Source organism: Streptomyces hygroscopicus subsp. hygroscopicus, assembly GCF_030269125.1.
Classification (GTDB): domain Bacteria; phylum Actinomycetota; class Actinomycetes; order Streptomycetales; family Streptomycetaceae; genus Streptomyces; species Streptomyces hygroscopicus_C.
Window position 1 is genome coordinate 341614 of the sequence record NZ_BSSM01000005.1, and the last position, 56457, is coordinate 398070.

Consider the following 56457-nt stretch of genomic DNA (forward strand, 5'->3'; position numbering starts at 1 on the left):
CGTCCACGCCCACGGGCGCGGTCCCGGGCCGGCCGTGACAGGTGAAGCCGAGGCGCGTCATGGCCCGCGTGACTTCGACGGCGGTGAAGTCGCGCCGGTCCTGCCGGGTGACGACCTGGCCCACTTGCTTGACGGGGTAGCGGTGGCGGCCGATGGTCACGGACTCGCCCGTGACGGGCTCGGGCCTGACGCCCTTCATCGAAGCCAGCACCCCGCCCTTGGTCAGCTCGAACGGGTACCGGGCGATGACACAGCGCATGATGCCTCACAAAGGGGGGCCGGGGAAGGAGTGGAACGGGCCGCTCGGGCCGAGGCGGATCAGCGTGAGCAGGTGGGTACGCCCGGAATCCGGTCGTACCCCCCGGCACCGCCGGCATGGGTGCCGGGCGAGGGCGGTGACCCGGTGAGGACGTCCCGCAGACGGACGCGGTCCGTGTACGTGGACGTCTCACGGAGAACGGTGAGCCGGACCAGGGAGATCGAGCCCGTGCTCTGGTCGTCCCCGTCGCACACGGTCAGGTGGTCGACCCGGGCACCCGCCATGACGGCCAGGGCCACCTCGACGGTCATGTCGTCACATACCCGAGGACCGTGCCCTTCGAGGTCGTCGGCCACGACCGCGGGGGCGGGGTCCGGCCGCCCGTACTGCATCCGTGCTGGCGTCAAGGGTTTCTCCTTCGGTCGGGGCTGGTCGCTCCGCTGGCCGGGGGGCCGGCGGGAGGCCCCCTGCCGGGGGCCGAGGCCGGTCTAAGCGGGCGAGCCGCCGGGCTCCGGCCGGGCCGGGCGGCGCGCCCGCGTGCCCAGGGGCCGGCCCCGGCCGGTGCGGCCCCGGCGGTCCCGGGACTGCGAGGACGTGCGGTGGGGGCGCTCCACGACCGGTGCGGCGATGACCACCGGGACACCGGAGGGCGCCTGCGCACCCGTGATGCGGCTCAGCTCCGCCTCGCCGGAGCGGACCGAGGTGATGCGCGGGGTGATGCCGGCCGACGCCATCAGCCGGGTAACGCCGCGGCGCTGACCGGGGGTCACGAGGGTGACGACGCTGCCGGACTCGCCGGCGCGGGCCGTGCGGCCGCCGCGGTGCAGGTAGTCCTTGTGGTCACCCGGCGGATCCACGTTGACGACCAGGTCGAGGCTGTCGACGTGGATACCGCGCGCCGCGACGTTGGTGGCCACCAGCACGGTGACGTGTCCGTCCTTGAACTGCGCCAGGGTCCGGGTGCGTTGCGGCTGGGACCTGCCACCGTGCAGGGCCGCGGCGCGGACACCGCTGTCCAGCAGGTGCTTGGTCAGCCGGTCCACGGCGTGCTTGGTGTCCAGGAACATGATGACCCGGCCGTCCCTGGCCGCGATCTCGGTGGTCGTGCGGTGCTTGTCGGCCTCGTGCACGTGGAGCACGTGGTGCTCCATCGTGGTGACGGCACCGGCCGACGGATCGACGGAGTGGACCACAGGGTCGGTCAGGTAGCGGCGCACCAGCAGGTCGACGTTGCGGTCCAGGGTGGCCGAGAACAGCATGCGCTGGCCCTCCGGGCGCACCAGGTCGAGCAGGGCGGTGACCTGGGGCATGAAGCCCATGTCGGTCATCTGGTCGGCCTCGTCCAGAACCGTGATGCCGACGTCGTCGAGCCGGCAGTCGCCCCGGTCGACGAGGTCCCTGAGCCGACCGGGCGTCGCGACCACCACCTCCGCGCCTCCGCGCAGGGCACCGGCCTGTCTGCCGAGGGACACGCCGCCGACGACGGTGGCGAGCCGCAGCCGCACCGAGCGGGCGTAGGGAGCGAGCGCGTCGCTGACCTGCTGGGCCAACTCCCGGGTGGGAACGAGGACCAGGGCCAGTGGCCGGCGCGGCTCGGCGCGCCGGCCCGCCGTACGAGCCAGTACCGCGAGGCCGAAGGCCAGGGTCTTGCCCGACCCGGTGCGGCCGCGGCCGAGCACGTCGCGACCGGCCAGGGAGTTCGGCAGGGTCGCCGCCTGGATGGGGAACGGCACGGTCACGCCCTCGTGGCCGAGCGTGGTCAGCAACGGCGTCGGCATGGCGAGATCGGCGAACGACTCGACGGCGGGCGACGCGGGCGTGACCGTCTTCGGCAGCGCGAACTCCCCTCGCGCGGTCTGCCTTTTTCCATGGCCAGGGGAGCGGCGCGGAACGCGGGAACGGTCCTCGCCGGAACTTTCCCCGAAGCGGTCGTATGCGCGCGTGGGGCGTGCGCGGGTGGAACGGGTGCGGTTCATGTGGAACCTTCCTCGATGCGGGCGCGTATCAAGGAATTTCCGCAGCGGAACGAGCGGCGCAGAGAATCGCGAGAACGAGCCGAAACAGCTGGGTGGAAAAGCAGCTGGGTCAGAAAAGGCTGGGTGAATAACCCTGGAAACAGACCAGCTGGGGCCCGCACCCCAAGGTGCGGGCCCCAGCTGCGAAGTATGCGTCGGTGCCGCTGTGTCAGGCGGGAACGATGTTCTCGGCCGTCGGGCCCTTCTGGCCCTGCGCGATGTCGAACGACACCTTCTGGCCCTCCAGGAGCTCGCGGAAGCCCTGAGTGGCGATGTTCGAGTAGTGGGCGAAGACGTCGGCGCCGTCGCCGTCCTGCTCGATGAAGCCGAAGCCCTTTTCCGCGTTGAACCACTTCACGGTGCCAGTAGCCATTTTTGTTTCTCCTTCGGGACGGTGTCAGGAACGCGCCCCTGCGCATTCCGTGTCGCCGTGATGATCGGCCGTCGGAAAAACCTTCTGGCACCCCACCTGCAACTGATGACGACAGTAGCACGTCCATGTCGGCCCTGCTCGGTAAATAATTCTGGGCCGACTGTGCTCGCAGGAATAGTCACGGTGTGCCGGATCGATTTCTCATGCCGCGACCACAGATATTGTGTCCGGGCGTGCCGCACGAGAATTCCTGCGGGGCCGGGGAGCGCCTCGCCCATGGAGCGGGTGACGAGCGTTCTGCCGGCCGAGCCGCGGCTGCCTCAAGCGGTCGTGGCCGATGAAGGGCCGGTTCGCGGGTTCAGTCCACGGTGAGCGAGTGTGCGGGGAAGGCCAGTCGGGTCAGGGGCAGCTCGGCTGGCTGACGCCGTAGAGGATGCGTTTGCCGACACCGGGCCACTCGGTGACCGTCCACAGCTGGTGGTTCGACGCCTGGACGTACAGGTCCTGGAGCCCGACGCCGCCCTGCCGGTACGTGGGCTGCCTGCCCGGCCGGTCCGTCACCAGCCAGCCGAGCCTGTCCGCGCCCCTGCTGCTGTCGAAGGAGTAGCAGCGGCGCGCGCTGTCGGCCGGGTCGGTGTACGAGACGCCGCCCTGCACGTTGGTGACCGGCTGCCGGAAGACCTCCTGCGCGTGGATGGTCCGGCCGGCGGTCCGGGAGGTGATGTCGCTCGTCCGCCAGCGCGCCAGACGCGAGTCGCACCAGACCAGGGCCCCGCCCTGCCTCTCGCTGCAGTACTCACCCGTGATGAACTGCCAGCTCGACGCGGACCGGTCGAGCGAGACGTAGTCGTAGCAGGCGCGACTGCCCCTGTTGCAGGACTGGTTCGAGCCGGTGGACCAGATGCCGACCTGCGGCAGCACGAACCGGTATCCACGAGCCCTCGGGTCGGTGGTCCGGCCCAGGTCCAGGATGTTCCGCGTGTCGAACACCCGCAGGCCCCTGCGCGGGTCCGCGACATAGAGGTGGTTGTCGTGCCAGACGACGCCGCCGGCGTGCGTCGGCAGCGCCCTGAACTGGGCCGCGCCCGGGGCGAGCTGCACCAGCTCCACGTTCACGTAGCGTCCGGGCGTGCCGGCGACGAGGAAGCTGACCCGGGAACGGGTGGGCGTGCTGGAGCCGGGGCCGTGCCCGTACCACGAGGTGAGGAAGACCCGGTGACCGTCGACGGTGCCGCCGGCATGCGCGTCCTCACTGCCGCTGAGTCCCTGGAGGGACCAGCTGGTCGTGGTGGAGTCCGTGATGTCCAGGCAGTACCAGTCGGCCGCGGCGACCGCGTTGCGCAGCGCTCCGCCCGCGTCGTTGGCCCGGGAGCACTTCCGCGTGGCGCGGTGGTCGGTGTAGCCGGCGTTGCCGATGAGCCGGCCCGGCGTGAGTCGCGGGTACGGGAAGCCGGCGATGTCCGAAGCCCGGGGGTCGGGCTCCCACCTCAGGTGGAAGTCGGCCCTGGCCGCCGGTTCCGACACCATCGGCCGGGGCGCGGGTGACGGCTGTGCCGCCGCCCCGGACTGCGCGTGCGCGCCGACCGGGGCGGCACAGAAGACGAGGGCCAGTGCGGCGACAGCCATCCGGCCCAGCAAAGGGGGAATCACGAGAGCTCCTTCTCCGCGTCGCGACCGTCGTGACCGCGAGGCTCTGCCCGATCAGCGCGCGGCAGGACGACCACATCGCGACGGCGGACGTGCGCGAGTACCGGACACTGATCCGTTCGACGGGAGCTTTGACAGGAGGCCAGGTCTTGCTGACGCCTTTCGTGAACATTCACCCGTAGACAGCAGGCTGAGGACCCGCGCGGTCCGGAAGAAGCACGGGACCGGGGCCGGCGGCCGCCCGCCCGGCGCCCCGTTCGGCCCTGTGCCGGAAGCCGGCCCCCCGGGGACGGCTCGACGTCGGCCCGCCGACGGCGTGGACGCGGGACCGCGTCGGGCCGGACGCGGCCGAGCCCCGGGCGACTGCGCGGAGCCACCCCACGCGCTCGGCCGGAGCCGCTGCCGGGAGGAGCCCCGGGCCGGGAAGCCGGGCCGCTCCCGCACCGCCTGACGGGCCGTTTCGGCGCGGGTCCCGTTCGGCCGCAGGTCCGGCGCGTCTGCTCGCCTTCGCCCGGCCCTCCGGTTTGAGTGATCTCTCGTTCTGTCCATCTGCGGATGTTTCGCGACATGTTCGGCAGCGGGTGCCGGACACACGCCCTACGGGAGGTTCGTTGAGATCGTCAGCAAGGTGTGCCGGCTTCGCGGCCGCGGTCGGCCTGGTCGGTTCCCTGATCACGGGCGCCTCCGTCGCCTCGGCCGCGACCGAGGACGGCGGCCGGGCGGGTGCCTCCGGGCATGACCGGTCGCGCCCGTCCGTACCCGGGCAGCTGGTGCCGCTCGGACGACCGGCGGACGGATACGACGACCCCGGGTCGCCGTACGTGTGCAGTGGGCTGGTGCCGTACCCCATCCCGGCTGCCTACCGCCCGCTGTACCTCTGCGGTGACTGGCGGCTCGGCCCCCGGCGGTTGCCGGACAAGGGGCTGGTGGGGGACATCCTCAAGGGGTACGACCGGCTCGGGGGCCTCACCGCCGTGCGGTTCCTGAACACGTGGTGGGACCCCACCGCCGACGCGGGCCAGGGCAACTGGAAGTACCCGGTCCCCGACGGCTTCACGCTCGACAGCCACCAGCAGCCGATCGCGGCACCGCTGACGCTGCACGCGGGCCAGCTGCTCGACAGGTTCGGCAACGAGAACGGCCGGTTCCTCTCTCCCGCGGGCACGAAGTTCGGGCTGCGGGCGATCCCGCCGTCCAACCTCAACACCGAGGACCCGCGCTACCCGTACGACTACCACCTGTACAGGGTGGCGAAGGACGTCACCGTGTGCGCGGGACCGGCCGCACCGGCCTTCGAGCAGCCGGGCGGGGCCGTTCAGTACGCCACGTCCTCGAGCGCCGTCTGTCCCACCCTCCCCTTCGCCAACGTGGGCACACTCGTCTCCAATGGCTCCCTCGTGCGGGTGAAGGTCCCGTACACGGACGTCAAGTCGATGAGGAAGGAGCCGTCGGCCGGGGCGCGGACCGCGTCCCGGTGACGGTGCGGAGCAGGGCCCGGCGCCCGGTGCCTCACCCGGCACCGGGTCCGGCTCCGTCCCTGGTGGAAGACTGGCTCCATGGACCGTTTCCAGCTCTGCCGGGCCCTTCGGGCGGCCGGGGTCCCGGAGACGTACTACGAGATCTCCGGCTGCACACACGAGCGGCGCCCCCTCACGGATCGCTACTTCCTCGAAGAGCGCGACGGCCAGTGGGTGGTGGGTGTCCACGAGCGCGGCACCCGCGAGGTGCTGGAGCGGTTCCCGGCCGAGGACCTGGCGTGCCGGTGGCTCCACGAACGCCTGACCGCCGAGGGGCCGCCGCCCGTCCCGGCCACGCCCGCGGAGACCGAGGCGCTGCTGCACGACAGCGACGGCATCCAGCGGCGCGCCCGCGAGGAGTTCGAGCGCGCCCTCGCCGAGGCCCGCGGCGGGGCCGCGAGGAGCCCCGCCGACGACGGCCGTACGGAGCCGCCGCCCACGCGAGGCCGGCCCGACCGGACCTCGGCCGACGAAAACCGGCACTTTAATTGATCCCCCCATTCGCCGCACCCGTGACCCCCGCACTCGACTCGCGCGAGTGTCATGAATTCCGTCGGCCACTTGGAGCATGATCGAAATGCGGTCGGAGTCGTGCGCCCCGACGATGACGATGAAGGGCGGAGCGAGAGACCGGCCCGTGCCGGCCGAGCACTCCGCCGAGTCATGCGTCAAGGAAAGAGGAAACCATGACGGCAGCGACGGAGACTCCCACTCGTGAAAAGGCCGGGGTAGGCCAGGAAGAGTTCGGCGAGGAATCCGCCTTCGGCCCGCTTCTGCTGGCAGCCTTGCTGTCCCGGCGTGAGGAGCGCGGCGAGGAACCGATCATCGAGCACCCGCTTCTTCTCGCCGCGCTCGCGCGCCGCCGTGAGGAGGGTGGCGAGGGGTCGATCATCGAGCACCCGCTCCTGCTCGCCGCGCTGATGCGCCGCCGCCGTGAGGAGGGTGGCGAGGAGTCGATCATCGAGCACCCGCTTCTCCTCGCCGCGCTGATGCGCCGCCGCCGTGAGGAGGGTGGCGAGGGGTCGATCATCGAGCACCCGCTCCTGCTCGCCGCGCTGATGCGCCGCCGCCGTGAGGAGGGCGGTGAGGGGTCGATCATCGAGCACCCGCTCCTGCTCGCCGCGCTGATGCGCCGCCGTCGCGAGGAGCGCGGCGAGCCGCTGATCCAGCATCCCCTCCTGCTCGCGGCGCTCATGCGCCGCTGACAGGAGACAGCGACGCTCTGCCCCCCGATGCCGGCGGTCGCCGGCATCGGGGGGCAGGTCCCGTACGGCAACCGAAGACCTGAGGAAACACAATGGCAGCTGAGTCCGGCGACAAATCGGAACGGGATCCCCTGGGGGCATTCGTCGACGAGATCTTCGAGGAAATCATGCGCGATGCCGGGATCCCCCATGCCGGCACCGGCGTGAAATACGGAAAGGACCCACTGGCGGGAGCCCTGATGGAAGCAGCCGTGGCGTTCCTTTCCCAGCCGCCTTCCCGATCCTCGGAACTGGAAAGGGTGCTGCTCGCGCAAACCCTCGCGACCGCGCTGGCGGAATCGATCGCGCCCACTCTGGCAGACGCGCTGGCCTCGGAGATCATGAAGGTGCTGAACCACCACGCGGCCTCCCACAGGGGCGGCGGCCACGAAAGCGTCGGCGGACCCGGCCGCGGCCACCGCTCCTCCGGCGGCGAGCGATAGCCGCCTCGTGAGGCCGGCGGAGCGGCTGCGCTCGACCCGCTTCGGCGTGAGGGACCAGGGCCCCGGAAGCTTCCGGCGCGTCGGGCGGCTGCCCGGTGAAGCACGACGCCGGGGCCGCGCCCCCCGGGACTCGCGCCGAAGCGGCTCCGCGGCGCCACGGAGCCGACCGCCCCGGCCGCGACGGCCCCTTCTCCGGCCCCGGACGCCTCGCCCCGGTCCCGGATCCCCGACCAGATGCGTGCGCGGCGGCGGATCCGCCGGGCCGCGCTCCCCGGATGAACGCCATCCGTCCGTCCGGGCCTCCAGGCGCCGCCGCGACGCCCGTGCCCGTGAGCCGGCTCAGCTCCGTCTGGTCAGACGGACGGCCTGTTCACCGCTGCCCATCCGCAGCGTGGAGCCGGACAGCAGGGTCAGGACCGCCGGCTGCCCGCCGTCGGGCGGGGCGGACGGATCAGCGCAGTCGCCCGCGCCGATGTCATGGACGGGGCCCGCGCCGACGAGGGCTATCCGGGTGGTCTCGACGGCGGTGAGCCGTACGGCGACCCGGCAGCCGTCGGCGGCGTGCGACACCGACGCGGTGCCGACGACCGCGCCGATCCGGCCCTGACGGATGGTCAGCGTGAAGAGCGGGGTACCGGTGCCGTCGCCGGTGGCCCACGTGCCCACGAAGGCGTCGGGCACCTCCGACGCCGGGGACACCGTGTCCGGCTCGGTGGCCGTGCCGCTCGCCGTGCCGGTGGGGCCCGAGGCCGCGGTGCCGTCCGGGGCGTGCGTGGCGTTCCCGAGAACACCGCCCGACCACACGGCCCAGGCGACCGCGGCGGTGACCACGGTGGTGACGAACGTGGCCAGGACGGTCATCGACCGGCGACGCGGCCGGCGTCCGCGCACCGGTGCGGCGGCCGCCGGCGGATAGGGGGGAGGCGCGATCCGCGTCAGCGGTGGAGCGGTTGCCGCCGGGGCGTCCAGGTGGAGCAGGCCCGTGGCGAGCCGCGCCACGGACTCGGCGAGCGCGGGCGGCAGCCAGCTCCCGTGCCGTACGGTCGCGTCGGGATCCGGCAGCAGCCGTTCCCGTACCTGTTCCGGCGTCGGCCGACGGTCCGGGTCCTTGTCCAGGCAGGCGGTGACGATGTCCCGCAAGGCGTCCGGCAGGCCGTCCAGATCGGGCCGCTCGTACAGGATGCGGTAGATCACGACGGCCGCGGAGGTCCCTTCCCCGAACGGATTCCGGCCGGTCGCGGCGGCGGCGAGCACGGCGCCCAGGGAGAAGACGTCGCTCTGCGGTCCCACCCTTTTGCCCGCGGCCTGCTCGGTGGACATGTAGCCGGGCGAACCCATGACATGGCCCGACCCGGTGAGGGCGGTGGCGCCGCCGTCCAGCGCCCTGGCTATGCCGAAGTCGACGAGGTGCGGGCCGTCCAGGGACAGCAGCACGTTGGACGGCTTGACGTCGCGGTGCACCAGGCCCAGCCGGTGCACGGCGGCAAGGGCCTCGGCGAGGCCGGCACCCAGGGTGCGCACGGTGGTGACGGGCAGGGGACCGAAGCGCCGTACCACCTGGGCCAGATCCACTCCCGGGACATAGGCCGTGGCCACCCACGGGTGTTCCCCCTCGGTGTCCGCGTCCAGCACCGGAGGCGACCACGGGCCGCTCACCCGCCGGGCGATGGCGACCTCCCGCCGGAAGCGGCGGCGGAACTCCTCGTCGGCCGCGTACTCGCCGCGGATCAGCTTCACCGCGACGTTGCGCCCACCGGCCGTCCGCCCCAGGTAGACGGTCCCCATACCGCCACCGCCGATGCGCGCCAGCAGCCGGTACGCGCCGACCCGCACCGGATCACGCGGTCCGAGAGCCTGCATCGTGGTCCCCTCCTTCCCGGCCCCGCCAACGGAGCGATCACCGGTCGTCCCGTTCCGCCCTCGGCGACCACGACCGGCCCACGGCCCTGTCCGGCGGCCCGGCGGCCCGGCGGCCCGGACGGACCGCCGACGGCCCGACGGTAGGGCCAACTCCCATACACGCCAGGAGGGTTGCCTGTCCCGCGGTAATCCCCGGCCGTCCGGGTCCGCCCGGCCGCACGCTCGTGGTCCGGCGCCACGCCGTCTCACAACCCTCGTAGCAAGGGAGTTCCCATGTCGTCCTCGCCGTCGTTGGAGGCGCTCTCCGGCGAACTCGCGGCCCTGCGGCCCCGTATGGAGGCGGTCAGCCTCGCCATCCACGCACGGCCGGAGCTGAAGTTCGCCGAGTTCCACGCCCAGCAACTGCTCACCGGCTGGCTCGTGGAGTCGGGGTTCACGGTCACGGCGGGGGCGGGCGGTCTGGACACCGCGTTCGTGGCGGTGCACCACGGGCCGACGCCCGGTCCGTACGTCGCCGTCCTCGCGGAGTACGACGCGCTGCCCGGCATCGGCCACGGCTGCGGCCACAACCTGATCGCGGCCGGTGCGGCCGCGGCCGCCATCGCCGTCGCGCGCACCCTGCCCGCGCACCCCGGAACCGTCGCGGTGATCGGAACGCCCGGCGAGGAGACGGGCGGCGCGGGCAAGATCAGACTGGCCGAGGCGGGCGTCTTCGAGGGGGTGGACGCGGCCGTGATGTTCCACCCGGGAGACCGCTGGCTCACCGGCCGGCCGGGGCTCGCGGCGGCGCACCTGCGGGTCGCGTTCACCGGTGTCAGCGCGCACGCCTCCGTGTCGCCGTGGCAGGGGCGCAGCGCGCTGGCCGCTGCCCAGCTCTTCCTCAACGCGGTCGACTCCATGCGGCAGTTCGTGCCGCCCAGCGCGCGGCTGCACGGAATCGTCTCGGACGGCGGGCAGGCACCGAACGTGGTGCCCGCGGGGGCCGCGGTGGACCTGTACGTACGGGACCGTACCGCCGGCTCCGCCCGTGCGCTGGTGGAGCGGGTACGGGCCGCCGCCGAGGGCTGCGCGCTCGCCACGGGCACCCGCGCGGAGGTCGGTGAGAGCGGCCCGCTGTACGCCGAGCGCCGCAACAACACCGTGCTCGCCGAACGGTTCGGCCGGGCGGTGCGCGCCCTGGGCGTGCGCATCGGGCCGGGTGGTCCCGACAGCCCCGCCGGCTCCTCCGACATCGGCAACCTCTCGCAGCTGATGCCGGTCATCCACCCGTACGTGCAGATCGCCGACGCCGGCACACCCGCCCATTCCGAGGCGATGCGCGAGGCCGCGGCCACGTCCCTGGCCCACGACCACACCCAGGTCGCGGCCACCGGACTGGCCGAGGTGGTCGCCGCACTGCTCACGGACACGGAGGTGCTGGCGGCGGCACGGGCCGAGTTCGCCGCGGGCTCGGAGGTGGCGGTGTGATGCCCGTACACTCCGGCTCATGTCGGTCGTGATCGTCCTGGAAGGGGCCGGCCCCGACCGCTTCACGGTCGCCGTGTCCCCCCTCGCGGAGCTGGCGGCGAGCCTGCACGTCCTGACCGAGCACGCCCACCACGCCGAGCACGCCTCGTGGGCCCAGGAGCTGGCGAGGTCCGCGCCGCCCTCCTTCCGGGCCGGGCTGCGGAGGTTCGCCCCGCTGTGGACGGCTCTGCGGTGGCGGGGCTTCTACCCGGGTCTGGACGCGCCGTTGGCCTCCCTGTCCCCGGCCCGCTTCGCCGAACTCACCTCGTACGCCTGCGCCAGCGGCTACCACTCCCGCGGCTTCGACTTCGACCGGGTGCTGCACGACCCGGCGCAGGCACGGGTGTTGCGCCGAGCCGCGTCCGCACTGCCGGAACCGCACTCGTCCCTCGCCGAGGACCTGCTGCGCGACCCCGAGCGGCTGCGCACCGATGTCCTGGGCTTCCTCGACCTGTGCCGCCGAGTCTTCTTCGACGAGCTGTGGGCCGGGACGGAGCCCGTCCTGTCGAGGGCCTCGCACCGTATGCGCCGACGGCTGGCGGACGAGGGGCCCACGGCGGCCCTGCTCTCACTCAGCCCGTCGGGCGTCTGCCTGGACGGCCCCGCCCGGGTCGTCCTCGACAAGGTGCACCACGTGGTGATCAACCCGGCCCGTACGCCGGTCCTGCTGATCCCCACCCGCTACGGCGCCCCGCACCTGCTCGTGAAGGACGAACCGGGCCTGCCGCCGGTCGTGCACTACCCCGTCGACACCCCGGAGATCGGCGTCACCCTGGCGCGCAGCCGCATGCTCGCGCTCACGGACCCGCGCAGGGTACGGCTGTGCCGGCTCATCGCCCGCCAGGCCATGACCACGGCCGACCTGGCGGACCGGCTGTCGATGACCCGCCCGCAGGTCTCGCGGCACCTGCGCACCCTGCGCGGCCTGGGCCTCGTGCGCGTGGAGCGGAACGGCCGCTACGTCCACTACGGCCTCGACCTCGCCGCCGTCGAACGCATCGGACGGGAGGTGGCCACGGCACTGCAGTACTGACTCAGAGGCGACGCGGCCGACACGGAACCACACCACCGCCATGCCTTCGCAGGCCGGCGCGTCGCCGGAATCGAACCCGAGAGGGCGTGGATCGGGGACCACACCGCTCGCTCGCGCCCCCTGACGGTCGTCGGACCGCTGTCTCGACTGTCGGTATCGCGGGCCCTGACCTGCCACGACGGCGGCTTGCTCACCAATCCCGCCACTGGTCGGTGAGCTCATGACGCCCGAGTCCGCGCCTGGCGGTGAGGGCCGCGACATCGATCCCTTGCTCGGTGAGGGCCTCGTCGATGTAGGCGCACAGCTGCTCGCGCTCATCGGTCTCGAAGGCGCACTGGCCGTGGGATTCGTGCACCGCGTTGAGGGCCAGGACGACGCGCTGCACCACGGCGAAGACGTGTTCATCGTCTTCTTCGGCGAGCGCGGGCAACTCGGCCTCGAAGGCGTCCAGGACGGCATCAGTCGCCGACAGGAGCTCATCGGGGAACAGGTCGACCATGTACGCGCAGTCAGGACGCAGAGTGCCGGCGGCGAGCCCGGCGGCCTCCTGAGCCACGTCCCCGCGCCAATTCGTGGTCGGTCTTTCTGCCATGGGGCCGGACCGTACAGTGCGGCTCTGACATCGAGGCCGCTCGTCGCGCCTGTCGGTGTCGGCCGCCGATGTCAGGTGACGGCCGCCCTCTCGGCGGCCCATGCCGTGCTTATGGGAGCCATGCCGCCTCCGATTCGCCGAAGAGCTTCGAGGGCGAGGTGAGCAGCACGGTGCGAAGCGCCGCATGCATCCAACCGGGATCGATGGCCACGCCCATGGTTCGTTCCATGAGCGCGAAGGACTCGGCGCACAGGCTCTCCCTGTGGAAGGCGACCCCTTCCGCCCAGGCGGGGACCGCCGGTTCGGGGTCCATCCACGCCGCGTCCTCCAGCTCGAAGGGGTCGAACTCGCCGTCCACGTGGCCGTCAAGGGCGTGCATGACCTGGTGCCGGGCATTCACGCTGCGGTAGACGCTGAAGAACTCGCCTCCGTCAGCAGACGCTCGTCGGGCGACCTCCGGGATGCTGCCGTGGTAACCCCATTCGATGGCGATGACGCGTCGGTCGACGGTGAGCACACGAAGCAGCTCGTGGTCCTCGTAGAGGTGAGCGGCTTGCTCCTCGACAGTCTCGGCGAACGTCATCGGCCGCGATGCTCCGGGATCGCCACCGAACGCCCGGATCACCTCGTTCTCCGCCTTCCCCGCGATCACGGAGAAGGTGTACGCATCGAGTTCGTCGGCATCGGCCCACGCGTACCGGGCGACAAGGTCTTCCCACTTCGCGGCGTCGCTGTCCTTCGGGCCCCGAGGCGCGCCAGGAGTCATGGCACCGCACCCTACAGAGCGGTCGGCGTGGCGACTTCGGCCGGGAGCCGCCTCGGCGCGAGTGATCACGACCTCGTAGGCATCCGGCGCGTCGGGCAGTCCGCGGACCTGCCCGACGAGCACGACGTCGGGGCCGTGATCTCCGAGGCTCGCGAGGGACCTGACGGTCTGGTCCTCGTCGGAAAGCCGCTTCGATCTACCAGAACTCCGACGAAGAGCGGCAGCGGGATGTGGCCGCCGGGCTGGACGGCCTGGTCCGCGCCGGGCGTGCGAAGTGCCACACCGGGGGCCCGCACCACGAGGAGGACCCGCGGACAGCTGGCCGCCGCCTGTGTCGCGGATGTGGTGCGCAGCCCACCCACTGGTCCGGACAACAAAGAAGCCCCCGGGCTCTTGACCTTGGGGTTTCGCATGGAGCGGGTGACGAGAATCGAACTCACGCTGTCAGCTTGGGAAGCGACGGCGCTTGGGCGGGTCCCGTGGCCCCTGACCAGCGCAGATATTTGGTCCTTGAGGCGGTCGTGCGGGTCGGATTGCACCGCTGTCGACCGTAGGTTTCCGTCCTTACGGGCACGCTATGGGCACGGCGCCGGAGCCATTGGTCTGCGGGACGGAGCGACGGACATTGGGAGGATTCCCGGATCCAGGCGTCGGGCCCAGGACATGCGTGGTTGCGGTTGCGTAGGTGGGGTCGGCTTCCCACTGTCATTCGACGTCGACTCCGTAGGCGCGGGCGAGGCCGTCGAGGCCGTCTGCCCATCCTTGACCGAGGGCCCGTAGCTTCCAGGCGGGTAGGCCGTCAACGGTGTGCCGATACAACTCGGCGACGATCATCGCTCGGATCTCCGGGTTGGCGGAGGGCTGAAAAGCCCATGCGGCCCCGGTCACGCAGTCCATGTGCAAGGCGGCGTGGGTGAGAGCACCGCAGTTCAGGCCCGTGTCGACGTCCATGTTGATGGCGATGGCGACGCGGCGCACTCGCTCGGGCAGAACAGCCAGGTGAATGGTGGCGCGTTCGACGAAATAGGAACCCTCCTGCCGCTTGCCCAGAAGCCGTGCGGCACCGTCCGCAGAGCAGGGCTGGTTGTAAAATACGAAGTCTTCGTCAGCCGCCACCCGGCCGTCCTCCCCGGTCAGGAAGAGGGTGAGGTCCGCGTCCGCGCCGGCGAAGCTGAACGCGACGCGCAGCCCCTGCCAGCCGTCCTCGGGCAGGACCAGGGCTTGACCCGGGACGAGCGAGGCAGGCAGTGCGGGCGGTGTAACGGGTACAGGAGGCGGTCCTGCCGACGTCTCCTGCTTCCATTCGACGAACGGCTTGATCCGGTAGGAATCGGTGAGTGGCGCCCTGTCGTCGGGCGGGGTACCCGCGCCGAGGGTGACGTCGAGGTCGGCGAGTGATGGTTCGCCGGCGCCGGGTTCGTCCTGAGCATGGTCGAGCAGGTCCTGGAGGCCGGGCACGCGGCTGGTCTCCAGCGGCTTGATCGAGCTGGACAGATTGCCCGATGCGGTGGTGGTGACGGAGCAGGCGACGTCCTGCCCGATGTCCTGGAAGCGCAGGGCGTCCTCGGGTTCCCGCCAGGGCGTGGACTCGATCGCCTGGCGCGTCCAGCGGCCGTAGGCCACGAAGCCGAGGCGCTGGGTGTCGGGCAGGCGGGTCAGTACGGCGAGGTCGATGGCGGTGATGCCGGGTGCCGTGGCGAAGCCTTCCTTCAGCGTGGCGACGATGTTGGAACCCATGGACGTCAGCCACCACAGGACGCGGTCCCGCTTGGTGAGGTTCTTCAGTGTCGGGCGTCCGGCGGGGGTGAGCCCGGGCGTCTGACCGGGCATAGAGTCGAGGTCCTGTTGCCGCACGACGACGGACAGAACCGAGCCGTCCACGCCTACGGCACAGCCGGCGGCCGGGTTGTCCGAGAAGGCGGTGTTCACCGCTTCGCAGACGGTGGCCTCGTCATTGGCGAGCAGGGCTTGCCACCAGTGTTCGGCGTCGTCCGTCAACTGATGGCGGATCTCTCGCAGTCGCGCCGTCTCGGCGGCCAGGTAGGCGGGCGCGTCCTGTTCCGCCCTTTGTCTGGCCGCAGCCTTCGCTGCGCGTGCCAGCCGCCCCACGCCCTGAAGATGGAACGTCCGGGCTTCGGCGAGCGCCCAGGACAGGCTCAGTTGGGGAGTATCCGGGATGACGGGTGGATGCGCGGTGGGGAAGGACTCCAGATGAACGCTGGTCATCTGCCGCCTCAGCTCGCGCAACTGAGCGATGGCGGCATCGCGCTCCGCCTCCTGCTGAGCCCGTTCCGCCTGACGGCGCGCCCGGTCCAGTTGCGCGGCCGACGGGGCGACCGTACGAGAGCGTGTCGTACGCCGCGTACTGGTGCGCCGTCGATTGCCGCCGAGGGAACTCGACGCGTAGAAGGGGCCGAGTCCGGTCGACATCCTGGCGCCGCCACTGCCCACGCTGAGCCTCGCCGCACGGGGCCCGATCGAGGTGCGCACTCCTCGAGTGGACACCCGCACACTCATCCCGGGCACACCGACACGGAAACCGAACCCCATGACATACCCCTCTCCCCAGACACAGTCTGGCACCCGGAAGGGGCGTGTGAGGTCGACTCGGCTGGTCCTCAGCAACCCGACACGGGGAGGTCCTCCGAATACATCAATCCGGTACATGGACTACTCTTGGTACATGTCCATGAAGCGCACGAACGTCTACGCGGACCCCGAGGACCTGGCGATCATCAAGGAGGCCGCCAAGCGCCGAGGCATAAGCGAGGCCGAGATCATCCGCCAGGGCATCCACCTTGCAGCCATGGCGAACCGGGTCTGGGACGAGCCGCTGTTCTCGCGCACCTTCGAGGGTCCGGGGCGCACGCTGCCCAAGTCGGAAGTCCGCGACACGGTCGCTGAGGCTGTCCGGCGTGAGACCGGCTCGGGCTCCGGATCCGCCGCGTGATCATCGTCATCGCCGATACGTCCGGCCTTCTGGCAGCGCTGGACTCGGCTCACCCGGAACACCGGGCGGCGAACGAGGCCATCATGGCGGCGGGCCTGCTGGTCATGTCCCCGCTCCTGCTGGCCGAACTGGATCACGTGGCGACGCGTGAGCTCGGCAGGGAGGCCGCCCTCAGCGCTGTCGACGACCTGCGGCGCTGGATGAGCCGGGGTCGTGTCGTCCTGCCGGAGATCACGGAGGACCACCTGGGCGCAGCCCAGTCCGTCCGTGTCCGTTACCGCGCGCTGGACCTCGACCTCGCCGACGCGGTGAACGTGGCGCTTGCCGCCGACTACGACACGGACGCGATTCTCACCCTCGACCGACGAGACTTCCGGGCCGTACGCCCGCTGGGCCGTTACAAGGCGTTCCGGGTACTCCCCGACGACCTCCCGCTCTGACGCAGGGCCCCGGCGGTCAAGAGCCCGCTTCTCCAAGGGGCTTGTGCCCGCCCACGCAGCATCGGCCCCTCAATGAACAAGCCCCAGGTCGCTGACCTGGGGCTCCAAAAGAGCGGGTGACGAGAATCGAACTCGCGCTCTCAGCTTGGGAAGCGACAGCGCTTGCGTGGCGGTATGGCTGCTGGCCTGGGCGAATTCGTTGTGTTGCGGCAGGAGTGGTGGGCCTGGTGGCACCGCTGCTGACCGTGGTTGCCCGCTCTGAAGGGCACGCTGTGGGCACGAGGTCGCGAGGTGCAGGAGTGTCGTGCCTGCGTCGCCTTCTCTGTGCTCGGGACTCGTCGACATGTAGGCCGACTGGGGGGAAGTCGTCGCGACCGCACATGGATGTCGATTCTCTGCCCTGGTTTGGGAGATCACAAAAAGCTGGTTTTACGCTGCAGACGATCTCCATCTCCACGACGGGCAGCCTGGTACCCAAGGTGGCGAGCGCGGCGAGATTCAGCGGCTCGAGATCGACGTTTTTACCTCGCCAGGTAAAGACCTCGGTCCTCAATGCGAGGACCCTGCTGCCCGAGGTGGGGAGGCAGCCCGATGGAGTGGATCGCTGCGGTCGACATCCCGGGCTGGCACCGCTTGCGTAAGCCTTCCTCGCGGCGGGGATCGATGTCGCCACAAGCTGCCGCCTCATCCGAAGTGTTAAGCCCGTAGTCATCCTTAGGCCGCGAACCAGCGTCGATGGCGAGAGTAGAGAGAGTCGAATATGTACAAAACTGGCGCCTTGCTCTTGGCTCGTTCGCGAGTGCGCCAGGAGCCGGTATCTGAGTACTTGAAGTACTCATGAGACGACAGCGCGACGACCGCCCTAGGCTCATGCCCAACGAACGCCACTCCAGGGCTACTTCGAAGGAATACGAGGCGTGATGAAGAACAGAACGGGCATGTCTGACGGTGATCGCCTTCTGACGCGCACGGAGATTGCGGCCATGGCAGGGGTGACACGCGCGGCGGTCACCACATGGGAGCGGCGGGCGGCGGACTTTCCCACCCCCCGACGTACCGCTGGCCAGGACTACTTCAACGCGTCCGAGATCCTCGGCTGGCTCGATGGAAGGCCGGTGCCGTCGCACCGCCGGGAATCGGGGGAGGGCGAACTCACCACCTACGGAGACCGGGCGCGGCGGCACTGGCCGGGCACCTCCGTCGCGCGGGAGGGGACGGCGCGAGAACACGCCGGGCTCACGCTCGGTCCCAGCGAAAGGCCGGATCCGCGGGATGCCGAGATCGTCCGCAAGCTCATGGGGCCCCTGGCCGAGCGGGTGGGAGGCGCGGATCAGGCGGTCACCTATCTGAGCCTGCTGGCCGCGTTGCTCTTCCTGCGGGAGACGAGCCCGGGCTGCTGGCAGAAGGTGCAGGCGTACGTCATGACCGGTGCCGAGCCGCGGTCCAGCATCGCCCTGCTCAAGCTGGTCGGCTCGGAAACGGACGCGGTGCTGCGCGGCATGGGATCGCTGCCCGAGATGCAGAATGCACTCGCTCGCCTGGAGCCCCGGCGGTTCCAGGACCTCGCGCAGGTCGTCCGACTGGTCGGTGCGCTCGGCCCGAATGCCTTCCAGCTGTTGATCGAGGACTACGAGGAGCGCGCGCAGCTGCGCAGCCGGGAATTCTTCACACCGCTCCCGGTGGCACGCCTGATGGCGGCGTTGGGACGGGCGGCCAGGAAAAGCCCCCCAAGCAGCGTGTACGACCTGTACTTCCGTGGTGGGGAACTCCTCGGCGCGGCAGCCGACACTGCCATGTGGGCGAGACGCAGGCCCGGCGCCGCCGACGATCCCTTGCCCAGGCTGCTGGGACAGACGCCGAAGCGAGTGACGTTGTCGCTGGCCAGTATGGGCCTGGCGTTGCGCGGAGTCCCGTTCGCTCTGCAGATGAAGACCCGCGGGCGTCCCTGGGAGGAGAACTGGCCCCAGGAGCCGGTCGATCTGGTTCTCACCAACCCGCCCTTCAATATGAAGGACACCTCGCAGGAGACAACGCGCACCGGGCACTGGCCCTATGGGGCTCCTCCGGTAGGCAACGACAACCTTGCCTATCCCCAGTACGCCTTGTCCGTCCTGGCCGAGGGCGGGCGCGCAGCGGTGGTCATGCCGAACAAGGCCGGCAACTCCGGGAACGCGGCGGAGCGGGCGATCCGTCGGGCACTGGTGGAGCAGGGTGTCGTGGAGTGCGTTGTCGCGCTACCCGACAAACTCTTCTCCGGCACCCCGGTACCCGTGTGCGTGTGGCTGCTGCGGCACCCGGCCGATGCCGGTGACCATGTCCTGTTCCTGGACGCGCGGGACCTGGGCGCCATGCGGCGCGGCGGGCGCAGAGTGCTCGCCTACGACGACGTCCAAGCCGTCCTCGACTCGTACCTGGCTCTCAGCCCCTGGGAAGGACCCGCCCGACCGGACGACCCACCTCCGGTGACCGTACCCAGCGCGCGCGTCGACAAGGAGGCGCTGCGCCGCAACGACTACTCGCTCAATCCGATCGACCACATCGGTCGGTCGCCGGCCCCGGACTCCGGCACGGCCGGTATGGCGGAGGCGGAAGCCTGGGCCGAGGTGTCGTGGCTGAGGGAGAGATGCGCCGAACTGGACGAGCGCACCGTCGGCCTGCTCGCCGAGCTGGAGACCAGCCGGGTGCGTCAGGCGCCTCGGCACAGGGCCACGCTCGCGGAGCTATGTGAGATCCAGACCGGCCCGTCGCACGCGCTGCTGGCGCCGCGGGACCGGACTCCGTACGGCGTGGTGCCGGTCGTCTTCCCTAAACACCTGCGGGACGGGCGGGTGACCGACAGCGCCGACGAGCGCGTCTCGCCAGAGCTCGCAGAACGGCTGACGCGCTACCGACTTGCGCCAGGCGACATCGTCTGTGTCCGCTCGGGCGCCATGGGGCCACCGGCCATGGTGCGGGGGGACCAGACGGGGTGGCTCATGAGCTCCAACGTGATCAGGCTCCGCTGCCGCCAGGACGTCGGAGTCCTGCCGCCCTACCTGCTCGCCGTGCTGAGCCGTCCAGACGCCGTGAACTGGGTCAGGGATCGAGCGGCCGCCACTGCGGCTCCGTTCATCACCAAGGACGCGCTGGGGCGCCAGGAAGTCCTGCTTCCGCCCCTCGACGTGCAGCAGGAGATCGCCGAACTGCTGACGCTCCTCGGCGAGCGCTCCGATGCCCACCGGGAACTGGCGGCAGCCATCACCCACGCACGAGGGCTGCTCGTCGACCAGCTGGCGAGCGCCTCGCCCTCCTCTCGGGACAGCGAAAGGAAGCCCCGATCATGACCACCACCGACCCCACGCGCCTGTCCCGGTCCGTCGCCTGGGCACTCTGGCTTCTGGTGATCGTGCTCTTCTCCCTGCTGGTCGCCGTGTGCGTCGCCGCTCTCAAGTACGCGACCGGGACGGGCATCGCTGACTTGATCCTTTACGCGGGGGGCGCGTTCGGTACGACGGCAGGACTGTGCTTCGCCGCGGTAGGAGCAGTTACGACGCTACGTAATTGGACTATGACGGACGACCACCGCAACCTGCCGCGTGAATCGAACGACACGAACCGGCCTACTGGCTCTGGCTGATGGAGGGCCGGGCCGGTGTCCCGGCCATGGACCGTGAATAGCGACACCCCAACCTGCTCTTGAAACAAACAAACCCCAGGCCGCTGACCTGGGGTTTCAATCTGGAGCGGGTGACGAGAATCGAACTCGCGCTCTCAGCTTGGGAAGCTGATGTTCTACCATTAAACTACACCCGCGTAAGTCCGGACAAAGCCCCCGAGAGGGGTCCGTGCCCGACGCTCGATCACTGTACCTCATCGCAGGCCCCCGATGCCCACGGCTCGGGGGCCTGAGTGGGTTTCAGGGTGGGGATCCGGCTGCGGGGGGCGGGAGTTGGGGCGTACGGTGGGGGCGTGGGGGAGGGTCCGGGCGGGGCCGGAGTGCCGCCTGGAGAGTCGTCTCTTTGATCCCGTAATGTGGCTTTTGTCGTCGGGTCGGTCAGCCCGACGAGGCTCTTGGGGAAGGGACTTAAGGGACTTGATGGAACGCACCGTCGTCCGCTGTGCGGATGGGCACGTCTTCAGCGCCGCTTCGTTCCCGATGCAGCAGGCCGAGCGGCTCGGCCCCGGTCGGCTCATGCGGTGCCCTCGATGCGCTCGGCTCCGCAGCGTCGTACCGGTCGCCCTGGAGAAGCAAGGGTAGGAAGAGGAAGTAGCAGCAGGTCACGACGGTGCGTAGTCGCGTCGTGACAACCGGCGCGCGGAGTCGTCACGATTGTCATGGCTCCGCGCGCCTTGCGTATCCTCGCTACGTGCTTCTCTCAGACAAGGACATCCGGGCCGAGATCGACGCCGGGCGGGTACGGATCGATCCCTTTGACGAATCCATGGTGCAGCCGTCGAGCGTCGATGTCCGGCTGGACCGCTACTTCCGGGTGTTCGAGAACCACCGGTACCCGCACATCGACCCCTCCGTCGAGCAGCCCGACCTGACGCGGCTCGTGGAACCGGACGGGGACGAGCCGTTCATCCTGCACCCCGGGGAGTTCGTGCTCGCGTCGACGTACGAGGTCATCTCGCTGCCCGACGACCTGGCCTCGCGGCTGGAGGGCAAGAGTTCGCTCGGCCGCCTCGGCCTGGTCACCCACTCCACCGCCGGGTTCATCGACCCCGGGTTCAGCGGGCACGTCACCCTGGAGCTGTCGAACCTCGCCACCCTGCCCATCAAGTTGTGGCCGGGGATGAAGATCGGCCAGCTGTGCCTGTTCCGGCTGTCCTCGCCCGCGGAGTTCCCGTACGGCAGCGAGCGCTACGGCTCGCGGTACCAGGGGCAGCGCGGGCCGACCGCCTCGCGGTCCTACGTCAATTTCCATCGGACCCAGGTGTGAGGGCTGCCAGAACATGAGTGACCTGCGGGAGAACCTGACCTACGAGGCGTTCGGCGACGCCGTCCGCGAGCTGGCGCAGACCATCGCCGACGACGGGTACGAGCCGGACATCGTGCTCAGCATCGCCCGGGGCGGCGTGTTCGTGGCCGGCGGGCTCGCCTACGCCCTGGACTGCAAGAACATCCACCTGGTGAACGTGGAGTTCTACACGGGCGTGGGCACGACCCTGGAGATGCCGGTCATGCTGGCGCCCGTCCCCAACGTGATCGACTTCTCCGACAAGAGGGTCCTGATCACCGACGACGTCGCCGACACCGGCAAGACGCTCAAGCTCGTCCGCGACTTCTGCCTCGACACCGTCGCCGAGGTGCGCTCCGCGGTGATCTATGAGAAGTCCCACTCCCTCGTGAAGTGCGAGTACGTCTGGAAGCGCACCGACGACTGGATCAACTTCCCGTGGAGCGTCCAGCCGCCGGTCGTGCGGCGGGACGACCAGGTCCTCGACGCCTGACGGCACCGGACGACGGAGGCCCCGGCGCGCGACCGCGCCGGGGCCCTTTCGCGTGTCCGGGGACTAGAACGTGCCGAGCTTCACGATCGACAGCAACCCGATGAGCTGGATCGCCGACGCGCCCAGTGCCTTCGGCCACGGCAGGTCGTGGGAGCGGGACACCATCATGGTGAGCAGCGCGCCCGCGGCGAGCCAGGTGGCCCAGCCGAGTATCTGCACGAAGCCCGCGTCGCCGCCGAAGAACATGGCGAAGACCAGGCGGGGCGCGTCCGTGAGGGCCGTGATCAGCATGGACAGGCCCACCGTGGGCTGCCAGGCTCCGTCGCCGCCGAGCTGGCGGGCCAGGGTGTGGGTGACCACGCCCAGCACGAACAGCCCGAGCACCATCACGACCGCGGTGATCAGCACGATCGGCACCGCGTTGGACAGCGTGGCGCCGATGGCCTCCTTGCGGGCGTTGTCGAAGCCGAAGACGGCGAGCAGGCCGTAGAGGAAGGTCACGATCAGGGCCGGGGCCCACATCGTGTAGTCCCGCATGCGCAGGAAGGTCTGGTCGGGGGCGAGGACGATGCCCCGCAGCAGCTCCTTCCAGTGCAGCGGCGGGCCGAGCGGCGTGGCGGGCGCGGCGGCGGAGCCGGCCTGGTAGGTCGCGCCCTGGGTGTAGTCGGCGGCCTCGTCGATGGAGAAGGCCTGGGTGTGGCCCGGGTTGTTGGCCGCGTACGGGTCGGGCACGCCGCCCGCGTAGCCGTCGTCGAAGTACTCCGGGCCGTCGTCCGCCCGGCCCTGGTGGCCGTACGGCCGGCCCTGCTGCGGGTACGGCGGCTGCTGCGGATACGACGACTGCCGGGGATACCCGCCCTGCTGCGGGTACGGCTGCTGCGGCGCCGGCGGGTAGCCGTACGACGGCCGTCCCGCGCCTTGCCCGGGACCCTGGGGCCCCTGCCCGTACGGCGACGGGCCGCGCCGCCCGCTCGACGGGCCGGGGCGGGCGCCCGACGGTCCCTGCTGCGCCTGCTGCTGTCCCTGGGGGGTGCGGTCGTCCCGGCCCCCGCGTCCGATCCTGAATCCAGCCACGTCATCGAACGTACCTGGTCCCGGAGGGTGACGTGCCGGGCCCGGCGGTCCGGGCCCGGCATTGCGGCCGACCTGTGACATCCCCTAAGGGGCCGTCAGCCGTTTCACCAGGGATGGTTCCGGGTTTGAACCTTCTCAGCCCGCGAAGACCCCGCGGAACCGCGGCTCCCGGCGCCGGACGGGCGGCTCTTCCCGCCGACGGGGTCGTACGGGGGTTCGGCGGACGCCGGTAAGTGTGTGACGCCCGCGGCGAGTTACCGGGTCCCGCTGCGGCGGCCGGCGGGCGGCTGGCGCAGGATGGACTCATGAGCGTAGTGAAGATCAACGTGCTGACCGTACCCGCCGAGCAGCGGGAGGTCCTGGAGAAGCGGTTCGCCTCGCGGGCCCACGCGGTGGAGAACTCCGACGGCTTCGAGTGGTTCGAGCTGCTGCGCCCCGTCGAGGGCACCGACCAGTACCTCGTCTACACCCGCTGGCGCGACGAGGAGTCCTTCCAGGCCTGGATGGAGGGCCCGATGAAGGCCGCGCACCAGGGCGGCGGCGAGGGCGGCGGCGAGCGCCCCAAGCCCGCCGCCTCGGGGTCCACCCTGTGGTCCTTCGACGTGGTCCAGCAGGCGGGCCCCAAGAACGGGTGACGGCGGGCGCCGGGCCCCGGCGGCCGTACGGGGTCCGGCGCGCCGTTTCCACGGGGCCGCGGCGGCCTCTGTGGGCGCCCGCGCCCCGGGGGCGGCACCGGGGCCCCCGGCGGCCGTCCGCGGCCGTCCGCGGCCTGGGCGCGGGACCGGCGACAGGCCGACCGCCTGCCCGCCCCGCACCGGCCCCACCCCGGACACGACGGCGCCCCCTGCCTGTGCGAAGCAGGGGGCGCCGCGGGTCCGCGGGATTCGGCGCGGTCGTTACTTGACCGGTTCCGGCTCCGGCGTGGTCTCGGACTCGGACTCGCCCGCCGGGTCCACCGGGGTCTTCACGGAGTCCAGCAGGAGCTGGGCGACGTCGACGACCTGGATGGATTCCTTGGCCTTGCCGTCGTTCTTCTTGCCGTTGACCGAGTCGGTCAGCATGACGAGGCAGAAGGGGCAGGCCGTGGAGACGATGTCCGGGTTGAGGGAGAGGGCCTCGTCCACGCGCTCGTTGTTGATGCGCTTGCCGATGCGCTCTTCCATCCACATCCGGGCGCCGCCGGCGCCGCAGCAGAAGCCGCGCTCCTTGTGGCGGTGCATCTCCTCGTTGCGCAGGCCCGGGACCTTGCCGATGATCTCGCGCGGGGGCGTGTAGATCTTGTTGTGGCGGCCCAGGTAGCACGGGTCGTGGTAGGTGATGATGCCCTCGACCGGGGTGACCGGGATCAGCTTGCCCTCGTCCACCAGGTGCTGGAGCAGCTGGGTGTGGTGGATGACCTCGTAGTCGCCGCCGAGCTGCGGGTACTCGTTGCCGAGCGTGTTGAGGCAGTGCGGGCAGGTGGCGACGATCTTCTTCGCCGACTTCGGCTTCCTGGACTCCGCGGTGACCTTGCCGTCGTCGTCCAGCTCCTCGCCGAACGCCGTGTTCAGGGCCATCACGTTCTCCATGCCGAGCTCCTGGAACAGGGGCTCGTTGCCCAGGCGGCGGGCGGAGTCACCGGTGCACTTCTCGTCGCCGCCCATGATCGCGAACTTGACGCCCGCGATGTGGAGGAGTTCGGCGAAGGCCTTGGTCGTCTTCTTGGCGCGGTCTTCCAGCGCGCCCGCGCAGCCGACCCAGTACAGGTACTCGACGTCGGTGAGGTCCTCGATGTCCTTGCCGACGACCGGGACCTCGAAGTCGACCTCCTTGGTCCACTCCAGGCGCTGCTTCTTGGCCAGGCCCCAGGGGTTGCCCTTCTTCTCCAGGTTCTTGAGCATCGTGCCCGCCTCGGAGGGGAAGGCCGACTCGATCATGACCTGGTAGCGGCGCATGTCCACGATGTGGTCGACGTGCTCGATGTCCACCGGGCACTGCTCGACGCAGGCGCCGCAGGTGGTGCAGGACCACAGCACGTCCGGGTCGATGACGCCGTTCTCCTCGGCGGTGCCGATCAGCGGGCGCTCGGCCTCGGCCAGGGCGGCGGCCGGCACACCGGCCAGCTGCTCCTCGGACGCCTTCTCCTCGCCCTCCACCGTCTTGCCGCCACCGGCCAGCAGGTACGGGGCCTTGGCGTGCGCGTTGTCCCGCAGCGACATGATCAGCAGCTTCGGGGACAGCGGCTTGCCGGTGTTCCACGCGGGGCACTGCGACTGGCAGCGACCGCACTCGGTGCAGGTGGAGAAGTCGAGCAGGCCCTTCCAGGAGAACTGCTCGACCTGGGAGACGCCGAAGACGTCGTCCTCGCCGGGGTCGGTGAAGTCGATCGCCTTGCCGCCGGACGTCATCGGGAGCAGCGCGCCGAGCGAGGTGCCGCCGTCGGCGTTGCGCTTGAACCAGATGTTCGGGAAGGCGAGGAAGCGGTGCCAGGCCACGCCCATGTCGGTCTTCAGGGCGACCGTGATCATCCAGATGAAGGAGGTCGCGATCTTCAGGGCGGCGAAGAAGTAGGTGAGGTTCTGGAGCGTGCCGACGCTCATGCCCTTGAACCAGGCGACGACCGGGTACGAGATGAAGAAGGACGCCTCGTAGCCGTCGACGTGGTGCTGGGCGCCCTCCAGGGCGTGCAGCGTGAAGATGCAGACGCCGACGATGAGGATGACGGCCTCGACGAAGTACGCCTGGCCGAAGTTGGAGCCGGCGAAGCGGGACTTGCGGCCCGGCTTGTTCGGCTTGCTCAGCTGGCGGATCGCGATCAGCACGAGGATGCCGATCGTCGTCATGGTGCCGAGGAACTCGACGAAGACGTTGTACGGCGTCCAGTCGCCGATGACCGGCAGGATCCAGTCCGCCTGGAAGAGCTGGCCGATCGCGTTGACGATCGTCAGCAGCAGCGAGAAGAAGCCCACCGCCACGAACCAGTGCGCCACGCCGATGACGCCCCAGCGGTTCATCCGGGTGTGGCCGAGGAACTCCTTGGCCACGGTGATGGTGCGCTGTGCGGGTTCGTTGGTCCTGGTCCCGGCCGGCACGGGCTGGCCGAGACGCATGAAGTTGACGATCTGCAGGAGGGCGCGGCCGAACAGTGCCACGCCGACCACGATCAGGACCAGCGACACGATGATCGCGGCGAGTTGCATTGGGGCTCCTGAGGGCGGCCTCGAATTAACCGAGCAACATTACTAAGCGGTAACTTATGTAGTCCTCTGAGACTACCCCTATCTTCCGTCGCGATGCAGGGGAGCGCGGGGTGATATGGGTCGCTGAGGGACCGCCCATCGTGACCCGTCGATCACCCTCTGGGCAATCTGATCGTGTTATTCATCCCGAATTGCTACTTTCGCCTCTACCTTAGAGCCGTGCTCTACGGGATCGCCGCGGCCTCGGCCGCCCTGCTGCTCACCGCCGTCCTCGCGGCACTGCTCCGGCTGCCCGCGCGGCGGGCGGGAGTCGTCGACCGGCGCCGACAGCGCCCCCTTCCCCTGCTCGGCGGCCTCGCCGTCGCCGTCGTCACCTCGCTGGTCGCCTGGACGGGTGAATGGACCCGGGTCGCCCCCCTGGGCGAGGGGGTGGACGGCCTCCTCCTCGCCGCCGTCGGGGTCGCCGTGCTCGGCCTGGTCGCCGACGTCTGGCGGCTGCGCGGCCGCGTGATCGCCGCCGGCACGGCCGTGGCGGCGGCCTGCGTGGTGCCGTACGACGAGACGGGCGTGGCCGGGGGCGTGCTCGCGGTCGCCGGGATCGTCGTCGTCACGCTCGCCTTCCGGGGGCTCGACCACGCGGACGGGCTGGCCGGGACCGTCGGCGTGGTGACCGCCTTCGGCGCGGGCGTCTGCGCGGCCATCGAGGTGATGGACGGACTCGCCGTCCTGCTCAGCGTGTTCGCCGCCGCCCTGACCGGGTTCCTGATGCACAACTGGCATCCCGCGCGGGTCGGACTGGGCGCCTGCGGCTCCCTGTTCACGGGCTTCCTGCTCTCCTCCGCGGTGGTCTTCACCCGCGCGGGGTACGCGATCGGGCCGAGCGCGGCGGTCCTGTTCTGCCTCGGCGCCGTCGCCCTCGCGGACGCCGCCCTGGTGGTGCTCGTACGGCTGCTCGGGCGCCGTCCGCTGCTGCGGCGCGGCCCGGACCACCTGCTGCACCGGCTGCGGCGGCTCGGGCTCACCCAGCCGGGCGGCGTGGTGCTGCTCGGGGTGGGCGCCTTCGCCGCGGTGCTCGCCGGGGTGCTCGTGCACGCCGGGTGGGCGGGGGAGGGATCGGTCCTGTGGGTGGCGGGAGGAGCGGCGCTCGTGGTGCTCGTCCTCCTGCGGGCGCCTGTTCGGATCCCGGTGCAGCGACCCCGTCGTATGGCATCGACGCAGGTCAGCGGGCGGTTGCGTGTAAGGAACGGATAAGACTTGAGTCCGGATGACTCAGGTCTGTTGACCCCAGCGGCTCGCTCGTGCACACTTGAGCCTGTTCCACTCAAGTCAGCTGGAGGAATCAACCATGGCACGTGCGGTCGGCATCGACCTGGGCACGACTAACTCCGTCGTCAGCGTTCTGGAGGGCGGCGAGCCCACCGTCATCACCAACGCCGAGGGTGCCAGGACCACGCCGTCCGTCGTCGCCTTCGCGAAGAACGGCGAGGTGCTCGTCGGTGAGGTCGCCAAGCGGCAGGCCGTCACCAACGTGGACCGGACCATCCGGTCCGTGAAGCGCCACATGGGCACCGACTGGAAGATCCAGCTGGACGGGAAGGACTTCAACCCCCAGCAGATCTCCGCCTTCATCCTGCAGAAGCTGAAGCGGGACGCCGAGGCCTACCTGGGCGAGAAGGTGACCGACGCGGTCATCACCGTCCCGGCGTACTTCAACGACTCCGAGCGCCAGGCCACCAAGGAGGCCGGCGAGATCGCGGGCCTCAACGTCCTGCGCATCGTCAACGAGCCGACCGCCGCCGCGCTGGCGTACGGCCTCGACAAGGACGACCAGACGATCCTCGTCTTCGACCTCGGTGGCGGCACCTTCGACGTGTCCCTCCTGGAGATCGGCGACGGCGTCGTCGAGGTGAAGGCCACCAACGGTGACAACCACCTCGGTGGTGACGACTGGGACCAGCGCGTCGTCGACTACCTGGTCAAGCAGTTCCAGTCCGGCCACGGCGTGGACCTGTCCAAGGACAAGATGGCCCTCCAGCGCCTCCGCGAGGCCGCCGAGAAGGCCAAGATCGAGCTGTCCTCCTCCACCGAGACCTCGATCAACCTGCCGTACATCACGGCGTCCGCCGAGGGCCCGCTGCACCTGGACGAGAAGCTCACCCGCGCCCAGTTCCAGCAGCTGACCGCCGACCTGCTGGAGCGCTGCAAGACGCCGTTCCACAACGTCATCAAGGACGCCGGCATCTCCATCAACGAGATCGACCACGTCGTCCTCGTCGGTGGCTCCACCCGTATGCCCGCCGTGGCCGAGCTCGTCAAGGAGCTGACCGGCGGCAAGGAGGCCAACAAGGGCGTCAACCCGGACGAGGTCGTCGCCATCGGCGCCTCGCTCCAGGCCGGTGTCCTCAAGGGCGAGGTCAAGGACGTCCTGCTGCTCGACGTCACCCCGCTGTCCCTCGGTATCGAGACCAAGGGCGGCATCATGACCAAGCTGATCGAGCGCAACACCACGATCCCGACCAAGCGCTCCGAGATCTTCACCACGGCCGAGGACAACCAGCCGTCCGTGCAGATCCAGGTCTACCAGGGCGAGCGCGAGATCGCGGCGTACAACAAGAAGCTCGGCATGTTCGAGCTGACCGGTCTGCCGCCGGCGCCCCGCGGCGTCCCGCAGATCGAGGTCTCCTTCGACATCGACGCCAACGGCATCATGCACGTCACGGCGAAGGACCTCGGCACCGGCAAGGAGCAGAAGATGACCGTCACCGGCGGCTCTTCCCTCCCGAAGGACGAGGTCGACCGCATGCGCGAGGAGGCCGAGCGCTACGCGGAGGAGGACCACAAGCGCCGCGAGGCCGCCGAGACCCGCAACCAGGGCGAGCAGCTCGTCTACCAGACCGAGAAGTTCCTCAAGGACAACGAGGACAAGGTCCCGGGCGAGGTCAAGACCGAGGTGGAGTCCGCGATCGCCGAGCTGAAGGAGAAGCTCAAGGGCGAGGACACCGCCGAGATCCGCACCGCCACCGAGAAGGTCGCGGCCGTCTCGCAGAAGCTCGGCCAGGCCATGTACGCCGACGCGCAGGCCGCGGGCGCCGGTGACGGCGGCCAGGCCAAGGCCGACGACGACGTCGTGGACGCCGAGATCGTGGACGACGAGCGCAAGGACGGTGCCGCGTGACGGAGGAGACCCCGGGCTTCGAGGAGAAGCCCGACGTCCCCTCCGGCGCCACCTCCGACGACGCCGAGCCGAAGGCCGCCCCCAAGGAGGGGGCGGCCCCGGCCGGGGACGCGAACGCAGACGCAGGTCTGGTCGCCCAGCTGGACCAGGTGCGCACCGCGCTGAACGAGCGGACGGCGGACCTCCAGCGGCTCCAGGCCGAGTACCAGAACTACCGCCGCCGGGTCGAGCGGGACCGGGTCACGGTCAAGGAGATCGCGGTCGCGAACCTCCTGACCGAGCTGCTGCCCGTGCTCGACGACATCGGCCGCGCGCGGGAACACGGCGAACTGGTCGGCGGCTTCAAGTCGGTGGCCGAGTCGACGGAGACCGTGGCGGCCAAGCTGGGCCTCCAGCAGTTCGGCAAGGAGGGCGAGCCCTTCGACCCGACCATCCACGAGGCCCTGATGCACAGCTACGCGCCGGACGTCACCGAGACGACCTGCGTGGCGATCCTGCAGCCCGGGTACCGCATCGGCGAGCGCACCATCCGCCCCGCGCGGGTGGCCGTGGCCGAGCCGCAGCCGGGCGCGCAGACCGCGAAGACGGACAAGGCGGGCAAGGCCGAGGGCGCCGAGGACAAGCCCGAGGCGGCCGACGACAAGGAGAACGGTGGCCCGGACGAGGGCTGACGTCATCACAGCGGACGGGAAGGAGGGACGTCGGGGATGAGCACCAAGGACTTCATCGAGAAGGACTTCTACAAGGTCCTCGGCGTCCCGAAGGACGCCACCGAGGCCGAGATCAAGAAGGCGTACCGGAAGCTCGCGCGCGAGTTCCACCCGGACGCCAACAAGGGCAACGCCAAGGCCGAGGAGCGCTTCAAGGAGATCTCCGAGGCGAACGACGTCCTCGGTGACCCCAAGAAGCGCAAGGAGTACGACGAGGCGCGCGCCCTGTTCGGCAACGGGGGCTTCCGCCCCGGGCCGGGCGCCGGCGGCGGCAGCTTCAACTTCGACCTGGGTGACCTCTTCGGAGGCGGCGGCACCGCCCAGGGCGGGGGCTTCGGCGGCGGACTCGGCGACGTCTTCGGGGGCCTGTTCAACCGGGGCGGCGCGGGCGGGGCGACCCGTACGCAGCCGCGCCGCGGCCAGGACGTGGACACCGAGGTCACCCTCAGCTTCACCGAGGCGATCGAGGGTGCCACGGTGCCGCTGCGGATGACCTCCCAGCAGCCCTGCAAGGCCTGTTCGGGCACCGGCGACAAGAACGGCACGCCCCGGGTGTGCCCGACCTGCGTCGGCACCGGCCAGATCGCCCGGGGCTCGGGCGGCGGCTTCTCGCTGACCGACCCCTGCCCCGACTGCAAGGGCCGCGGTCTGATCGCGGAGAACCCCTGCCCGGACTGCAAGGGCAGCGGGCGCGCCAAGTCCTCGCGCACCATGCAGGTCCGCATCCCGGCGGGTGTCACCGACGGGCAGCGCATCCGGCTGCGCGGCAAGGGCGCCCCCGGCGAGCGGGGCGGCCCGGCGGGCGATCTGTACGTGACCGTGCACGTGGGCGCGCATCCGGTGTTCGGCCGCAAGGGCGACAACCTCACGGTGACCGTCCCGGTCACCTTCGCCGAGGCCGCGCTCGGCGGCGAGGTGCGGGTCCCGACCCTCGGCGGCCCGCCGGTCACCCTGAAGCTGCCCCCGGGCACTCCGAACGGCAGGACCATGCGGGCCCGCGGCAAGGGCGCGGTCCGCAAGGACGGCACCCGCGGGGACCTCCTGGTCACCGTCGAGGTGAGTGTTCCGGAGGACCTGTCGGGGAAGGCTCGTGACGCACTGGAGGCGTATCGCGAGGCGACCGCGGGCGAGGACCCGCGGGCGGAGCTGTTCGAGGCCGCGAAGGGAGCTTGAGAGTGATGGAAGGCCGCCGGCGCAACCCGTACGAACTGACCGAGGAGACCCCGGTCTACGTCATCTCGGTGGCGGCCCAGCTCTCCGGACTCCACCCGCAGACGCTGCGCCAGTACGACCGCCTGGGCCTGGTCTCCCCGGACCGCACCGCGGGCCGCGGCCGGCGCTATTCGGCCCGTGACATCGAACTGCTCCGCCAGGTGCAGCAGCTGTCGCAGGACGAGGGCATCAACCTGGCCGGCATCAAGCGCATCATCGAACTGGAGAACCAGGTCGCCGCACTCCAGTCCCGCGTCGCGGAGCTGGAAGCGGCCCTGGACGGGGCGGCGGCCACCATGCGCCAGCGCGAGGCCGCCGTGCACGCCTCCTACCGCAGGGACCTGGTGCCCTATCAGGAGGTCCAGCAGACGAGCGCGCTGGTCGTCTGGCGGCCCAAGCGGCCCCAGCAGCAGGGCGACTGACCGCTCGTACCGCCACGCACGGAGAAGGGCCCGCGGACGCATCCCGTCCGCGGGCCCTTCCGTGCTCCGGAACCCCGGGGCAAAGCCTTTCTTTGCCGCCTCGTGAACACTCCTTGGGTGGACGGTCCGTAAAGGGTGTTTGGAGAGGTTCTCGCATTGCTTTCACAGGATCGGCGGCGTGTAGTGTTGCGCACTCGTTAAGTAAGGTTCCTTGACGTCGACTGTCGGCTCCGCGTTGTCTTTTCAGACACCTGGGTCCTATAGCAGCGCCCACGTCCGAAACACACGTGAAGTGAGCCCTCGTATGCGTCGTATCGTTCTGTCCGTGGCCGCGTCCGCGGCGACCCTCTCGCTGGCCGGCTGCGGCGTACTGAACGCGACGGGGGACAGCACGAGCGCGAGCCCGGCCAAGGGCGACGACATCACCGTGGGCCTGCTGCTGCCGGAGACGACCAACACGCGCTACGACAAGTTCGACTACCCCATCATCAAGAGCAAGGTCGCCGACCTCACCGGGAAGCAGGGCAAGGTCGCGTACGCGAACGCGAACGCCGACTCCGCCAAGCAGGCCGGGCAGATGCAGAAGATGATCGACGACAAGGTCGACGTGATCCTGCTCGACGCCGTCGACTCGCACGCCATCGCGGGCGAGGTGCAGAAGGCCAAGGACGCGGGCATCCCGGTCATCGCCTACGACCGCCTCGCCGAGGGCCCGATCACCGCCTACGTCTCCTTCGACAACGAACTCGTCGGCGAGGTCCAGGGCCGCTCGCTGCTGGACGCGCTGGGCTCGAACGCGGGCACCGCGACGAAGATCGTGATGATGAACGGCTCGCCCACCGACCCGAACGCCAAGCAGTTCAAGCAGGGCGCGCTGTCCGAGCTGAACGGCAAGGTGACCATCGCGGCCAGCTACGACACCACGGACTGGAAGCCGGAGAACGCCCAGGCCAACATGGCCAGGGCGATCAGCCAGCTCGGCGCGGGCAACATCGCGGGTGTGTACTCCGCGAACGACGGCATGGCGGGCGGCGTCATCAAGGCCCTGAAGGCCGCGGGCGTCACCAGCCTGCCCCCGATCACCGGCCAGGACGCGGAACTGGACGCCGTGCAGCGGGTGGTGGCGGGCGAGCAGTACATGAGCGTCTACAAGTCCTACCCGGACGAGGCCGAGGCCGCGGCGCAGATGGCGGTCTCCAAGGTCCAGGGCAAGGACATCCAGTTCGACGCCCTCACCGAGGACAAGGTGGACAGCCCCACCACCAAGGACATCCCGTCCAAGCTGGTCCAGGTGAGCGCCCTGACCCGCAAGACCATCAAGGACACGGTCATCGCGGACGGCATCTACACCGTCGGTGAGATCTGCACCCCCAAGTTCAAGGCGGAGTGCAACGCCATCGGTCTGAAGTAACTCGCCGCGGCGCGGCGGCCGGAGCCCGGGTCGTATCGCCCGGCGCGGCTGCCCGCTTGTCGCAGTCGCAGGCCCGGAGCCTGGGAGATACCCCCGCAAGGCGGCGGTTAACGGCTCGCGGGGTGCGGGGAGCCGTGTTGCGGACCCGGTCGGCGCCACGCATAGTTGCGCTGCGGAAGTGGCAGCACACCGGGGGTGGAATGCGCGATGGCCGGGCGGAGGGCGGAGCAGCATCCTCACGGTGCCGACCGGCTGTGCGAGGCCGGGGACCGCGTGTACGCGCGGGCGGTGCGCCGGGGACGGGTGCCGCGCATCGAAGCCGAGGCGGTGCCCTGTCTGCTGGAACTGGCGCTGCTGCACCCGGACCCCGACGACATGGACTGGCTGGTGCCCACCTCCCCGCAGGAGGTCATGACCCGGCTGCTGCGCGGGGTCCACGACGAGGTCAGCGAGAGCCAGCGCCGGGTGGGTTCGGCGGTGGCCGCCTTCGAGTGGTACGCCGGGCTCGGCCGGTTGCAGGCGCTCGCGGCGCCGGCCGGCGGCAGCGCCGTACGGGTGCTGGACGGGCTGTCACGCATCCAGGCCGCGATGGACGAGGCGACCGAGGCGTGCACCACCGAGGTGCTCACCGTGCAGCCGGGCGGCATCCGGCGGGAGGCGGAGCTGACCGAGGGCCTGCACCGGGCGCTCGCCCTGCGCGGGCGGGGCGTGCGGATGCGGGACCTGTACACGCACGTGGCGCGGCACGGGCAGGGGCTGCTCAACTACCTGGAGCTGATGGGCGACACGGTGGAGGCCCGCACCCTGGACGAGGTCATCGACCGGCTCATCCTCTTCGACCGCACCGTGGCCTTCATCCCGGCGAACGCGGACCGCACCATGGCGCTGGAACTGCGTCACCCGGCGCTGGTGGAGTACCTGGTGACGGTCTTCGAGCGGCTGTGGCGGCTCGCCATCCCGCTCACCGCGCCGCTGCCGGACACCGGCATCGAGGGCATCTCGCACCGCGAGCAGTCCATCGCGGCGCTGCTCGCCGAGGGCCACCAGGACGCGGTGATCGCCGAGCGGCTCGGGATCAGCGTGCGCACCTGCCGCGCGCACATCGCCCGCCTCTCGGAGACGCTGGGCGCGGTGAGCCGTACCCAGCTCGGGGTGCGCATCGCCCAGGCGGGCCTGGACGGCAGCGGCCGGGGCGTGCCGACGGCGCGGGACGCCTCGCGGTGACGCCCTGCCGCGCCGCCGGGCGGGGGCCCGCACGGGGCCGGTACGGCCGGCTCACTGGTCGCGTTCCAGCATGCCGGACTGGGCGATGAGGTAGCCGAGCTGGGCGCGGCTGCCGCTGCCCAGGGCCTGGGCCAGTTTGGCGATATGGGCGCGGCAGGTGCGCACGTTCATGCCGAGCCGGCGCGCGATGGCCTCGTCCACATGGCCTTCCACCAGGAGCTTGGCGATGGAGTGCTGGATCTCGGTGATGCCGTCGGGCGCGGTCTCGTACGGGGCGCCGGCGGTCAGCGGGACGGCGCGGTTCCACATGAACTCGAAGACCTTGATGAGGTAGCGGATGAGCCCGGGGTTGCGCAGTTCGAGGGCCACCTGCTGGTCGTCGCGCGTGGGGATGAAGGCGACCGACTCGTCGCAGATGATGAGCCGTTCGACCAGTTCGTCGATGGTGCGGTACTCGACCTTGCCGCTGGCCAGTTGGGCGACGTAGCCGAGTTGTTTGAGGTTGTAGCGGACGGTGTGCTGGTAAAGGGTGCGGATGTGCACGCCCCGGTCCACCAGGGCGGTGTCCCGCTCCAGGCCCTGGCGCACATTGCGTTCGGTGAAGCGGTTGCTCGGCTGCACGGTGAGCATCGCGGTCTGGCACTGGGCGGTGGCCAGGTCGAGGGCGGCGTTGATGCGGTCGCTGCCCTCCAGGACCGTGATCGAATGGGTCGCGGACCCGGTCTGGGTGCTCAGCGCGAGGAACGGCTCGAATACGTCGGAGAGTTGAACCGCCCAGCGCCTGCGGTCGGCGATCTCGCGTTCGATGGGCGAGAGCCGCTGGGCCAGCGCCACCGCCGGGGGCACCGGGCGCAGCCAGTCGGGATCGTCCGGGTCGGGGTGGAGCAGGGCGAACTCCATCAGGCAGGGAGCCGACGCCACGTCAGCACGCGAGACACGCCCGGTACGGAGGGCGTTGGCGTAAAGTCGGCCCCCTTCCTCGCACAGTTCGGTGACCGCATGGGGATGTGCCGTGTTGTGCCGATTTGAAGTCAAATCTCCACCCCCCAGGGTCCTGAACATGCAGGAACATGATGCACTGATTGTGTGGTCATGATGTGCCTGAATGAGCTATCGTCTTATCCGACGGGGGAAGAAGGGGACCTTCAAGTGAGGACGAAGTCGACCATGGGCAAGAAGATGATTCGCTCGGTGCTGGTCGCCACCTTCTCCGCCGTTGTGGCCCTTGGAGTGCTGAGTGGCCCCTTCGGCGCGAAGAGCGACGCGCGGGCGGACAGCAAGTGGCCGTCGGTGGCCACGCTCGACGCGAAGACCGAGGTGCGTGCGGACAGCAAGTGGCCTTCGGACAGCAAGTGGCCTTCGGCGCCGGCGTCCACGACCGCGGTGACCACGACGACGGTGGGCGCGGCGGACGGTTCGGGGAGCTGATGTGACCATGCCTCCCGACGACCGCTCCTTCCGCCGTGAGATGGCCACCGCCTACCGCTCCGGCTGGCACTTCATCGATCTGGTGACGGCGATCCCCCACCCGGGAGACTCGCTGATGGTGACCGTCTTCGGTGAGCCGGTCGTCGTCACGCGCGACGAGGAGGAGGACGTCCGGGCCTACCGGTGCCTGCGCAAGCCGCGTGGGGCGCCCCAGCCGGTGCGGTGCGCCATACGGTACGGAATGATCTTTGTGAACCTGGACCAGAGGGATCACCGGCTCACCGAGCCGGTGGAGTCCGACCTCAGGACCATCTCAGCCACCCCCCGCAGTGCCTGACGCGATTCCCCCGTCGTAAAAGATCGCTCAGGTGCTTCCCCCCGCAGCGGCGTCACCGTGACCTGAACACGGTGACGCCGCTGTTGTTCGTGGGGACATGTCAGGGTATGTGCCGCTTCGCAGCGTGGCCGAATCTGATCGAACACGGCCGCCGTCGAGTCGCTCGCGCCCGGCACCCCTTTCACCCTCGCCCCAATGCTCGCTCCAGTGAGATCTCGATCACCACGCGGGAGGGGTTCGGCGAGGGTTCGCGCTCGTAGCGCTCGGCGTAGCGGCGTTCCGCCTCCCTGATCCGGGCCGGGTCCGTGGAGACCCGCGCCCGGCCCTCCAGCGTGGCCCAGCGACGGCCGTCGACCTGGCAGACGGCGGCGAGCGCGCCGTCGGGGCCGGCGGCGCGCGCGTAGACCGCCTTCGCGCTGGAGCCGTTGCAGATCACCCGGGCAAGGCGCGCTTCGGGGTCGTATGTCACCCCGACCGGCACTACGTGCGGGCTGCCGTCCGGGCGGATGGTCGTCAGTGTGCACAGATGCCGCTCGCGCCAGAAGCCGAGGTACGCGTCGTCCGGGGAACCCGGATCCACGGAGTAGGTCGCCATGCCCGGAAACCTAGCCGTAGGGCGGTGCGCGAGCAGCCTTGAGTGGAATAGACTCAACTTTATGTACGCTGGTTAAGTCAGCAGAGGGATGCAGGCAGAGGTACGTCGAGGAGGAGAAGGCACACGTGGACGCCGAGCTGACCAACAAGAGCCGGGACGCGATCAACGCGGCCAGCAACAGGGCCGTGACCGAGGGGCACCCGGACCTCACCCCCGCTCACCTGCTGCTGGCTCTGCTCCAGGGGCAGGACAACGAGAACATCACCGACCTGCTCGCCGCCGTCGACGCCGACCAGGCCGCCGTGCGCGCCGGGACGGAGAAGCTCCTCGCCTCGCTGCCCAGCGTGACCGGCTCCACGGTCGCGCCCCCGCAGCCCAACCGCGAGCTGCTGGCCGTGATCGCGGACGCGGGCGAGCGGGCGAAGGACCTCGGCGACGAGTACCTGTCGACCGAACACCTGCTCATCGGGGTCGCCGCCAAGGGCGGGGCCGCCGGTGAGCTGCTGAGGCGCCAGGGCGCCGAGGCGAAGAAGCTGCTGGAGGCCTTCAAGAAGGCCAGGGGAGGACGCCGCGTGACCACCGCCGACCCGGAGGGCCAGTACAAGGCCCTGGAGAAGTTCGGCACCGACTTCACCGCCGCCGCCCGCGAGGGCCGGCTCGACCCGGTCATCGGCCGGGACCAGGAGATCCGGCGGGTCGTGCAGGTGCTGAGCCGCCGTACGAAGAACAACCCCGTCCTCATCGGCGAGCCGGGCGTCGGCAAGACCGCCGTCGTGGAGGGGCTCGCCCAGCGCATCGTCAAGGGCGACGTGCCCGAGTCGCTGAAGGACAAGCGGCTGGTCGCGCTCGACCTCGGCGCGATGGTCGCCGGCGCCAAGTACCGCGGCGAGTTCGAGGAGCGACTGAAGGCCGTGCTCGCCGAGATCAAGGACTCCGACGGGCAGATCATCACCTTCATCGACGAGCTGCACACGGTCGTCGGCGCGGGCGCGGGCGGCGACTCCGCGATGGACGCGGGCAACATGCTCAAGCCGATGCTCGCCCGCGGTGAGCTGCGCATGGTCGGCGCCACCACCCTGGACGAGTACCGGGAGCGGATCGAGAAGGACCCCGCCCTGGAGCGCCGCTTCCAGCAGGTGCTGGTCGCCGAGCCGACCGTCGAGGACACCATCGCGATCCTGCGCGGCCTCAAGGGCCGCTACGAGGCCCACCACAAGGTGCAGATCGCGGACAGCGCCCTGGTGGCCGCCGCGACCCTCTCCGACCGCTACATCACCTCCCGCTTCCTGCCCGACAAGGCCATCGACCTGGTGGACGAGGCGGCCTCCCGGCTGCGCATGGAGATCGACTCCTCGCCGGTCGAGATCGACGAACTCCAGCGCTCCGTCGACCGGTTGAAGATGGAGGAGCTGGCGATCGGCAAGGAGACCGACCCCGCCTCGCTCGCCCGGCTGGAGAAGCTGCGCCGCGACCTCGCCGACCGGGAGGAGGAGCTGCGGGGGCTGACCGCCCGCTGGGAGAAGGAGAAGCAGTCCCTCAACCGGGTCGGTGAGCTGAAGGAGAAGCTGGACGACCTGCGCGGCCAGGCCGAACGCGCCCAGCGCGACGGCGACTTCGACAAGGCCGCCAAGCTGCTCTACGGCGAGATCCCGCAGCTGGAGAAGGAGCTGGAGGCCGCCTCCGAGGCCGAGGAGGAGGCCGCCAGGGACACCATGGTCAAGGAGGAGGTCGGAGCCGACGACATCGCCGACGTCGTCGGGGCCTGGACCGGCATCCCCGCCGGCCGCCTGCTGGAGGGCGAGACGCAGAAGCTGCTGCGCATGGAGGACGAGCTGGGCAAGCGGCTCATCGGCCAGAGCGAGGCCGTGCGCGCGGTCAGCGACTCGGTACGGCGCTCCCGGGCCGGCATCGCCGACCCCGACCGGCCCACCGGATCGTTCCTCTTCCTCGGTCCCACCGGCGTCGGCAAGACCGAACTGGCCAAGGCGCTCGCCGACTTCCTCTTCGACGACGAGCGGGCCATGGTGCGCATCGACATGTCGGAGTACGGCGAGAAGCACAGCGTGGCCCGGCTGGTCGGCGCCCCTCCCGGGTACGTCGGCTACGAGGAGGGCGGCCAGCTCACCGAGGCGGTGCGCAGGCGCCCGTACAGCGTGGTGCTCCTGGACGAGGTGGAGAAGGCCCACCCGGAGGTCTTCGACATCCTGCTCCAGGTGCTGGACGACGGCCGCCTGACGGACGGCCAGGGCCGCACCGTCGACTTCCGCAACACCATCCTGGTGCTCACCTCCAACCTGGGCAGCCAGTTCCTGGTCGACCCGGTGGCGAGCGAGGCGGAGAAGAAGGAGCAGGTGCTGGAGGTCGTACGGGCCTCCTTCAAGCCGGAGTTCCTCAACCGGCTGGACGACCTGGTGGTGTTCTCCGCGCTGACCAAGCCGGAGCTGGAGCGGATCGCGGGGCTCCAGATCGCCCGGCTCGGCAAGCGGCTCGCCGAGCGCCGGCTCACCCTGGACGTCACGCCCGAGGCGCTGGCCTGGCTGGCGGAGGAGGGCATGGACCCGGCGTACGGCGCCCGGCCGCTGCGCCGCCTGGTGCAGACCGCGATCGGCGACCGGCTCGCCCGGGAGATCCTCTCCGGCGAGATCAAGGACGGCGACACGGTCCGCGTGGACCGCTTCGGCGAGGGGCTGCTGGTGGGCCCGGCGACCGGCAAGACGCTGTGACGCTCACTCGGTGAAGGCCGCGAAGCGTACGAGGGCCCGGTCCGGGCCCTCGTACGTGACGTTCACCGTCACCGCGTCGGCGTAGGCGCCCGGGGGCGGCGGTATCTCGGGCGACTCCATGTTCACGCAGAGGTCGGCGCCGGGGTCGCACAGGTCGGTGCCGGGCTTCGGACCGTACGGATAGGTCTCCGACAGCCACGCGCGTACGTCCGTACGGGGCATCCGGAACTCGGCGTGATACGTCGTGTCCATCCAGCTCTGCACGGTGCACCGCGTGTCGTACGCCTTCTCCGGCAGCTTCCCGCCGCCGAACTTCAGCGCCCGCGCGCACGACACCTTCTCCGGCGCCCCGCCCAGCGGATAGTCCGAGGTCGCGGCCCGGACCACGGTCACGACCACCCAGACCAGCACCAGCGCGGGGACCGCCAGGATCGCCGCGAGCAGCCACCATCTGGTCCGTCCCCGCGCCGCCACGCCAGCCCCCGTCCGTTCACCGGTCCGCCGCACGGGCAGCGGATCATGTCAGCCAAAGACTGACAGGCCCCGTCAGGGCTTGCCACCCCCCTCCCCGCATGGGGGAGGATGGCGGGATCCGTACGAAGGGAAAAACACGGTGAGCATCGACCCGTCCTCGATTCCGAACTTCGGGGGCCAGCCCGAGCCGCAGCCCCAGGGACCGGCCGGCCCCGTCCTCCCGGACCAGGACCTCGTGAAGCAGCTCCTGGAGCAGATGGAGCTGAAGTACGTCGTCGACGAGGAGGGTGACCTCGCGGCGCCCTGGGAGCAGTTCCGCACCTACTTCATGTTCCGCGGGGAGGCCGAGCACGCGGTCTTCTCGGTGCGGACCTTCTACGACCGTCCGCACCAGATCGAGGACAAGGCCCAGCTCCTCGAGTCGGTGGACGACTGGAACCGCCGCACCCTGTGGCCCAAGGTCTACACCCACACCCACGACGACGGCACGGTCCGCCTCATCGGCGAGGCCCAGATGCTGATCGGCACCGGCGTCGACATCAACCACTTCGTCTCCTCGACGGTCAGCTGGGTGCGGGCCGCGATCGAGTTCGACAAGTGGCTGGTCGAGCAGCTGGGCCTGGAGCAGGAGGTCGACGGGGCCGAGAAGCCGGAGGACGGCGAGGCCGGCCCCGACTCCGAGCCCGGCTCCGGGGAGTAACCCCCGCCGAGTCCGCTACAGCGGCGCGTGCCCCAGCACCAGCAGGTACGCGCCGTAGAGATACGACAGCCCGGCCAGGGCCGCGACCACCACGGCCGCGTGCCAGGGCCGGGCTTTCGCCGCGCGCACCAGCGCGCGGGCCGGCGGCAGCAGCAGCGGGAAGGCCGGCAGCAGGAAGCGCGGCTTGGACTCGAAGATGCCCGATCCGCCGAGCACGACCAGCAGCAGCACCCCGCTGTAGACCAGCAGCGGCAGCGGCGGCCGGTCCAGGACCAGCAGCACGAAGAGCACCACCCCCACGGCCACCAGCAGCAGCGCGATCGGGAACACCACCCGGCCGCCGTGCAGCAGCAGGGTGCGCACGAAGCGCAGCGAGCCGTGCCCGAGGTCGAACCGCGAGCCCCAGCGCGCCTGCACGTCGAAGTAGCCGCCCAGCAGATCGCCCCGGCGGTGCCCGACCCACAGCAGGAACCCGGTCCAGCCGAGCGGGGCGAGCGCGGCGCCCGTCCACAGCCTGTGGGAAACCCGGCCGCGCCGCCGCCACGCCTCGCAGCCGGCCGCGGCGAGCACGGCGGCGGCCACCGCGAACCCGTTCGGCCGCGCGAGCCCGGCGAGCGCCGCCAGGGTCCCCGCCCACAGCCAGCGCCCGGTCAGCGCCGCGTACAGCGACCACGCGGCGCACGCGGCGAGCACCGGCTCCGTGTACGCCATCGACAGCACCACCGAGTGCGGCAGCAGCCCCCACAGCAGCACCAGCGCGAGGCCCACGGGCCGTCCGTACAGCAGCGACCCCACCGCGTACACGCCCGCCGCCGCCACCAGCGCCGCCGTCCAGGACACCAGCAGCCCGGCCGCGCCCCCGCCGAGCGTGCTCACCTCGCGCACCGCCCGCACCAGCGCCGGATACAGCGGGAAGAACGCCAGATCGCTGTAACCGTGCCGGCCCAGGGCATGGCCGTACCCGTGCGCCGCGATGCCCAGGTACCAGACGGAGTCCCAGGAGCGGCCCAGCAGGGCGAGGACGGGCCGTCCGGCGGCCCCGGAGAGCAGGGTGAGCACGACCGCGCCGGCGAGCCGCGCGCCGAGGAACAGTCCTACGGCGACGCCGCTCGCCCTGAGCAGGGAGGCGCGGGCGCGCTCCCCGGGCGCATGTCCGGGTGCGGTGACGGGCGGAGCGAGAACGGTGCCGGCATGGGTCACACCTCCGCACTGTGCAAGGATCCGCCCCCGGATGCGAGCAGGGCACGGCCAACCGGCGGCAAGCCGTCCCTCACATGGCCCGCAAGCGCTCCGCCGCCTCGCGCAGCACGTCCTCGCGCTTGCAGAACGCGAAGCGCACGAACGGGGCGCCCGCCTCGCGGTCGTCGTAGAAGACGGCGTTGGGGATGGCCACCACGCCGGCGCGTTCGGGCAGGGCGCGGCAGAAGGCGAAGCCGTCCTTCTCGCCGAGGGGGCGGATGTCGGTGGTGACGAAGTAGGTGCCGGCGGGGCGGAACACCTCGAAGCCGGCCGCCGTGAGGCCGGCCGACAGGATGTCCCGGCGTTCCCGCATGGAGCGGCGGAAGGCGTCGTAGTAGGAGTCGGGCAGGGCGAGGGCCTCGGCGACCGCGTACTGGAAGGGGCCGGAGGAGACGTAGGTGAGGAACTGCTTGGCCGCGCGGACCGCGCTGACCAGGGCGGGTGCGGCGGTCACCCAGCCGACCTTCCAGCCCGTGAAGGAGTACGTCTTGCCGGCCGAGCCGATGGTCACCGTGCGCTCGCGCATCCCCGGGAAGGTGGCGAGCGGGAGGTGCTCGGCGTCGTCGAACACCAGGTGTTCGTACACCTCGTCCGTCACCACCAGCAGGTCCCGTTCCACCGCGAGGTCGGCGATCGCGGCCAGTTCGGCCCGGGTGAGGACCGTGCCGGTCGGGTTGTGCGGGGTGTTGACCAGCAGGAGGCGGGTCCGGTCGGTGACGGCGGCGCGCAGCTCGTCCAGGTCGAGGCGGAAGCTGCCCTCGTGCGGGCGCAGGGTGACCGGCACCCGGCGGCCGCCCGCCAGCGCGATGCTCGCCGCGTAGGAGTCGTAGTACGGCTCCAGGGCCACCACCTCGTCGCCCGGCTCCAGCAGTGCCAGCAGCGCGGCCGCGACGGCCTCGGTGGCGCCCGCGGTCACCAGCACCTCGGTGTCGGGGTCGTACGACAGCCCGTACCGGCGCTCCTGGTGCGCGGCGATCGCGGTGCGCAGCTCGGGGACGCCGGGGCCCGGCGGGTACTGGTTGCCGCGCCCGTCGCGCAGCGCCCGCACGGCCGCCTCCCTGACCTCCTCGGGGCCGTCGGTGTCGGGGAAGCCCTGGCCCAGGTTGATCGACCCGGTGGCGACGGCGAGGGCGGACATCTCCGCGAAGATCGTCGTACCGAACTCGGCGAGCCTGCGGTTCAGGAGGGGGCGCGCGGTGGAGGTCATGGCGGCCATCCTGCGCCCAAGCTCTGGAGTTCCTCAACTCCGCTTTGACGGTCGCCGCGGGCGGGCATCCCCGGAGCACCGCGCGCGGCGCGGGAAGGAACGAGGCGCCCGACGGGGGGTCGCTTCGGGCAACCGGAAGAGGGTGGCGCCATGGATCCGTTCATCATCTGGCTCGGCAGTGTGTTCGTCGTGTTCCTGCTCCTCGCGCTGGTGTCCGACAGGCGTGGCACGCGGGGCAGGGGCAAGGGCCGGGGCATGGGCAGGGGGACGCGCAGAAGCAGGATCGGGAGCGGGGGAGCGGCCGGCAGCGCAGGCAGCAGCTGGTGGGCGGGGGACTCCGGCTCGTCGTCGGGCGGGCACCACGGGAGCCACGGGAGTCACCACGGCGGGCACTCCTCCTGCGGCGGCGGGGGGCACTCGGGGCACTCCTGCGGCGGGCACTCCTCGTGCGGCGGCGGGTCGTCGTGCGGCGGCGGCTCGTCCTGCGGGAGCAGCTGAGAGGGGCGCGCCCGATGCCGTCGGTGGTCCCGGGCGGTCGAGGAGCGCTTGAGGGGAGCCGGCGACGGCTTCGGTCCACCGCCGGGCTCGGGCCGTCCTCCCGCGGCGGGCCGGCCCGTCCCCGCGGTCCGGCCGCACCGGGTGACGGGCACGCCCCCGGCAGTGGTCGGCAGGCGCGGGGGATCACGGTTCAGCCGTGGGCGATGGACTGCTCGATGAGGGCCACCGTGGCGCGGGGATCGTCGACCTCGATGACGAGGCGGTCGTAGCTTTCGGCGTCGGCGAGTTCGATGACGACCGCCTTGTCCGGGTTCTTCACGTCCCAGAAGAGGCGTTCACCGTGGTGGCGGAAGCGGCCGGCGGTGATCACGCCGGGGAAGTAGGTGCCGGCGACGCGGATGCCCTTCGGTTCGCGGGCGATGCCGGGGTCGTGGGTGGCGCCGCGTACGTGGGCGAGGGGGATTTCCAGGCGGCTCTTGAGAGTCCAGAGCTTGTCGAGGCCCTGGAACTCGGCGGTGAGCAGGCCGCGTTCGCGGTCGACGGAGATCAGGGCCATGTCAGTGCTCCTTGGGTGCGGCCGGCTGGGCGCGCAGGCGTAGGCGGGTACCGAGGACGGTGGAGGCGAGTCGGGGGGCGGCGTCACCGTGGGAGGGGCGCAGGGCGTCCTCCAGCGCGGTGATGCCCTCCGCGACCAGAGCGGCGACCTCTGGGTCGTGGGGGGCGCGTTCGGCGGCGGCGAGGAGCAGGAGTCCGGCGGCCGGGCCGCTGTCGTACGAGGCGATGGCCGCCGTCAGCGCCTGTGCGGGGTCGGTGAGGGTGGCGATGGCGGCGCTGGTCGGGTGGATCTCGTGGTCGAGGTGGTTGCGCAGCGCGGTCAGGTGCAGGCCCCGTTTGGAGCCGAAGACCTTGTAGAGACTGCCCCGGTGGACGCCGGTGGCCGTGACCAGGTCGTCCACCGAGGTGCCCTCGTAGCCGCGGGCGGCGAAGAGGGCGGCCGCGGTACTGACGGCCTGATCCGTGTCGAAGGCGCGTGGTCGTCCCATGGCCGTGACCGTACGCGATTAAAGAACGATCAGTCAAGAACGAACGTTCTTTTATGCCCCGCGCAGGGGGCCGGTCTCCGTGTCCGCGCCCGGCGTGCGCCGTGGTGGAACAGTTGAGCTGTGAGCCCCCCGACGGATGGAAAGCCCCCGAAGTTGGGTAAAAACGCTGTGGCGGCCCCTGTGTTCATGATTCCCTCTAAAACGCCAATGCAGCCAACGCAGCCCCCAGGACGTCTCGCAGACGCCTCGTACCGGCCGGGCCGGCCGGGCTGACACGGCCTCTCCCCTCATTTGCGTGTTAGCGGAGCCGATCCATGCTCACGACCCTGAACACCAGTTACACCGATACGCGCGCTGCCGACCTCGCCTGGGCCCTCGGGCGCGAACCGCTTCCCGCCCTGGCCACCCTCGACCTCGAACTGACCGGTGCGAAGCTCCAGTTGAGACTGCTCGGCGCCTCCCACCAGGTCCTCCTGGAGGAGGAGCGCGGCCTGTGCTCCGAGACGGTGGCCTGCATCCCCGGCTCCAGCACCCCGCTGCCGCTCGGCGTCGCCAAGCGCGTCGGCGCATGGGAGTACGAGTTCGCGGCGCGCGTCGAGATGCTCACTCCCGGCTCCTTCGCGGGCCGCGCCCAGGAACTGCTCGCCCTCGTCTCCGAGCACCCGCACGGGCTCGCCGGCGTCTTCCCGGGCAGTCCGCACGCGTTCACCGCGATGCTGGCCCAGCGGCACGACGACCATGTGCACTGGCGCACCTGGCACGCCTACCCGCAGGACGGCCAACTCGTCGCCACCCGCACCCGGGTGGGCGCGCGGGCGCGGAACCGGCAGCACCGCCAGGAGGCTGACGCGGCCTGAGTCCGCGCGGCGAGTCCGCGCGGCGATACGCGGCGGCGCCCGTGGGGCGCGGACCGCCGGCGCCCGTGCGGCGCGAACCGGAGGACGCCCGGCCGGTACCGGCCGCCGGCGCGGCATAAACCTGGATGGGGTCAACTGCTCCCAGATCCACACCTGTGGGTGACGAAGCGCACCCGTCGTGTGACGTAACGTCGCAGAGTGATCGAACCGCAGGCCCCCGCGCCACCGGGCGCCCCGCCCTCCCGGACCGGTCCCGGCCGCCTCCCCGTCCGGCCCGGCGCCGGGCGGTTCCTGGTCCTCGGGTGCGTCTTCGTGTGCGCGGCCTGCGGACTCGTGTACGAACTCGAACTCGTCGCGTTCGCCTCGTACTTGATCGGCGACTCGGTCACCCAGGCATCCGTCGTGCTGTCCGTGATGGTGTTCGCGATGGGCATCGGATCGCTCGGCGCCAAACGGCTGCGCCGGCACACGGCCGTCGGCTTCGGCGCCGTCGAGACGCTCCTCGCGCTCGTCGGCGGGTGCAGCGCGATGGTCCTGTACGCCGTGTTCGCCTGGACCGGCGGCTGGGGCGGGCTGTGGGCCGAGGGCCCGCGCTTGCTCCTGGTCGCCTTCTCGCTCGCCATCGGCCTGCTCATCGGCGCCGAGGTCCCGCTCCTGATGGAGCTGATCCAGCGCGTCCGCAGACAGGACGCGCCCGCCGCCGTGGCCGACCTGTTCGCCGCGGACTACGTCGGCGCCCTCGTCGGCGGCCTGGCCTTCCCCTTCGTCCTCCTGCCGTTCTTCGGCCAGTTGACCGGCGCGCTGCTCACCGGCACGGTCAACGTCGTGGCGGGCGGCGCCCTCGTCCTCGGCCTCTTCCGGCGCGACCTGACCCGCCGCGCCCGCTGGACCCTGCTCCTCGCCGGCGCCCTCGTCCTCGGCGTCCTCGCCTCGGCCGCCGCCCTGTCCGCCGACTTCGAACGCGCCGCGCGCCGCGCGGTGTACGGCGCGGACGTCCGGGTCGCCGTGCGGACCGGGACGCAGGAGGTCGTCCTCGCCGGCGGCACCGACGGCCGCCCCCTCGACCTCTACCTCGACGGCCGGCTGCGCGTCGGCGGCCGGGACTCCCGCCGCTACCACGAGGCCCTGGTGCGCCCCGCCCTCACCGGACCGCACGCCCGCGTCCTGGTCCTCGGCGGCGGCGACGGCCTCGCCGCCCGCGAGGTGCTGCGCCATCCCGGGGTGCGCCGCGTCGAGATCGTCGAACCCGACCCCGGACTCGCCCGGTTGGCCCGCCGCGACCCCGGCCTGACCGCCGCCAACGGCCACGTCTACGCCGACCCCCGCGTCCACCTCAGCACCGCCGACGCCCTCGGCTGGCTGCGCACCGCGCCCGCGGCCTCGTACGACGTCGTGATCGCGGACCTCCCCGATCCCGGCATCACCGCCGGCGCCAAGCTGTACTCCGAGGAGTTCTACGGCCTCACCCGCCGCGCGCTCGCCCCCGGCGGCCGGCTCGTCGTGCACGCGGGCCCCCTCGCCGGCCGCCCCCGCGTCTTCTGGACGGTCGCCGCGACCCTGCGCGCCGCCCGCTTCACCGCCACCGCCTACCGCGTCCCCGGTCGCGGCCCCGGCTTCCCGGCGGGCCCCTGCCGCTCGGTCGGCGCGCGGGAGGCCCCACGGGACTGGGGGTTCCTGCTGGCCGCCTCGGGCCGCACCGCCCCGCCCCTGCTCCTCGACCCCTCGACCCCCGCCGGCACCCTCACCCCGGCCGCCCTCGCGGCGGACCGGCGGGCGGCCGAGCGGACCCGGATCGGGGGGCTGCCCGCCTCCACCCTGATCCATCCGCGCTACTGAACGGCCGCCCGCGCATGTGCCGGTTCCGGGGAGGGTACGACCCGGCCGCTCCTGGGTAGGCTCAGCCGACATGGAGCACCAGGTCTTCGTCCCGGTCCCGGCCGACCGTCTCGCCACGGCACTCGCCGACCCCGCGCGCGTCGCCCGCGCCGTCCCCGGGCTCCAGCAGGACGCCGGCGCCCCGCCCGTGGCCGGCCGCCTCAAGTTGCGCGTCGGCGGACACTCCGTCACCTATCGGGGGACGGCACGGGTGCGCGCCCACGAGGACGGCACGTACACCGTCGAGGGCGACGCCACCGAGGCCCGCGGCACGGGCACGGTCAAGCTCGCCCTCACCCTGCGCCTCGCGGGCACCGAGGGCGGTACGGCCGTGACGGTCGAGGGCACGGCCGACGCGTCCGGCCGGATCGCGGAGCTTCCCGCGGAGACGGTGGTCTCGGCGGCGGCACGGCTGTTGACCCGGTTCCTGGAGGGGCTGGGGAAGGGCGCGCAGGAGCGGGAAGAGGCGCCGGAGGCCGGGCGCACGTCCGTCTTCGACACCGAGATTCCGCCATCCTCGCTGGACCCCGGCGCGGACGACGAGGACGGCGAGGAGGACGGCGAGCACGGCGAGGAGGACGCGACCGAGGACGCGGAGGGGCCCGCGGACGACTTCGCCGACACCGGCGTACCCCCGGCCGAGGCCGCGCACGCCCGGCGCACGATGATCGGCCGCAGCGCGGAGGAGGTCGACCACGCCCCGCCGCGCGGTCGCTATGCCCCGGTACCGGCCCCCCAGACCGTTTCGGCGAACCAGGCACTGAAGTGGGCGGCGCCGGCGGCGGCGTTGGCGGTGGCGTCGGCGATCGTGGTGGGGCGGGCACTGCGCAAACGCCGCTGAGCGGCGGGGCGCCCCGGTGGGGCGCGGGGGCCGTGTCCGACCGCGGCTTCCGCCGCGTGGGCGCGACAAGCCATCCACGGCCCGAAGCGGCGCTCGGCGTCCGGACACCCCAGTACTGTCGTCCCGTGAGTAACGAAGACATCACGCTGACCGCGGGTGACGCGGAGGTGATCGTGCGGCCCGGGAACGGCGGTCGCATCGGCGGGCTGCGGATCGGCGGCACACAACTGCTGCGGCAGGGCGACCGCTTCGGCTGTTTCCCCATGGTGCCCTGGGCCGGCCGCATCCGCGACGGCCGTTTCCTCGACGGCGGCATCGTCCGGCAGATGCCCCTCAACTCCCCGCCGCACGCCATCCACGGCACCGCCCGCGACGGCGCCTGGCGCACCGCGCGCGTCACGGAGCGCGAGGCGGTGATCACGCACGAGCTGACCGACCCCTGGCCGCACTCCGGCCGCGTCACGCAGATCGTGGCGCTCGCCGAGGACAGCCTGACGCTGACGATGTCCGTGGAGACGTACGACGACTCGTTCCCGGCGCAGATCGGCTGGCACCCCTGGTTCTGCCGCACCGTCGACGGCGCGGACGTGACCCTGGACTTCGCGCCCGCCTGGCAGGAGGAGCGCGGCGCCGACCACCTGCCCACCGGCAACCGCGTCGAGCCGGGGCCCGGCCCGTGGGACGACTGCTTCGGCATGCCCGGCGGGGTGGACGTCACGCTCACCTGGCCGCGGCGGCTGGAGCTGAGGGTGGCCAGCCGCGAGGAGTGGGTGGTCGTCTACGACGAGCAGGCCGAGGCCGTGTGCGTGGAGCCGCAGACCGGCCCGCCCAACGGCCTGAACACGCAGCCGCGCCTGGTCACGCCCCTGGAGCCGCTGGAGGCGACCACGATCTGGAGCTGGCGGCGCCTTTAAGCTGGGCCCCATGAGCGACGTACGCGCAGAGCTGCTTCAGCAGATCAAGGACAAGGCCGTGGTGCACGGCAAGGTGACCCTCTCCTCGGGCAAGGAAGCCGACTACTACATCGACCTCCGCCGGATCACGCTGGACGGCACGGCCGCGCCGCTGGTCGGTCAGGTCATGCTCGACCTGACCGCCGAACTGGACTTCGAGGCGGTCGGCGGCCTCACCCTGGGCGCCGACCCGGTCGCCACCGCAATGCTGCACGCCTCCGCCGCGCGCGGCAAGGTCCTGGACGCCTTCGTGGTGCGCAAGGCGGGCAAGGCGCACGGCCTCCAGCGTCGTATCGAGGGCGCCGAGGTCGAGGGCCGGCGTGTCCTGGCCGTCGAGGACACCTCCACCACCGGCGGCTCCGTGCTGACCGCGGTGGAGGCGCTGCGCGAGGCGGGCGCGGAGGTCGTCGCCGTCGCCACGATCGTGGACCGGGCCACCGGTGCCGCCGAGGCGATCGCCGAACAGGCGAACGTCCCGTACCTCTTCGCCTTCTCGAAGGATGAACTGGGTCTGGACTGACGCGCCCCTTTGACCTGGACTTGGAGCGCGTCGTCGGTTGCCCCCGGTCTGGAATGCTGTCTGGAAAGATGGGGGGCCGACGACGACGTCACCCACCAGGTCTAGGTCAGGGCCGTAGCAGAACCCACCCGCAACACAAGGAGCGGACAGATGCCCATCGCAACCCCCGAGGTCTACGCCGAGATGCTCGACCGGGCGAAGGCAGGCAAGTTCGCCTACCCGGCCATCAACGTCACCTCCAGCCAGACCCTGCACGCGGCGCTGCGCGGCTTCGCGGAGGCGGAGAGCGACGGCATCGTCCAGATCTCGACCGGTGGCGCCGAGTTCCTCGGTGGTCAGTACAGCAAGGACATGGTGACCGGCGCGGTCGCGCTGGCCGAGTTCGCGCACATCGTCGCCGAGAAGTACCCCGTCAACATCGCGCTGCACACCGACCACTGCCCGAAGGACAAGCTCGACGGGTACGTCCGTCCGCTGATCGCGGTCTCCGAGGAGCGCGTGAAGGCCGGGCGCGAGCCGCTGTTCCAGTCCCACATGTGGGACGGTTCCGCCGAGACCCTCGCCGACAACCTCGCCATCGCCCAGGAGCTGCTGGAGCGCACCCGCGCCGCCAAGATCATCCTGGAGGTGGAGATCACCCCGACCGGCGGTGAGGAGGACGGTGTCTCGCACGAGATCAACGACTCCCTGTACACCACGGTCGACGACGCGATCCGTACGGCGGAGGCGCTCGGCCTCGGCGAGAAGGGCCGCTACCTGCTGGCCGCGTCCTTCGGCAATGTGCACGGCGTCTACAAGCCGGGCAACGTCGTCCTGCGTCCCGAGCTGCTGAAGGAGCTCAGCGAGGGCGTGGCCGCGCGGTTCGGCAAGGAGTCCCCGTTCGACTTCGTCTTCCACGGCGGCTCCGGCTCCACCGAGCAGGAGATCCAGACCGCGCTGGAGAACGGCGTGGTCAAGATGAACCTGGACACCGACACCCAGTACGCGTTCACGCGTCCGGTCGCCGGTCACATGTTCGCGAACTACGACGGCGTCCTGAAGGTCGACGGCGAGGTCGGCAACAAGAAGGCCTACGACCCGCGCACCTGGGGCAAGCTGGCCGAGGCGAGCATGGCCGCGCGCGTCGTGGAGGCCACGCAGCACCTGCGCTCGGCGGGCAACAAGATCAAGTAAGCGGTAGGTCCGCACACCGCGCACGGCGGTCCCGGCGTTCGGCACGACCGAGCCGCGGGGGCCGCCGTACCGCTGTGTCCGCGCGCAGCGCCGCCGCACGCCGGTTATATGTGGGGGCATGCCCGAAGTCCGGATCGGCTCGTCCCGGGGCACGTGGATCCTGTTGACCACGGTGCTCGGCTCCAGCATGGCCATGCTGGACTCGACCGTGGTCAACGTGGCGCTGCCCCGCATCGGCCGTGAGCTGGACGCGAGCCTCGGCGCGCTCCAGTGGACCGTCAACGCGTACATGGTCACGCTGGCCGGGCTGATCCTGCTCGGCGGTTCCCTCGGCGACCGCTACGGACGCCGGAAGGTCTTCGTGCTCGGCGTCGTCTGGTTCGCCACCGCCTCCCTGCTGTGCGGCATCGCGCCGGACGCCGTGCTGCTGATCGCGGCGCGCGCCCTGCAGGGCGTCGGCGGGGCGCTGCTCACACCCGGCTCGCTCGCCCTGATCCAGGCGTCCTTCCACCCCGACGACCGCAGCCGGGCCGTCGGCCTGTGGTCCGGGTTCGGCGGGATCGGCGCGGCCGTCGGCCCCTTCCTGGGCGGCTGGCTGGTCTCCGGGCCCGGCTGGCGCTGGGTCTTCCTGCTCAACGTGCCGCTCGCCCTGCTGTGCGTGCCGGTGGCCCTGCGGCACGTGCCGGAGTCCGCCGACGAGGGCCCCCACGGCCGCTTCGACGTCCTCGGGGCGGTGCTGGGCGCGCTGTCCCTCGCGCTGCTGACGTACGCGCTCATCGAGGCGCAGGGGGGTACGGCGGCGGTGGTGGTGAGCGCGGTGCTCGGGCTCTGCGCGGCGGCCGCGTTCGTGTACGTCGAACGGCACCGCCCCGATCCCATGCTGCCGCCGGACGTCTTCGCCTCGCGCCAGTTCACCGCGGTCAACCTGGTCACGCTGTGCGTGTACGCGGCCTTCGGGGGCTTCTTCTTCCTCACCGCGCTCCAGTTGCAGGTGGCGGTCGGCTGGTCGCCGCTGGCCGCGGGCACGGCGCTGCTGCCGACCACCGTCCTGATGCTGCTGTTCTCCTCCGCGTCGGGCGCGCTGTCCGACCGTACGGGGCCGCGGTTGCCGCTCACCGTCGGACCGTTGCTGTGCGCGGTCGCGATGCTGCTGATGCTGCGCGTCGGGCCGGGCGCGAGCTACTGGGCCGACGTGCTCCCCGCGCTGCTGGTGATGGGCGCGGGCATGGTCACCCTCGTCGCGCCGCTGACCGCGACGGTCCTCGCCTCCGTCGACACCTCCCGCGCGGGCGTCGCCAGCGGCATCAACAACGCGGCGGCCCGTGCGGCGGGGCTGGTGGCGGTGGCGGCGCTTCCGCTGCTGGCGGGGATGGGCGCGGACGCGTACCGCTCGGCCACGGCCTTCGACGCCTCGTTCGACCGGGCGATGCCGATCTGCGCGGGGGTGCTGGTGGTGGGGGCGGGCCTTGCGTTCTTCCTGGTCAAGGGCCGCCCGGCGGCGGGGTGCCGACATCCCGAGCGGCATACGCACTGCTCGCTCACCGCGCCGCCGCTGGAGGGCGAGCGGAGCGGTTCGTAGCCGCCCCTTCGGGGTGCCGCCGGCCGAGGCGCTCGTACGCGAGACTGAACCCATGACCATTCACGAGAACCTGCTCGGCGGGCCGCCCCCGACCCACCTCCCCGACGACCCCGCACCCCGTGAGCAGCTGGCCGAGGGCACCGCGCCGGCGGACGTCGCCGCGCAGCACCCCACCTCCTCCCTCGCGTGGGCGCAGCTCGCCGACGACGCCTTCGCGCGCGGCTCGGTCGTGGAGTCGTACGCCTACGCCCGTACCGGCTACCACCGCGGCCTCGACGCCCTGCGCCGCAGCGGCTGGAAGGGCCACGGCCCCGTTCCCTGGGAGCACGAGCCCAACCGCGGCTTCCTGCGCGCCCTGCACGCCCTCGCCCGTGCCGCCCAGGCCATCGGCGAGCAGGACGAGTACGAGCGCTGCTCGCAGTTCCTGAAGGACTCCTCGCCCACCGCGGCCCAGACCCTCGGCTGAGCCCGGACACCGGCTGTCACCTGTGTGGCCCGTCTGGCAGCAGGCGGGCCTTGCCGTACCCGTGGTCATTGCGGAGGATGCGGTTGGGGACCGGGGCCCCCGTGCCGGCATCGGCAGGGGCGGACCGCTACCCGGAGCAACAACAGGAGACAGCGATGTCCCAACAGGCTCACCCCCACGAGGCCGCTGAGCCCGAGACCCCGCATCTCGACTTCGCGGGTACGACGCCGTACGAGGACTACGTCCGCGCGGACCTGCTGACCCACCTCCAGCACACCCTCTCGGACGACCCCGGCGAGATGGTCTTCCTGGTCACCACCCAGGTGATGGAGCTGTGGTTCACGGTGCTCGTGCACGAGTGGGAGACCGCGGCCAAGGCGCTGCGCTCGGACGACGTGCCCACCGCGATCGCCGCGCTCAAGCGTTCCGTGCGCGAGCTGGAGGCGCTGAACGCCTCCTGGATCCCGCTCGCCGGTCTCACCCCCGCCCAGTTCAACTCCTACCGCGGCGCCCTCGGCGAGGGCTCCGGCTTCCAGTCGGCGATGTACCGGCGCCTGGAGTTCCTGCTCGGCGAGAAGTCCGCGTCCATGCTCGTCCCGCACCGGGGCGCGCCCCGCGCCCACGCGGAACTGGAGAAGGCGCTGCACGAGCCCAGCCTCTACGACGAGGTGCTGCGGCTGCTGGCCCGCCGGGGCCACGCCATCCCGGACGACGTCCTCGACCGCGACGTCTCCCGGCGCCACGAGCCCGACGCGGCCGTCGAGCAGGCCTGGGCCGCCGTCTACTCAGGGGACCAGGACGGCGAACTCGTCCGTCTCGGCGAGGCGTTGACCGATGTCGCCGAGCTGGTGTGGCGCTGGCGCAACGACCATCTCGTGGCCACCCGCCGCGCGATGGGCGCCAAGGCCGGCACGGGCGGCTCCGCCGGGGTGGCCTGGCTGGAGAAGCGCGCCCGCAAGAACGTGTTCCCCGAGCTGTGGACGGCGCGGTCCCATGTCTGAACTCAACCTGAGGGCCGAGGAGCTGGACGCGGCGGACGGACTCGCGCCGCTGCGTTCCCGGTTCGTCCTCGACGACGTGGTCTACCTGGACGGCAACTCCCTCGGCGCGCTGCCCGCGCACGTCCCCGACCGGCTCGCGGACGTCGTGCGCCGCGAGTGGGGTGAACTGCGCATCCGCTCCTGGGAGGAGAGCGGCTGGTGGACGGCGCCGGAGCGGATCGGCGAGCGGATCGCTCCGCTGGTCGGGGCGGCGCCGGGGCAGGTCGTGGTCGGCGACTCCACCAGCGTCAACGTGTTCAAGGCGGTCGTGGCCGCGGCGCGGATGGCGGGGGAGGACCGTACCGAGATCCTGGTGGACGCGACCACGTTCCCCACGGACGGGTACGTCGCCGAGTCGGCGGCACGGCTGACCGGCCGCACCCTGCGCGCGGTGACGCCCGCGCGGGTGCCGGACGCGCTCGGGCCCCGGACGGCGGCGGTGCTGCTCAACCACGTCGACTACCGCACCGGCCGGCTGCACGACCTGCCGTCGCTCACCGCCGCGATCCATGCCGCGGGGGCCCTCGCGGTGTGGGACCTGTGCCACAGCGCGGGCGCGCTGCCGGTGGGGCTCGACGAGCACGGGGTGGACCTCGCGGTCGGCTGCACGTACAAGTACCTGAACGGCGGGCCCGGTTCGCCGGCGTTCCTCTACGTCCGCCGCGCGGCGCAGTCCCGCTTCGACTCCCCGCTGCCCGGCTGGAACTCCCACGCCGACCCCTTCGGCATGAGCCCGTCGTACGATCCGGCGCCGGGCGCGGTGCGCGGGCGCGTCGGTACGCCGGACATCCTCTCCATGCTGGCGTTGGAGGCGGCGCTGGACGTCTGGGAGGGCGTGCAGGTCGGCGCCGTCCGCGCGAAGTCGCTCGCGCTGACGGACTTCTTCCTGGAGTGCGTGGCGGAGTACGCCGGGGACCGCGTGGAATCCGTGACCCCGGTCGCCCACGAAGAGCGCGGCAGCCAGGTCTCGCTGCGCTGCGAGGACGCGGGCGAGGTCATGAAGAAGCTGATCGCGGCGGGCGTCGTGGGCGACTTCCGGCCCCCGGACGTGCTCCGCTTCGGCTTCACCCCGCTCTACACGAGCTTCGCGGACGCGGAGCGGGCGGCGAGGGTCCTGGCGACGGTTCTGAGGGGCTAGCCGCCCACCGTCCTCGTCCGCGGTCGCGACGGCGGCCTCGCGCGGTTCCCCGCACCCCAGGGGAGCCGCGCGACCGCCGGCCGCGGGCGGCGCCCCGCAGGCGCCGGCGAGCGGACCCCGCCCCGCGTCGACGCACGTCACCCGCCTGATACCGTTCCCCGCCAACGGCCGACGAAGACCCCCACCGGTCCGCCGCACCAAGAACGTTCCGTCGTTGAGAGGTTGGAGCATGCCGGACGACGCCGCCGCAGCCCGCGCCGCCGCCGAAGAGGAGTCGGCCTTCTCGCACACCCCGGTCGACCCCGACGCCACCGCCCCCTACGGCACCCACCCCGACCAGGTGATCGACTTCTACGCGCCCCGCACCGCGCAGGGCGCCTCCGCCCCCCTGGTCGTCCTCCTGCACGGCGGCGCCTGGCGCGCGCGCTACGACCGCCGTCACGTGACGCCCCTCGCGGACTTCCTGGCGCGCAAGGGCTTCGCCGTGGCCAACGTCGAGTACCGGCGCGGCGGCGAGGCCCCCGCCGAGGGCCGGACCCCGCCCGCCGGCCGCTGGCCCGACACCTTCGACGACGTCGCCGCGGCCCTGGACGCCCTCCCGGCACTGGCCCGCGAGGCGGTCCCGGGGGCCGACGCCCGCCGTACCGTCCTCACCGGCCACTCCGCGGGCGGCCACCTCGCCCTGTGGGCCGCCGCGCGCCACGTGCTGCCCCAGGACTCCCCCTGGCGCATACCCGAAGCCGCCCCCCTGCGCGGCGTCGTCGCCCTCGCCCCGATCGCCGACTTCACGGTGGCGGAGGAGCTGGACGTGTGCGAGAACGCCTCGCTCCAACTCCTGGGCGGAAACGACCACTTCGAGGAGAGGCGACCGTACGCCGATCCCGCCCTGCTCCTCCCGACGGGCATCGCCACCACCCTCGTACAGGGGCGTGCGGACCTGGTCGTGCCGCAGGCGGTCGGCGAGGCGTACGCCGAGGCCGCCGCCAGGGCGGGGGAGATGGTGGGCCTGACGCTGCTGGAGGACGTGGGGCACTTCCCGCTCATCGACCCGGCCGCCGACGCCTGCGCCGTCGTCGCGGAGGAGATCGCCCAGCTCGCCTGGTGAGCGACCCGTAAGGGGAACCGCGGTCATACCCGTAGTACCTGAGAGGTACCGCGCAGGACAGCTCCCCGGCGGGACGCCGACGACCCCCCTCGCTTCCTAACTTCCTTTCCAGCCGCGCCCGATGGCCGGGCCGGCTGGAAGGAAGCCGCCATGGGGCGCCCCCCGCACCGCACCCGCCGTA

54 protein-coding genes and 1 tRNA gene (2 of these 55 cut by a window edge) are annotated in these 56457 nt (G+C 71.4%); 36 read left to right on the forward strand and 19 right to left on the reverse strand.

Annotation, left to right across the window (positions count from 1 at the left end):
• The 5 genes from QSK45_RS14630 to QSK45_RS14650 form a co-directional block, all read right to left on the reverse strand.
• A protein-coding gene (locus QSK45_RS14630) for an SCO5918 family protein (RefSeq protein WP_285556821.1) crosses the window boundary here: on the reverse strand, positions 1-259 show its 5' portion. 62 nt of this gene lie to the left of the window's left edge; the window shows 259 of its 321 coding nt (coding positions 1-259); the start codon lies at positions 257-259; the stop codon falls past the left edge of the window.
• Between the two features lie 59 nt (positions 260-318).
• Positions 319-666: a CBS domain-containing protein gene (locus QSK45_RS14635; protein ID WP_395483416.1), complete on the reverse strand. Its 348-nt coding sequence runs from the start codon at positions 664-666 to the stop codon at positions 319-321.
• A gap of 81 nt (positions 667-747) precedes the next feature.
• Positions 748-2235 carry a DEAD/DEAH box helicase gene (locus tag QSK45_RS14640; protein WP_285556823.1) on the reverse strand — a complete coding sequence of 496 codons (1488 nt, stop codon included), beginning with the start codon at positions 2233-2235 and terminating at the stop codon, positions 748-750.
• A 208-nt stretch (positions 2236-2443) separates the two neighbouring features.
• Entirely contained in the window at positions 2444-2647 is a 204-nt protein-coding gene (locus QSK45_RS14645; protein WP_285556824.1) for a cold-shock protein, read from the reverse strand.
• 399 nt (positions 2648-3046) lie between these two features.
• Positions 3047-4297 carry a hypothetical protein gene (locus QSK45_RS14650; RefSeq protein ID WP_285556825.1) on the reverse strand — a complete coding sequence of 417 codons (1251 nt, stop codon included), beginning with the start codon at positions 4295-4297 and terminating at the stop codon, positions 3047-3049.
• A 608-nt stretch (positions 4298-4905) separates the two neighbouring features.
• Between QSK45_RS14650 and QSK45_RS14655 the strand changes: the two genes are divergently transcribed.
• The 4 genes from QSK45_RS14655 (at position 4906) to QSK45_RS14670 (ending at position 7498) form a co-directional block, all read left to right on the forward strand.
• Positions 4906-5772: a TNT domain-containing protein gene (locus QSK45_RS14655; protein WP_285556826.1), complete on the forward strand. Its 867-nt coding sequence runs from the start codon at positions 4906-4908 to the stop codon at positions 5770-5772.
• 78 nt (positions 5773-5850) lie between these two features.
• Entirely contained in the window at positions 5851-6303 is a 453-nt protein-coding gene (locus QSK45_RS14660) for a hypothetical protein (protein WP_285556827.1), read from the forward strand.
• A 194-nt stretch (positions 6304-6497) separates the two neighbouring features.
• Positions 6498-7016, forward strand: coding sequence for a hypothetical protein (locus tag QSK45_RS14665; protein ID WP_285556828.1), 519 nt, complete (start codon positions 6498-6500; stop codon positions 7014-7016).
• Between the two features lie 92 nt (positions 7017-7108).
• Positions 7109-7498 carry a hypothetical protein gene (locus QSK45_RS14670; RefSeq protein WP_285556830.1) on the forward strand — a complete coding sequence of 130 codons (390 nt, stop codon included), beginning with the start codon at positions 7109-7111 and terminating at the stop codon, positions 7496-7498.
• Positions 7499-7837: 339 nt separating this feature from the next.
• Here the strand turns inward: QSK45_RS14670 and QSK45_RS14675 are convergent, their stop codons facing one another.
• The gene (locus QSK45_RS14675; RefSeq protein WP_285556832.1) at positions 7838-9358 is read right to left on the reverse strand and encodes a serine/threonine-protein kinase; all 1521 of its coding nucleotides are present in this window, start codon (positions 9356-9358) and stop codon (positions 7838-7840) included.
• A gap of 273 nt (positions 9359-9631) precedes the next feature.
• On the opposite strand from QSK45_RS14675, the gene QSK45_RS14680 reads away from it, so the two are divergent.
• Both QSK45_RS14680 and QSK45_RS14685 read left to right on the forward strand, forming a co-directional pair.
• On the forward strand, positions 9632-10825 hold the full coding sequence (locus QSK45_RS14680) for a M20 family metallopeptidase (protein WP_285556834.1): 1194 nt from the start codon (positions 9632-9634) through the stop codon (positions 10823-10825).
• Between the two features lie 19 nt (positions 10826-10844).
• On the forward strand, positions 10845-11897 hold the full coding sequence (locus QSK45_RS14685; RefSeq protein ID WP_285556836.1) for an ArsR/SmtB family transcription factor: 1053 nt from the start codon (positions 10845-10847) through the stop codon (positions 11895-11897).
• A gap of 190 nt (positions 11898-12087) precedes the next feature.
• Here the strand turns inward: QSK45_RS14685 and QSK45_RS14690 are convergent, their stop codons facing one another.
• The 3 genes from QSK45_RS14690 to QSK45_RS14705 all read right to left on the reverse strand — a co-directional run bounded on the left by QSK45_RS14690 (position 12088) and on the right by QSK45_RS14705 (position 15745).
• Entirely contained in the window at positions 12088-12489 is a 402-nt protein-coding gene (locus tag QSK45_RS14690) for a hypothetical protein (RefSeq protein WP_285556839.1), read from the reverse strand.
• 109 nt (positions 12490-12598) lie between these two features.
• Positions 12599-13255: a DUF6461 domain-containing protein gene (locus tag QSK45_RS14695; RefSeq protein WP_285556841.1), complete on the reverse strand. Its 657-nt coding sequence runs from the start codon at positions 13253-13255 to the stop codon at positions 12599-12601.
• Between the two features lie 705 nt (positions 13256-13960).
• The gene (locus tag QSK45_RS14705; RefSeq protein ID WP_285556842.1) at positions 13961-15745 is read right to left on the reverse strand and encodes a TerD family protein; all 1785 of its coding nucleotides are present in this window, start codon (positions 15743-15745) and stop codon (positions 13961-13963) included.
• 193 nt (positions 15746-15938) lie between these two features.
• On the opposite strand from QSK45_RS14705, the gene QSK45_RS14710 reads away from it, so the two are divergent.
• From QSK45_RS14710 to QSK45_RS14725, 4 genes are all read left to right on the forward strand, one after another.
• A complete protein-coding gene (locus QSK45_RS14710; protein WP_030734427.1) occupies positions 15939-16205 on the forward strand; it encodes a ribbon-helix-helix domain-containing protein in 267 nt (88 codons plus the stop codon).
• Positions 16202-16645: a PIN domain-containing protein gene (locus QSK45_RS14715; RefSeq protein ID WP_285556848.1), complete on the forward strand. Its 444-nt coding sequence runs from the start codon at positions 16202-16204 to the stop codon at positions 16643-16645. Before QSK45_RS14710 ends, QSK45_RS14715 begins: the two co-directional genes overlap by 4 nt.
• Before the next feature lie 920 nt (positions 16646-17565).
• The gene (locus tag QSK45_RS14720; protein WP_285557102.1) at positions 17566-19968 is read left to right on the forward strand and encodes a type I restriction-modification system subunit M/S; all 2403 of its coding nucleotides are present in this window, start codon (positions 17566-17568) and stop codon (positions 19966-19968) included.
• Entirely contained in the window at positions 19965-20261 is a 297-nt protein-coding gene (locus QSK45_RS14725; RefSeq protein WP_285556850.1) for a hypothetical protein, read from the forward strand. Before QSK45_RS14720 ends, QSK45_RS14725 begins: the two co-directional genes overlap by 4 nt.
• Positions 20262-20363: 102 nt before the next feature.
• Here QSK45_RS14725 and QSK45_RS14730 read toward each other — a convergent pair.
• Positions 20364-20437: transfer RNA gene (locus QSK45_RS14730), tRNA-Gly, on the reverse strand.
• Between the two features lie 554 nt (positions 20438-20991).
• Here QSK45_RS14730 and dcd point away from each other — a divergent pair.
• The gene (gene dcd / locus QSK45_RS14735) at positions 20992-21567 is read left to right on the forward strand and encodes a dCTP deaminase (protein WP_285556852.1); all 576 of its coding nucleotides are present in this window, start codon (positions 20992-20994) and stop codon (positions 21565-21567) included.
• Positions 21568-21580: 13 nt separating this feature from the next.
• Positions 21581-22078, forward strand: a complete 498-nt coding sequence (locus tag QSK45_RS14740) for a phosphoribosyltransferase (RefSeq protein WP_285556854.1) — start codon at positions 21581-21583, stop codon at positions 22076-22078.
• A gap of 63 nt (positions 22079-22141) precedes the next feature.
• On the opposite strand, the gene QSK45_RS14745 is transcribed toward QSK45_RS14740, so the two are convergent.
• Positions 22142-23233, reverse strand: a complete 1092-nt coding sequence (locus QSK45_RS14745; protein WP_285556857.1) for a Yip1 family protein — start codon at positions 23231-23233, stop codon at positions 22142-22144.
• Positions 23234-23457: 224 nt separating this feature from the next.
• Between QSK45_RS14745 and QSK45_RS14750 the strand changes: the two genes are divergently transcribed.
• A complete protein-coding gene (locus QSK45_RS14750) occupies positions 23458-23787 on the forward strand; it encodes an antibiotic biosynthesis monooxygenase family protein (protein WP_285556859.1) in 330 nt (109 codons plus the stop codon).
• Positions 23788-24048: 261 nt separating this feature from the next.
• Here the strand turns inward: QSK45_RS14750 and QSK45_RS14755 are convergent, their stop codons facing one another.
• Positions 24049-26331, reverse strand: coding sequence for a (Fe-S)-binding protein (locus QSK45_RS14755; RefSeq protein ID WP_285556860.1), 2283 nt, complete (start codon positions 26329-26331; stop codon positions 24049-24051).
• Between the two features lie 219 nt (positions 26332-26550).
• Here QSK45_RS14755 and QSK45_RS14760 point away from each other — a divergent pair, with 219 nt between their 5' ends.
• From QSK45_RS14760 to QSK45_RS14790, 7 genes are all read left to right on the forward strand, one after another.
• A complete protein-coding gene (locus tag QSK45_RS14760) occupies positions 26551-27582 on the forward strand; it encodes an MraY family glycosyltransferase (RefSeq protein WP_285556863.1) in 1032 nt (343 codons plus the stop codon).
• A 94-nt stretch (positions 27583-27676) separates the two neighbouring features.
• On the forward strand, positions 27677-29506 hold the full coding sequence (gene dnaK, locus QSK45_RS14765; protein ID WP_285556865.1) for a molecular chaperone DnaK: 1830 nt from the start codon (positions 27677-27679) through the stop codon (positions 29504-29506).
• Positions 29503-30177, forward strand: a complete 675-nt coding sequence (gene grpE, locus QSK45_RS14770) for a nucleotide exchange factor GrpE (RefSeq protein ID WP_285556867.1) — start codon at positions 29503-29505, stop codon at positions 30175-30177. Before dnaK ends, grpE begins: the two co-directional genes overlap by 4 nt.
• Before the next feature lie 36 nt (positions 30178-30213).
• On the forward strand, positions 30214-31389 hold the full coding sequence (gene dnaJ, locus QSK45_RS14775; protein WP_285556869.1) for a molecular chaperone DnaJ: 1176 nt from the start codon (positions 30214-30216) through the stop codon (positions 31387-31389).
• Between the two features lie 5 nt (positions 31390-31394).
• Positions 31395-31850 (forward strand): heat shock protein transcriptional repressor HspR, encoded by a 456-nt coding sequence (locus QSK45_RS14780; RefSeq protein ID WP_285556871.1) that lies wholly within the window; start codon positions 31395-31397, stop codon positions 31848-31850.
• A 304-nt stretch (positions 31851-32154) separates the two neighbouring features.
• A complete protein-coding gene (locus tag QSK45_RS14785) occupies positions 32155-33261 on the forward strand; it encodes a sugar ABC transporter substrate-binding protein (RefSeq protein WP_285556873.1) in 1107 nt (368 codons plus the stop codon).
• 207 nt (positions 33262-33468) lie between these two features.
• Complete coding sequence (locus QSK45_RS14790; RefSeq protein WP_285556875.1) at positions 33469-34485, forward strand: helix-turn-helix transcriptional regulator; 1017 nt, start codon at positions 33469-33471, stop codon at positions 34483-34485.
• Between the two features lie 51 nt (positions 34486-34536).
• Here the strand turns inward: QSK45_RS14790 and QSK45_RS14795 are convergent, their stop codons facing one another.
• Positions 34537-35547, reverse strand: a complete 1011-nt coding sequence (locus QSK45_RS14795; RefSeq protein WP_285556877.1) for a helix-turn-helix transcriptional regulator — start codon at positions 35545-35547, stop codon at positions 34537-34539.
• A gap of 87 nt (positions 35548-35634) precedes the next feature.
• Between QSK45_RS14795 and QSK45_RS14800 the strand changes: the two genes are divergently transcribed.
• Both QSK45_RS14800 and QSK45_RS14805 read left to right on the forward strand, forming a co-directional pair.
• Positions 35635-35913 carry a hypothetical protein gene (locus tag QSK45_RS14800; RefSeq protein ID WP_285556879.1) on the forward strand — a complete coding sequence of 93 codons (279 nt, stop codon included), beginning with the start codon at positions 35635-35637 and terminating at the stop codon, positions 35911-35913.
• A 1-nt stretch (position 35914) separates the two neighbouring features.
• The gene (locus QSK45_RS14805; protein ID WP_285556881.1) at positions 35915-36250 is read left to right on the forward strand and encodes a Rieske (2Fe-2S) protein; all 336 of its coding nucleotides are present in this window, start codon (positions 35915-35917) and stop codon (positions 36248-36250) included.
• A gap of 181 nt (positions 36251-36431) precedes the next feature.
• Here QSK45_RS14805 and QSK45_RS14810 read toward each other — a convergent pair whose 3' ends face one another.
• Positions 36432-36845: a pyridoxamine 5'-phosphate oxidase family protein gene (locus QSK45_RS14810; RefSeq protein ID WP_285556884.1), complete on the reverse strand. Its 414-nt coding sequence runs from the start codon at positions 36843-36845 to the stop codon at positions 36432-36434.
• A 125-nt stretch (positions 36846-36970) separates the two neighbouring features.
• Here QSK45_RS14810 and clpB point away from each other — a divergent pair, with 125 nt between their 5' ends.
• Entirely contained in the window at positions 36971-39568 is a 2598-nt protein-coding gene (gene clpB / locus QSK45_RS14815) for an ATP-dependent chaperone ClpB (protein WP_285556886.1), read from the forward strand.
• Positions 39569-39571: 3 nt separating this feature from the next.
• Here the strand turns inward: clpB and QSK45_RS14820 are convergent, their stop codons facing one another.
• Positions 39572-40042 (reverse strand): hypothetical protein, encoded by a 471-nt coding sequence (locus QSK45_RS14820; RefSeq protein ID WP_285556888.1) that lies wholly within the window; start codon positions 40040-40042, stop codon positions 39572-39574.
• A 139-nt stretch (positions 40043-40181) separates the two neighbouring features.
• On the opposite strand from QSK45_RS14820, the gene QSK45_RS14825 reads away from it, so the two are divergent.
• Complete coding sequence (locus tag QSK45_RS14825) at positions 40182-40742, forward strand: type III secretion system chaperone family protein (protein ID WP_285556890.1); 561 nt, start codon at positions 40182-40184, stop codon at positions 40740-40742.
• A 15-nt stretch (positions 40743-40757) separates the two neighbouring features.
• Here the strand turns inward: QSK45_RS14825 and QSK45_RS14830 are convergent, their stop codons facing one another.
• The 4 genes from QSK45_RS14830 to QSK45_RS14845 all read right to left on the reverse strand — a co-directional run bounded on the left by QSK45_RS14830 (position 40758) and on the right by QSK45_RS14845 (position 44729).
• Positions 40758-41942, reverse strand: a complete 1185-nt coding sequence (locus tag QSK45_RS14830; protein WP_490993570.1) for a hypothetical protein — start codon at positions 41940-41942, stop codon at positions 40758-40760.
• 70 nt (positions 41943-42012) lie between these two features.
• Positions 42013-43197, reverse strand: coding sequence for a pyridoxal phosphate-dependent aminotransferase (locus tag QSK45_RS14835; RefSeq protein WP_285556892.1), 1185 nt, complete (start codon positions 43195-43197; stop codon positions 42013-42015).
• Between the two features lie 679 nt (positions 43198-43876).
• Positions 43877-44242 carry a hypothetical protein gene (locus QSK45_RS14840; RefSeq protein ID WP_285556894.1) on the reverse strand — a complete coding sequence of 122 codons (366 nt, stop codon included), beginning with the start codon at positions 44240-44242 and terminating at the stop codon, positions 43877-43879.
• A 1-nt stretch (position 44243) separates the two neighbouring features.
• Positions 44244-44729, reverse strand: a complete 486-nt coding sequence (locus QSK45_RS14845; RefSeq protein WP_285556895.1) for a TetR/AcrR family transcriptional regulator — start codon at positions 44727-44729, stop codon at positions 44244-44246.
• 314 nt (positions 44730-45043) lie between these two features.
• Between QSK45_RS14845 and QSK45_RS14850 the strand changes: the two genes are divergently transcribed.
• From QSK45_RS14850 to QSK45_RS14905, 12 genes are all read left to right on the forward strand, one after another.
• Positions 45044-45586: a DUF2617 family protein gene (locus QSK45_RS14850; RefSeq protein ID WP_285556897.1), complete on the forward strand. Its 543-nt coding sequence runs from the start codon at positions 45044-45046 to the stop codon at positions 45584-45586.
• A 198-nt stretch (positions 45587-45784) separates the two neighbouring features.
• Positions 45785-47422: a polyamine aminopropyltransferase gene (locus QSK45_RS14855; protein WP_285556899.1), complete on the forward strand. Its 1638-nt coding sequence runs from the start codon at positions 45785-45787 to the stop codon at positions 47420-47422.
• A gap of 70 nt (positions 47423-47492) precedes the next feature.
• Positions 47493-48302, forward strand: coding sequence for an SRPBCC family protein (locus QSK45_RS14860; RefSeq protein WP_285556900.1), 810 nt, complete (start codon positions 47493-47495; stop codon positions 48300-48302).
• A gap of 125 nt (positions 48303-48427) precedes the next feature.
• A complete protein-coding gene (locus QSK45_RS14865; RefSeq protein ID WP_285556901.1) occupies positions 48428-49216 on the forward strand; it encodes an aldose epimerase family protein in 789 nt (262 codons plus the stop codon).
• A gap of 10 nt (positions 49217-49226) precedes the next feature.
• Positions 49227-49775 (forward strand): orotate phosphoribosyltransferase, encoded by a 549-nt coding sequence (pyrE, locus tag QSK45_RS14870; RefSeq protein ID WP_285556903.1) that lies wholly within the window; start codon positions 49227-49229, stop codon positions 49773-49775.
• A gap of 150 nt (positions 49776-49925) precedes the next feature.
• Entirely contained in the window at positions 49926-50948 is a 1023-nt protein-coding gene (gene fbaA / locus QSK45_RS14875) for a class II fructose-bisphosphate aldolase (RefSeq protein ID WP_285556905.1), read from the forward strand.
• Between the two features lie 118 nt (positions 50949-51066).
• Positions 51067-52527, forward strand: a complete 1461-nt coding sequence (locus tag QSK45_RS14880; protein ID WP_285556907.1) for an MFS transporter — start codon at positions 51067-51069, stop codon at positions 52525-52527.
• A 52-nt stretch (positions 52528-52579) separates the two neighbouring features.
• Positions 52580-52993, forward strand: a complete 414-nt coding sequence (locus QSK45_RS14885; RefSeq protein WP_285556909.1) for a DUF3151 domain-containing protein — start codon at positions 52580-52582, stop codon at positions 52991-52993.
• Positions 52994-53148: 155 nt separating this feature from the next.
• Positions 53149-53994, forward strand: coding sequence for a tryptophan 2,3-dioxygenase family protein (locus QSK45_RS14890; protein WP_285556911.1), 846 nt, complete (start codon positions 53149-53151; stop codon positions 53992-53994).
• Positions 53987-55171, forward strand: a complete 1185-nt coding sequence (gene kynU / locus QSK45_RS14895; protein ID WP_285556912.1) for a kynureninase — start codon at positions 53987-53989, stop codon at positions 55169-55171. Before QSK45_RS14890 ends, kynU begins: the two co-directional genes overlap by 8 nt.
• 229 nt (positions 55172-55400) lie before the next feature.
• Positions 55401-56276: an alpha/beta hydrolase gene (locus QSK45_RS14900; protein ID WP_285556913.1), complete on the forward strand. Its 876-nt coding sequence runs from the start codon at positions 55401-55403 to the stop codon at positions 56274-56276.
• A gap of 150 nt (positions 56277-56426) precedes the next feature.
• Positions 56427-56457: the start of an alpha/beta hydrolase gene (locus QSK45_RS14905; RefSeq protein ID WP_285556914.1), read on the forward strand. 929 nt of this gene lie beyond the right edge of the window; the window shows 31 of its 960 coding nt (coding positions 1-31); its start codon is at positions 56427-56429; its stop codon lies beyond the right edge, outside the window.

Bases quoted from the DNA above. Each gene is read 5' to 3' on its own strand.
- QSK45_RS14885 (WP_285556909.1), top strand. From the start codon at position 52,580: ATGACCATTCACGAGAACCTGCTCGGCGGGCCGCCCCCGACCCACCTC.
- QSK45_RS14860 (WP_285556900.1), top strand. From the start codon at position 47,493: ATGGAGCACCAGGTCTTCGTCCCGGTCCCGGCCGACCGTCTCGCCACG.
- fbaA (WP_285556905.1), top strand. From the start codon at position 49,926: ATGCCCATCGCAACCCCCGAGGTCTACGCCGAGATGCTCGACCGGGCG.
- QSK45_RS14695 (WP_285556841.1), bottom strand. From the start codon at position 13,255: ATGACTCCTGGCGCGCCTCGGGGCCCGAAGGACAGCGACGCCGCGAAG.
- QSK45_RS14890 (WP_285556911.1), top strand. From the start codon at position 53,149: ATGTCCCAACAGGCTCACCCCCACGAGGCCGCTGAGCCCGAGACCCCG.
- QSK45_RS14795 (WP_285556877.1), bottom strand. From the start codon at position 35,547: ATGTTCAGGACCCTGGGGGGTGGAGATTTGACTTCAAATCGGCACAAC.
- kynU (WP_285556912.1), top strand. From the start codon at position 53,987: ATGTCTGAACTCAACCTGAGGGCCGAGGAGCTGGACGCGGCGGACGGA.
- QSK45_RS14850 (WP_285556897.1), top strand. From the start codon at position 45,044: ATGCTCACGACCCTGAACACCAGTTACACCGATACGCGCGCTGCCGAC.
- dnaJ (WP_285556869.1), top strand. From the start codon at position 30,214: ATGAGCACCAAGGACTTCATCGAGAAGGACTTCTACAAGGTCCTCGGC.
- QSK45_RS14785 (WP_285556873.1), top strand. From the start codon at position 32,155: ATGCGTCGTATCGTTCTGTCCGTGGCCGCGTCCGCGGCGACCCTCTCG.
- QSK45_RS14675 (WP_285556832.1), bottom strand. From the start codon at position 9,358: ATGCAGGCTCTCGGACCGCGTGATCCGGTGCGGGTCGGCGCGTACCGG.
- QSK45_RS14880 (WP_285556907.1), top strand. From the start codon at position 51,067: ATGCCCGAAGTCCGGATCGGCTCGTCCCGGGGCACGTGGATCCTGTTG.
- QSK45_RS14680 (WP_285556834.1), top strand. From the start codon at position 9,632: ATGTCGTCCTCGCCGTCGTTGGAGGCGCTCTCCGGCGAACTCGCGGCC.
- QSK45_RS14645 (WP_285556824.1), bottom strand. From the start codon at position 2,647: ATGGCTACTGGCACCGTGAAGTGGTTCAACGCGGAAAAGGGCTTCGGC.
- QSK45_RS14725 (WP_285556850.1), top strand. From the start codon at position 19,965: ATGACCACCACCGACCCCACGCGCCTGTCCCGGTCCGTCGCCTGGGCA.
- QSK45_RS14755 (WP_285556860.1), bottom strand. From the start codon at position 26,331: ATGCAACTCGCCGCGATCATCGTGTCGCTGGTCCTGATCGTGGTCGGC.
- QSK45_RS14640 (WP_285556823.1), bottom strand. From the start codon at position 2,235: ATGAACCGCACCCGTTCCACCCGCGCACGCCCCACGCGCGCATACGAC.
- QSK45_RS14790 (WP_285556875.1), top strand. From the start codon at position 33,469: ATGGCCGGGCGGAGGGCGGAGCAGCATCCTCACGGTGCCGACCGGCTG.
- QSK45_RS14660 (WP_285556827.1), top strand. From the start codon at position 5,851: ATGGACCGTTTCCAGCTCTGCCGGGCCCTTCGGGCGGCCGGGGTCCCG.
- QSK45_RS14665 (WP_285556828.1), top strand. From the start codon at position 6,498: ATGACGGCAGCGACGGAGACTCCCACTCGTGAAAAGGCCGGGGTAGGC.
- QSK45_RS14845 (WP_285556895.1), bottom strand. From the start codon at position 44,729: ATGGGACGACCACGCGCCTTCGACACGGATCAGGCCGTCAGTACCGCG.
- QSK45_RS14750 (WP_285556859.1), top strand. From the start codon at position 23,458: ATGAGCGTAGTGAAGATCAACGTGCTGACCGTACCCGCCGAGCAGCGG.
- QSK45_RS14810 (WP_285556884.1), bottom strand. From the start codon at position 36,845: ATGGCGACCTACTCCGTGGATCCGGGTTCCCCGGACGACGCGTACCTC.
- dnaK (WP_285556865.1), top strand. From the start codon at position 27,677: ATGGCACGTGCGGTCGGCATCGACCTGGGCACGACTAACTCCGTCGTC.
- QSK45_RS14685 (WP_285556836.1), top strand. From the start codon at position 10,845: ATGTCGGTCGTGATCGTCCTGGAAGGGGCCGGCCCCGACCGCTTCACG.
- QSK45_RS14670 (WP_285556830.1), top strand. From the start codon at position 7,109: ATGGCAGCTGAGTCCGGCGACAAATCGGAACGGGATCCCCTGGGGGCA.
- QSK45_RS14690 (WP_285556839.1), bottom strand. From the start codon at position 12,489: ATGGCAGAAAGACCGACCACGAATTGGCGCGGGGACGTGGCTCAGGAG.
- QSK45_RS14900 (WP_285556913.1), top strand. From the start codon at position 55,401: ATGCCGGACGACGCCGCCGCAGCCCGCGCCGCCGCCGAAGAGGAGTCG.
- pyrE (WP_285556903.1), top strand. From the start codon at position 49,227: ATGAGCGACGTACGCGCAGAGCTGCTTCAGCAGATCAAGGACAAGGCC.
- QSK45_RS14840 (WP_285556894.1), bottom strand. From the start codon at position 44,242: ATGGCCCTGATCTCCGTCGACCGCGAACGCGGCCTGCTCACCGCCGAG.
- QSK45_RS14740 (WP_285556854.1), top strand. From the start codon at position 21,581: ATGAGTGACCTGCGGGAGAACCTGACCTACGAGGCGTTCGGCGACGCC.
- QSK45_RS14780 (WP_285556871.1), top strand. From the start codon at position 31,395: ATGGAAGGCCGCCGGCGCAACCCGTACGAACTGACCGAGGAGACCCCG.
- QSK45_RS14720 (WP_285557102.1), top strand. From the start codon at position 17,566: ATGAAGAACAGAACGGGCATGTCTGACGGTGATCGCCTTCTGACGCGC.
- QSK45_RS14745 (WP_285556857.1), bottom strand. From the start codon at position 23,233: ATGTCACAGGTCGGCCGCAATGCCGGGCCCGGACCGCCGGGCCCGGCA.
- QSK45_RS14710 (WP_030734427.1), top strand. From the start codon at position 15,939: ATGTCCATGAAGCGCACGAACGTCTACGCGGACCCCGAGGACCTGGCG.
- QSK45_RS14835 (WP_285556892.1), bottom strand. From the start codon at position 43,197: ATGGCCGCCATGACCTCCACCGCGCGCCCCCTCCTGAACCGCAGGCTC.